Source organism: Tropicimonas sp. IMCC34043 (assembly GCF_003390845.1).
Classification (GTDB): domain Bacteria; phylum Pseudomonadota; class Alphaproteobacteria; order Rhodobacterales; family Rhodobacteraceae; genus Tropicimonas.
Genome location: NZ_QMEK01000010.1, coordinates 1 through 57671 on the forward strand (window position 1 = coordinate 1; position 57671 = coordinate 57671).

General features: G+C 66.5%; 46 protein-coding genes (1 of these 46 running past the window's edge). 22 read left to right on the forward strand and 24 right to left on the reverse strand.

What is annotated here, in order from left to right:
• Window positions 1-1011, reverse strand: a 1011-nt coding sequence (locus DQG17_RS21140) for a porin (RefSeq protein WP_157973707.1), incomplete at its 3' end; no start/stop codon positions are given.
• A gap of 231 nt (window positions 1012-1242) precedes the next feature.
• Between DQG17_RS21140 and DQG17_RS21145 the strand changes: the two genes are divergently transcribed.
• Together DQG17_RS21145 and DQG17_RS21150 are read left to right on the forward strand one after the other, a co-directional pair.
• On the forward strand, window positions 1243-2358 hold the full coding sequence (locus DQG17_RS21145; RefSeq protein WP_198666235.1) for an alpha/beta fold hydrolase: 1116 nt from the start codon (window positions 1243-1245) through the stop codon (window positions 2356-2358).
• A complete protein-coding gene (locus DQG17_RS21150) occupies window positions 2348-2953 on the forward strand; it encodes a hypothetical protein (RefSeq protein ID WP_116135011.1) in 606 nt (201 codons plus the stop codon). The genes DQG17_RS21145 and DQG17_RS21150 overlap by 11 nt, the downstream gene beginning before the upstream one ends.
• A gap of 186 nt (window positions 2954-3139) precedes the next feature.
• Here DQG17_RS21150 and DQG17_RS21155 read toward each other — a convergent pair whose 3' ends face one another.
• Window positions 3140-4249 carry a ParB N-terminal domain-containing protein gene (locus DQG17_RS21155; RefSeq protein ID WP_116135013.1) on the reverse strand — a complete coding sequence of 370 codons (1110 nt, stop codon included), beginning with the start codon at window positions 4247-4249 and terminating at the stop codon, window positions 3140-3142.
• Window positions 4242-5666, reverse strand: a complete 1425-nt coding sequence (locus tag DQG17_RS21160; RefSeq protein WP_116135016.1) for an AAA family ATPase — start codon at window positions 5664-5666, stop codon at window positions 4242-4244. The genes DQG17_RS21155 and DQG17_RS21160 overlap by 8 nt, the downstream gene beginning before the upstream one ends.
• Before the next feature lie 638 nt (window positions 5667-6304).
• Here DQG17_RS21160 and DQG17_RS21165 point away from each other — a divergent pair.
• The 3 genes from DQG17_RS21165 to DQG17_RS21175 all read left to right on the forward strand — a co-directional run bounded on the left by DQG17_RS21165 (window position 6305) and on the right by DQG17_RS21175 (window position 9362).
• Window positions 6305-7483: a replication initiation protein gene (locus DQG17_RS21165; RefSeq protein ID WP_116135018.1), complete on the forward strand. Its 1179-nt coding sequence runs from the start codon at window positions 6305-6307 to the stop codon at window positions 7481-7483.
• A gap of 166 nt (window positions 7484-7649) precedes the next feature.
• Window positions 7650-8444, forward strand: coding sequence for a glucosamine-6-phosphate deaminase (gene nagB, locus DQG17_RS21170; protein WP_116135020.1), 795 nt, complete (start codon window positions 7650-7652; stop codon window positions 8442-8444).
• Between the two features lie 72 nt (window positions 8445-8516).
• Window positions 8517-9362, forward strand: a complete 846-nt coding sequence (locus DQG17_RS21175) for a DeoR/GlpR family DNA-binding transcription regulator (protein WP_116135022.1) — start codon at window positions 8517-8519, stop codon at window positions 9360-9362.
• 10 nt (window positions 9363-9372) lie between these two features.
• Here the strand turns inward: DQG17_RS21175 and DQG17_RS21180 are convergent, their stop codons facing one another.
• From DQG17_RS21180 to DQG17_RS21205, 6 genes are read right to left on the reverse strand one after another with little or no spacing between them, the layout of a single operon-like run.
• Window positions 9373-10470, reverse strand: coding sequence for an N-acetylglucosamine-6-phosphate deacetylase (locus DQG17_RS21180; RefSeq protein WP_116135024.1), 1098 nt, complete (start codon window positions 10468-10470; stop codon window positions 9373-9375).
• On the reverse strand, window positions 10467-11741 hold the full coding sequence (locus tag DQG17_RS21185) for a class II D-tagatose-bisphosphate aldolase non-catalytic subunit (RefSeq protein WP_116135026.1): 1275 nt from the start codon (window positions 11739-11741) through the stop codon (window positions 10467-10469). Before DQG17_RS21185 ends, DQG17_RS21180 begins: the two co-directional genes overlap by 4 nt.
• A gap of 3 nt (window positions 11742-11744) precedes the next feature.
• Window positions 11745-12671 (reverse strand): ROK family protein, encoded by a 927-nt coding sequence (locus tag DQG17_RS21190; RefSeq protein WP_116135028.1) that lies wholly within the window; start codon window positions 12669-12671, stop codon window positions 11745-11747.
• A gap of 2 nt (window positions 12672-12673) precedes the next feature.
• On the reverse strand, window positions 12674-13759 hold the full coding sequence (locus DQG17_RS21195) for an SIS domain-containing protein (RefSeq protein ID WP_116135030.1): 1086 nt from the start codon (window positions 13757-13759) through the stop codon (window positions 12674-12676).
• Between the two features lies 1 nt (window position 13760).
• On the reverse strand, window positions 13761-15194 hold the full coding sequence (locus tag DQG17_RS21200; RefSeq protein ID WP_116135033.1) for a M81 family metallopeptidase: 1434 nt from the start codon (window positions 15192-15194) through the stop codon (window positions 13761-13763).
• A 7-nt stretch (window positions 15195-15201) separates the two neighbouring features.
• A complete protein-coding gene (locus DQG17_RS21205; RefSeq protein WP_116135035.1) occupies window positions 15202-17109 on the reverse strand; it encodes a beta-N-acetylhexosaminidase in 1908 nt (635 codons plus the stop codon).
• Between the two features lie 166 nt (window positions 17110-17275).
• Here DQG17_RS21205 and DQG17_RS21210 point away from each other — a divergent pair, with 166 nt between their 5' ends.
• On the forward strand, window positions 17276-17770 hold the full coding sequence (locus tag DQG17_RS21210; RefSeq protein WP_116135037.1) for a hypothetical protein: 495 nt from the start codon (window positions 17276-17278) through the stop codon (window positions 17768-17770).
• A 118-nt stretch (window positions 17771-17888) separates the two neighbouring features.
• Here DQG17_RS21210 and DQG17_RS21215 read toward each other — a convergent pair whose 3' ends face one another.
• The 8 genes from DQG17_RS21215 to DQG17_RS21250 form a co-directional block, all read right to left on the reverse strand.
• On the reverse strand, window positions 17889-19025 hold the full coding sequence (locus tag DQG17_RS21215; RefSeq protein ID WP_116135039.1) for an ABC transporter ATP-binding protein: 1137 nt from the start codon (window positions 19023-19025) through the stop codon (window positions 17889-17891).
• 88 nt (window positions 19026-19113) lie between these two features.
• Complete coding sequence (locus DQG17_RS21220) at window positions 19114-20331, reverse strand: sugar ABC transporter substrate-binding protein (RefSeq protein ID WP_232829534.1); 1218 nt, start codon at window positions 20329-20331, stop codon at window positions 19114-19116.
• A 52-nt stretch (window positions 20332-20383) separates the two neighbouring features.
• Window positions 20384-21226: a carbohydrate ABC transporter permease gene (locus DQG17_RS21225; RefSeq protein ID WP_116135041.1), complete on the reverse strand. Its 843-nt coding sequence runs from the start codon at window positions 21224-21226 to the stop codon at window positions 20384-20386.
• The gene (locus DQG17_RS21230; RefSeq protein ID WP_116135043.1) at window positions 21223-22128 is read right to left on the reverse strand and encodes a carbohydrate ABC transporter permease; all 906 of its coding nucleotides are present in this window, start codon (window positions 22126-22128) and stop codon (window positions 21223-21225) included. The genes DQG17_RS21225 and DQG17_RS21230 overlap by 4 nt, the downstream gene beginning before the upstream one ends.
• A gap of 1 nt (window position 22129) precedes the next feature.
• Window positions 22130-23323: a Gfo/Idh/MocA family protein gene (locus DQG17_RS21235; RefSeq protein ID WP_116135044.1), complete on the reverse strand. Its 1194-nt coding sequence runs from the start codon at window positions 23321-23323 to the stop codon at window positions 22130-22132.
• Window positions 23320-24105 carry a copper homeostasis protein CutC gene (locus DQG17_RS21240; RefSeq protein ID WP_116135046.1) on the reverse strand — a complete coding sequence of 262 codons (786 nt, stop codon included), beginning with the start codon at window positions 24103-24105 and terminating at the stop codon, window positions 23320-23322. Before DQG17_RS21240 ends, DQG17_RS21235 begins: the two co-directional genes overlap by 4 nt.
• A gap of 190 nt (window positions 24106-24295) precedes the next feature.
• Entirely contained in the window at window positions 24296-26251 is a 1956-nt protein-coding gene (locus DQG17_RS21245) for a MacB family efflux pump subunit (RefSeq protein WP_116135048.1), read from the reverse strand.
• A 1-nt stretch (window position 26252) separates the two neighbouring features.
• Window positions 26253-27416, reverse strand: coding sequence for an efflux RND transporter periplasmic adaptor subunit (locus DQG17_RS21250; RefSeq protein WP_116135050.1), 1164 nt, complete (start codon window positions 27414-27416; stop codon window positions 26253-26255).
• Between the two features lie 237 nt (window positions 27417-27653).
• On the opposite strand from DQG17_RS21250, the gene DQG17_RS21255 reads away from it, so the two are divergent.
• From DQG17_RS21255 to mprF, 4 genes are all read left to right on the forward strand, one after another.
• The gene (locus tag DQG17_RS21255) at window positions 27654-28640 is read left to right on the forward strand and encodes an efflux RND transporter periplasmic adaptor subunit (protein ID WP_116135052.1); all 987 of its coding nucleotides are present in this window, start codon (window positions 27654-27656) and stop codon (window positions 28638-28640) included.
• Window positions 28637-31840, forward strand: coding sequence for an efflux RND transporter permease subunit (locus DQG17_RS21260; protein WP_116135054.1), 3204 nt, complete (start codon window positions 28637-28639; stop codon window positions 31838-31840). Before DQG17_RS21255 ends, DQG17_RS21260 begins: the two co-directional genes overlap by 4 nt.
• Window positions 31841-31958: 118 nt before the next feature.
• On the forward strand, window positions 31959-32672 hold the full coding sequence (locus DQG17_RS21265; RefSeq protein ID WP_116135056.1) for a DUF1003 domain-containing protein: 714 nt from the start codon (window positions 31959-31961) through the stop codon (window positions 32670-32672).
• Window positions 32653-35277, forward strand: a complete 2625-nt coding sequence (mprF, locus tag DQG17_RS21270) for a bifunctional lysylphosphatidylglycerol flippase/synthetase MprF (RefSeq protein WP_116135058.1) — start codon at window positions 32653-32655, stop codon at window positions 35275-35277. Before DQG17_RS21265 ends, mprF begins: the two co-directional genes overlap by 20 nt.
• A 60-nt stretch (window positions 35278-35337) precedes the next feature.
• Here the strand turns inward: mprF and DQG17_RS21275 are convergent, their stop codons facing one another.
• The 6 genes from DQG17_RS21275 to DQG17_RS21300 form a co-directional block, all read right to left on the reverse strand.
• Window positions 35338-36999 (reverse strand): amidohydrolase, encoded by a 1662-nt coding sequence (locus DQG17_RS21275; RefSeq protein ID WP_116135060.1) that lies wholly within the window; start codon window positions 36997-36999, stop codon window positions 35338-35340.
• 55 nt (window positions 37000-37054) lie between these two features.
• Entirely contained in the window at window positions 37055-38077 is a 1023-nt protein-coding gene (locus DQG17_RS21280) for an extracellular solute-binding protein (protein WP_116135062.1), read from the reverse strand.
• 36 nt (window positions 38078-38113) lie between these two features.
• The gene (locus tag DQG17_RS21285; RefSeq protein ID WP_116135064.1) at window positions 38114-38914 is read right to left on the reverse strand and encodes an ABC transporter permease; all 801 of its coding nucleotides are present in this window, start codon (window positions 38912-38914) and stop codon (window positions 38114-38116) included.
• Window positions 38907-39806: an ABC transporter permease gene (locus DQG17_RS21290; protein WP_116135066.1), complete on the reverse strand. Its 900-nt coding sequence runs from the start codon at window positions 39804-39806 to the stop codon at window positions 38907-38909. The genes DQG17_RS21285 and DQG17_RS21290 overlap by 8 nt, the downstream gene beginning before the upstream one ends.
• A gap of 4 nt (window positions 39807-39810) precedes the next feature.
• Window positions 39811-40884 carry an ABC transporter ATP-binding protein gene (locus DQG17_RS21295; protein WP_116135068.1) on the reverse strand — a complete coding sequence of 358 codons (1074 nt, stop codon included), beginning with the start codon at window positions 40882-40884 and terminating at the stop codon, window positions 39811-39813.
• Window positions 40885-41133: 249 nt separating this feature from the next.
• Window positions 41134-42567: an amidase gene (locus DQG17_RS21300; protein ID WP_116135070.1), complete on the reverse strand. Its 1434-nt coding sequence runs from the start codon at window positions 42565-42567 to the stop codon at window positions 41134-41136.
• A 204-nt stretch (window positions 42568-42771) separates the two neighbouring features.
• Between DQG17_RS21300 and DQG17_RS21305 the strand changes: the two genes are divergently transcribed.
• The gene (locus DQG17_RS21305) at window positions 42772-43659 is read left to right on the forward strand and encodes an IclR family transcriptional regulator (protein WP_232829535.1); all 888 of its coding nucleotides are present in this window, start codon (window positions 42772-42774) and stop codon (window positions 43657-43659) included.
• Window positions 43660-43709: 50 nt separating this feature from the next.
• Here the strand turns inward: DQG17_RS21305 and DQG17_RS21310 are convergent, their stop codons facing one another.
• Entirely contained in the window at window positions 43710-45011 is a 1302-nt protein-coding gene (locus DQG17_RS21310) for an ArgE/DapE family deacylase (protein ID WP_116135074.1), read from the reverse strand.
• 384 nt (window positions 45012-45395) lie between these two features.
• On the opposite strand from DQG17_RS21310, the gene DQG17_RS21315 reads away from it, so the two are divergent.
• From DQG17_RS21315 to DQG17_RS21365, 11 genes are all read left to right on the forward strand, one after another.
• Window positions 45396-46982 (forward strand): ABC transporter substrate-binding protein, encoded by a 1587-nt coding sequence (locus DQG17_RS21315; RefSeq protein ID WP_116135076.1) that lies wholly within the window; start codon window positions 45396-45398, stop codon window positions 46980-46982.
• A 77-nt stretch (window positions 46983-47059) separates the two neighbouring features.
• Entirely contained in the window at window positions 47060-48001 is a 942-nt protein-coding gene (locus DQG17_RS21320) for an ABC transporter permease (RefSeq protein WP_116135078.1), read from the forward strand.
• Window positions 48001-48870, forward strand: a complete 870-nt coding sequence (locus DQG17_RS21325) for an ABC transporter permease (protein ID WP_116135080.1) — start codon at window positions 48001-48003, stop codon at window positions 48868-48870. The genes DQG17_RS21320 and DQG17_RS21325 overlap by 1 nt, the downstream gene beginning before the upstream one ends.
• A 2-nt stretch (window positions 48871-48872) precedes the next feature.
• Entirely contained in the window at window positions 48873-50495 is a 1623-nt protein-coding gene (locus DQG17_RS21330; protein WP_116135081.1) for an ABC transporter ATP-binding protein, read from the forward strand.
• 66 nt (window positions 50496-50561) lie between these two features.
• A complete protein-coding gene (locus DQG17_RS21335; RefSeq protein WP_116135083.1) occupies window positions 50562-52094 on the forward strand; it encodes a M81 family metallopeptidase in 1533 nt (510 codons plus the stop codon).
• Window positions 52081-53241: a M20 aminoacylase family protein gene (locus DQG17_RS21340; RefSeq protein ID WP_116135085.1), complete on the forward strand. Its 1161-nt coding sequence runs from the start codon at window positions 52081-52083 to the stop codon at window positions 53239-53241. The genes DQG17_RS21335 and DQG17_RS21340 overlap by 14 nt, the downstream gene beginning before the upstream one ends.
• Window positions 53238-54374, forward strand: a complete 1137-nt coding sequence (locus tag DQG17_RS21345) for a M20/M25/M40 family metallo-hydrolase (protein WP_116135087.1) — start codon at window positions 53238-53240, stop codon at window positions 54372-54374. Before DQG17_RS21340 ends, DQG17_RS21345 begins: the two co-directional genes overlap by 4 nt.
• Window positions 54375-54619: 245 nt before the next feature.
• Window positions 54620-54865, forward strand: coding sequence for a FeoA family protein (locus DQG17_RS21350; RefSeq protein WP_116135089.1), 246 nt, complete (start codon window positions 54620-54622; stop codon window positions 54863-54865).
• Window positions 54866-54869: 4 nt separating this feature from the next.
• A complete protein-coding gene (locus DQG17_RS21355; protein WP_116135091.1) occupies window positions 54870-55109 on the forward strand; it encodes a FeoA family protein in 240 nt (79 codons plus the stop codon).
• Window positions 55106-57376 carry a Fe(2+) transporter permease subunit FeoB gene (gene feoB, locus DQG17_RS21360; protein ID WP_116135093.1) on the forward strand — a complete coding sequence of 757 codons (2271 nt, stop codon included), beginning with the start codon at window positions 55106-55108 and terminating at the stop codon, window positions 57374-57376. Before DQG17_RS21355 ends, feoB begins: the two co-directional genes overlap by 4 nt.
• An 11-nt stretch (window positions 57377-57387) precedes the next feature.
• Window positions 57388-57671, forward strand: partial view of a FeoC-like transcriptional regulator gene (locus DQG17_RS21365; protein ID WP_116135095.1) — the 5' portion only. Its footprint extends 31 nt past the window's final position; the window shows 284 of its 315 coding nt (coding positions 1-284); the start codon lies at window positions 57388-57390; its stop codon lies beyond the right edge, outside the window.

Consider the following 57671-nt stretch of genomic DNA (forward strand, 5'->3'; position numbering starts at 1 on the left):
GTAGCGGACCCGCTTCTGCCGGCTCAGCCCGTCCAGGTCGTTGCCGAGCCCGAAGATGTTGACGAAGTTCGAGGCGTTCGAGGCATAGTCGTCCAGCGCCGCCTCATAGGCTTCCTCCGTTGCATAGTCCGATTGTTGCGGCACCGAGCTTGGCCTTCGCGGCTGATACTTGAACAACCCGTCCTCGACCGTGGGCAGCATCCCGCCATAGGCAAAGGTCTGGCCCGCCCAGCCCGGCGTCGTGATGCCCGAGATGTCGATCTCGCTGGTCCCGTCCGAGGCCATCCAGCCCTGACCGATAAAGAACGAACCCCAGGCGTTGTTGGCAAATCCCAGCTCCAGCAGACGCAGGTTGAAGGTCTGGTTCATCGCATCCGGCACCACCGGCTGGATCTGGTTGACGTCGAGCGACCCGTTCGTCGGCCATTCGAACTCGAACAGGCTGACCGCCTGCCATTCGTTCAGCGGCGAGCTTTCGCCCACGAAGCGGAACCGCGACGAGGCATTCTCGTTGTCGACGTGGTAGGTATCGCTGTCGATCCCGTCGTTGACATAGTTCAGCGCCCGGTTGATCTGGCCCGAGAAGGTGACCCGCACCCGGTCGTTTCCGGTTGCCATCGCCCCGGTCCTGCGCCCTTCCGGCTGCGCCACGAAAAACGGCTGGCCGTCGATCCCGGGGCTTGGCGCGGTCTGAACGACGGGCTGCGGCAGCTCGTTCGGCGACAGTTCGGCTGCGGCAACATCCCCGGCCAGCGCGGCGTTCACCGCAACCGGGCGCGGCTGCGGTGCCGCCGCCTGCCGGGCGACCGCCTCGACCTTTACGGCCTGCTGCGCCTGCTGGGCCTTCAGCGCCTGCACCTCGGCCATCAGCGCGGCCACCTGCGCCTCCAGATCGGCCAGCCGGTCGGCGTCCTGCGCCGCGACGCCGTGCGGCAAGAGAATGCTCAGGACGGCAAGGATGCTCCCTGCCGCCAGGGCAGCCCCACGGCTGCCCGGCCAATGATGTTTCATGACTGCTCCTCCCGAGACGTGGCGCCCGGTTGTCTGGTTTGCCTCGCGTGTCCCTTTGCCTCGGCTCCTCTCCGATGGACGGCCTTGACGGGCCGCCCCGCATGGGTTCACGTATCTGTGAGGCTATTAATCTATCTCAATTGAGACAAGACTGCGGTCCACGGACCCTGCGCGGATTGCGGAATTTGTGCGTTTCCGGGCACAGTGGCCGGATGGGGGCGGAGGACGAAGATGCCCGATGCACGGATAGGACGCCGCCGCGTCCATTATACGCTCGACGGCCCCGAAGACGCGCCGCTTCTGGCCTTCGTCAACGGTCTGACCCAGTATTCCAACCTTTGGGCCGCCTATTCGACCCATTTCGTCGACCGCGGCCTGCGGGTGCTGCGGTTCGACATGCTGGGCCAGGGCGAGTCCGACAAACCCGCGCTCGGCGGGCGGTTCGAGGATCACTGGCAGACCCTCGATGCGATCCTCGATCATATCGGGGTCGAAAAGGCCTTTGTCGCCGGCATCTCGTTCGGCGGCACGGTCGCGGTGCAGTTCGCCTGCGAACGCCCCGACCGCTGCCTCGGCCTTGTCGCGATGAGCTGCTTTGCCGAACTGCCGCCGCAACTATTCATGATGGGCTCGGGGCTTTACGAGGCGCTGGTGCAGGTCGGCCTGCCCGCGCTGCAGCGGTGGCTGATGCCGATGAACATGTCGGACGACTGGCTGACCGCCAATGCCGAGGCCCTGCCCGAGATGATGCGCCGCGGCTATGCCATCAACGACCTCTACGCGCTGCAAAACCTGATGGAATCCGTCAGTCAATTTCGCCCGATCACCGGTCAGCTCGGGCAGATCCCCTGCCCTACCCTGATCCTGAACGGCGAATACGACTTCTTCACGCCGCGCAAGTGCCACGAGGTGCTGCGCAAGGGCATCGCCAATTCGCGGCTGGTGATCGTCCAGCATGCCTATCACGCCTATACGCTCGAACATCCCGCAGTCACCATGCGCCTGATCGGGACCTTCATCGACCGGGTTCTGGACGGGACATGGACCGGCGATCAGACCGTCTGGGTCGCCGCCGACGATCCGGAGGCGGCCGAGCCGTGGTTCCCCTGCCCCGGCGATCACCTGCGCGCCGTGCCGCTGCCCGCGCCCCCTGCCCCGCCAGCGATCCCGGCACCGGACCCCGCAAGCACCGCCGCCCCGGCGACCGCCGAGCCCGCTACCCGACCGACCCCAAAGACCCCTGCGCCGCGCCGTCGCGCGGCGCCAAAGCCCGCCGCCGCATCCGCGGCCGGCAAGACCCCGAAAAGGACCGCAGCGCGGCCAAAGGGACCGACCGATGTTTCTTGAAGACTACGACCGCATCCGCGCCAGCATCCAGAAGGATGGCTTCACTCCGACGCTGGAAACCCGGATCTCGCTGTTCCTGACCGCCTGCAAGGCCGTCAACCTGCCCTTCCTGTCGCTGTCCTCGTTCGCACCCGCGGGCGGCCCGCTCTGGCAGGCGTCCCATTCGCAGCTGTTTCGCGAAAGCGAGGCGATGGCGCTGCTGATGCGGGTCACCCACTGGTCGATGCTGCCCCTGGTCTATGTGCAGTCGGCCGGCCTGACCGCGCCGATCTATGCCGAATGCCTCGACACCGGCTTTACCGGCTGGCCAGCCTCCTCCGACAGCCTCGGGATCGAGGCGATGGCGCTCGGCCATGCGCTTCTGGCCACTGTGCGGTTGACCCCGATCGTGCCTGCGGGCCAGCTTGCAACGCATCCCTACGCCGTGGCGCTGATGCGGATCGAACAGGAAAATGGCCGCCTGCTGCAGACCCAGATCCGGCGGCTGAAAGACGGCTATGCCGCGGTGCCGATCGAGACCCGGGAAGAGATCATTGCCCGCAAGACCGATGTGGTTAAGGCCGCCTTCGGCCGGTTCCTGCAGTCCCTCGCCTAGGCGGCGGGCGCCGGGCAGCGGTGCCGCGAACGTCGGGCCAGTCAACGCATCGGCTTCGGCACAAGCGCCGGTTTCGCACGACGGGCGGCCCGCATTGGGCCGCCCGTTCTTATTTAACATACTGTATATAAACGATAATTTGTGGCGGTTTCGCGGCGAAACCGGGGGCTGCCCGACCCCGCTGCCTCAGCCCTTGTACTCCAGCCGCCGCCGGATCGCCTCCATCACGTCCTCCAGAAGGTCCGGCGCCAGCGACCGCCCCTCGATGCGGATCAGCGGCCCGCGGCTGTCGATGTCGGCCCGCAGGGTCCAGCCGGTCGACAGGTGCAGCGTCCTCTCGTCCTCCCAGCCGGCCGGTGGCGGCGCGGCCTTGCGCGGCCGCCCGCCGCGGCGGACGTCGCGGGGGGCGCTGTCGGCGTCGGCCATGGCAGCGTCCAGCACCGCCCATTCCTCCTCCGGGCTCGCGCCCTGCCCCCGTTCCATCGCCGCCCTCAGCCGCCGTTCGCCCCCGGCCCGGAGTGCTGTCGCGATCTTCAGCCCCTGGCGCTCGGTCAGGTTCTCGGGGAACCGCAGCAGATCGCCCAGTTCCTCGAACACCTGGGCAAAGGACCGGATCTTCGACCGTTTGGCCTTCGAAGCGCTGGCATAAAGCGTGTCGACCGCCGCCTCGGCATTGACGAAGGCGCCGTTCTGCGCCGCGATCACGGCGATCCGGCCGCGTTCAAAGGGGCTGAGCGTCGATCTGACCTCGTTCTCCTCGACCATGGCCACAAAGGCACCGCCCATCGTATCGGGGTCGCGGACGATCGCCTTGATGGTGTCGAACTTGGTGCCGCCCATCATCTGGCACAGCCGTTCCATGGCCAGGAACCGGCGATAGCCGGACAGCAGACCGAAGCGGCCCTGCCCGGCCGGTTCGGCCAGCGGATAGATCTCGATCGGCAGCCGCAGCCCGTGGGCGGCAATCGAATTGACCAGCTCGTCCATCTCGGATTCGTCCATCACCGTCCGGTCCCGGATCATGCTGTCGGCGACGATCCGGGCCAGCGGAACCTCCTGAATCACCAGCCCCTCGGCCAGCGCCGCCCGCAATGCCGCGGCATCGGCCCGGTCGCGGGCAGCCTCGGTGCGGGCCTCCAGCGGCTGAACCTCGATCATCCCGGCACTTTCGGCCGCCACCTGGGCAATCGGGGCTGTCGGATGCTCGGGCCGGGCCGAGGTTTCGCGGCGAAACTCCTCCTCGATCCGGCTCAGCTCGTCCGCGCTCGGGGTCTCCAACCGTCTCCGCTTAGCCATGGACCTGCGCCTCCGTGTCCTTGGCAGCCTTCGCCGCCGCCTCTGCCAGTTCCATCTGCTGGTCCCGCCACCAGGCCCCCAGCAGCAGGTCCTTCACCTCGGCCCAGGTCCGGTCAAAGGTCTCGCGCCCCCGGACATAGGTCTCGCGGTTGAACTCCCGGTAATCGGCCTCGTAGATGCCGCTGACCTGCTCGCCGGCCTGACCCACCATGGCGGTGAACTCCTGCCGGTAGGTGGTCATGAAATCGCCGAAATAGGCCTGCACCACGTTCGCCAGATCGGTCTGCTGGTTGGCGTCAAAGCGGGTGATCAGCGCCCGGACCGCGTCCCATTCGAATTTGACCTCGGGCATCCCGTCATGGCGGCGGGCGGCGTTCTCGCCATCCTCGATACTGGCGAAGGTCGAATAGAGCATGTCGAAGAACCGCCCCGTCGAGTCGAATTCGAGGAACGAGGCCCCGAGCGGCACCAGCAGGATATCGGCCGCGGCGAGCGCGTTGATCGTCAGGTAGCCGAGCGCCGGCGGGGTATCGAGCAGGACGATGTCGTATTCGTCGAGCAGACCCTCGCCCTGAAGGCAGCCGGTCAGCGCATCCCACAGCTGCCAGGACCGCAGCTGCATCCGCCAGACCGGCACCTGGAATTCGGACCAGTAGAGGTTCAGTTGCGCGCCGATCAGGTCGATATTGGGCCAGTGGGTGGTCTGGATGATGTCGCGGGCGGTGATCTTCAGCGACTCGGTCAGGGTCTCGTCCAGCGGCAGGGCAGGGCGGCCGGCCGCCGCGCGCACCGTGTTCTCGACCTGAACGGCCCTCGCAAAATCCTTGGCGAGCAGCGGGAAGGCGGTCTGCCATTCGTCCTTGACCCGGCCGCCCATGATCGAGGTCATCGACCCCTGGCTGTCGAGGTCGATCACCAGCACCTTGTAGCCGTCAAGTGCCGCCGACATCGCCAGATGGGCGCAGGTCGAGGTCTTGCCGACCCCGCCCTTGAAGTTCGCCACAGCGATCACCTTGGCGGGCAGCCCCTCGGGCCGCCAGGGCCGGTATTCGCGCGAGCTGACCCCCTCGGCCGCGAAGTGATCCCGCAGCCGCAGCACCTCCTCCAGCGTGAACCACTTCGAGTTGCTTTCGCCGGTGCCCTGGGGCAGGTCGGGGTTGGCCTTCAGCACCCGCCGGAAATGCGCCGCCGAGGCCGGGATCAGGTAGCGGCAGATCTCCCAGGTCGAGAACTTTCGCAACCGTTTGCGGCCGTCCGGGGCATAGCCGCGCTTGGCCAGATCGTCCCGGCCCTTGGCGGCGAAAGCGGCGGCTTTTGCGAATCGGGCGGTGTCGATAGGCTGGGAGAGGCGGCTTGCCGCCTCGGCCGGATCGATATTCATGTAGGGGGGAAGAGTAGGCTTGCCTGTGGATGTCATCGTGCCTCGCGTATGTCAGCGTTTTCGCCGTGTATTGCCGAAACTATCGCACATCGCAGTGGGCTTGGGAATCGCCACACGCGACTCCGGCCCGAAATGCCCTGATTTCGCAGCGAAATCTGAATAAGGCGACCACATAGATTGTAGAATCTTTGAGGAACTTTAGAATCTTTGGCGATAGAACGCGTCATGGAATCAATGGCTTAGGATAGTTCAGGTGCCCGGATACAGGATGAAGGGTCTCCGTTCGCAGGAGGAACGGTCTCCGATTCCGGGAAGGGGGGCACCGATTCGCGGGAACAGGGGTCCCAGGCTGCGGTAGGGCCGATATATGGGCGATTTCCTCCTGTATCCGGGTGCCTTTGGGCGAGGTAACGCGGAGATCGCCCCCGTAAACGGGTGCCTTTGGTCGGGGCATCGCGTCATCGAGGGGCGGAAAAGGCGCCAAGGCACCCGTCTACGGGACGCGGAGTTCCGGCGGGCGGACGGGTATCGGCACCCGGAATCGGATTGCCATGGGGAACCTTTGGTGCAATCCTGATCCCGACCCGCAGCGAAGACGGGCATCGAGGCAGTGACAGGGCGGTCCCGGCGGACCGCGTAGACACGGGCGGCACGACCGCCCGAAGGGTAGTGCCATGGACGATATTCCACGAGACCAGCTGACCGGCCCGCTGCGGCGGGTGTCGGTGAAAAAGAGCGTCGGCGCGATCCACATCTCGGGCAAGCTGACGCTGTTGCAGCGCAAGCTGTCGAACGTGCTCCTGCTGAATGCCTATGACACGATGACCAAGGTGGCGAGCCACCAGATCGACGCGCGCACGCTGTGCCTGATGGTGGGCTACAACTCGAACGACATGGACAGCCTGAAGGCGAGCCTGCGCGGTCTGGCCGAGACCGTTGCGGAATGGGACATGCTGGACGAGTCGGGGCGGCAGGAATGGGGGGTGTCCTCGCTGATCTCCTATGCCAAGCTGAAGGGCGGGATCTGCGAATATGCCTATTCCCCGGCGCTGGCGGAAAAGCTGCACGATCCCAAGGTCTTCGCGCTGATCAACCTGAACATCCAGCGGCGGTTCACCTCGGGACATGCGCTGGCGCTGTATGAAAACTGCTATCGCTTCGTGCGGACCGGCAGCACCGGGTGGTGGCCTCTCGATCTGTTCCGGCGGCTGATGGGGGTCGATGGCAGTGCCTATTACGAGACCTTCAAGCATCTCAATTCCAAGGTCATCAAGCCCGCCGTGGCCGAGGTCAACCGGACCTCGAACATCCTGCTGAGTGCCGAGACCCGCAAGCGCGGCCGCGCGGTGACCGACATCCGGTTCCTGATCCGCGAGAACCCGCAGCTTGCCATCCTCGATCTCGACGATGGCGAGGGCGTGCGGCACGGCGCGGTCTATGCCCGGCTGCGCGATCTGGGCGTCAGCGACCGGCTGGCGCGGCAATGGATTGCCGAGCATGGCGAGGAGCATCTGGCGGGCAAGATCGATTATGTCGCCGGGCAGCGCAATGTGCGCAGCCCGGTGCGATACCTGACCGCAGCGCTGCGCGAGGATTTCGGGGCAGGGGAGGGGGAGGCGCCGCAAGCCCCACGCTCGCCGCGTGCCGCCCGTCTGGCCCGGTTGCAGGAACTGGTGGCAGCCCGCAGCCCGACCCAGCGGGATGCCGACCGGCGGCTGTTTCTGGGCCGCATCGAGGAGCCGGCGCGGCGTCAGGATTTCGAGCGCTTCGGCTGGATGTCGGCGCTGAACGCCGAGGCCATCGTGGCGTTCTGGGACGAATTGCAGCCCGGCGCCTTCGAGGATGTCGCCTGAGCCGGGACCCCGGGTGCGGGCGCCTGTTTGCGCAAGGAAGCGCCGCAACTCTGGCACGTGCTGAATCGGATTGCGACAGCGCATCAGAAAGTTCCGCAGACATCAGTTTACCTTTACACAAGCGTTTTAGCATGGTGTATTAGCAATACACAAATTCGGGGACGCCATGCGGATTCTCATCTTTCCCGACCGGGCGCGCGCCGTTCAGGCAGCCGTTATCCGTGTCGTCCGGCAGGTGCAGGACAAGCCGGAGGCGACGCTCGGTCTGGCCACCGGCGGGACCATGGAAGACGTCTATCGCGGCCTGATCGACCTGCACCGGCAGGGCGCGGTCAGCTTTGCCCGGGCGAGCAGCTTCAATCTGGACGAATATATCGGGATCCCGGCCTCGCATCCGCAATCCTATGGCTTCTACATGCGCGAGCGGCTGTTCTCGCAGGTCGACTTTGCCGCCGGCGCGACCCGTCTGCCCGACGGTGCCAGCGCCGATCCGGCGGCGGCGGCAGAGGCCTATGAGGCCGAGATTGCGCGGCTTGGGCCGATCGACCTGCAATTGCTGGGGCTGGGGCAGAACGGGCATATCGGGTTCAACGAGCCGTCAAGCTCGCTGTCCTCGCGCACCCGGGTCAAGACGCTGACCGCCAGCACGGTCGAGGCCAACAGCCGGTTCTTTGCCCCCGGAGAGGCGCAGCCGATGCGGGCGATCACCATGGGGATCGCCACGATCCTCGATGCGCGGCGCCTGCTGTTGCTCGCCACGGGCGAGGCCAAGGCCGAGGCGACTGCGCAACTGATCGAAGGGGCGGTCAGTGCGATGTGGCCCTGCACCGCGCTGCAGATGCACCGCGATGTCACCGTCATTCTGGACGAGGCGGCGGCGGGGTTGCTGAAGATGCGGGATTACTATGGCTGGGTCGCCGAACAGGAGGGCGCGATGCACATCGGCCTTGCGGCGGGCTGACATCCCGGTTGAGTTGTTCTTGCCGGCGGTTGCATCTAGATTAAACCGGACCCAAGGGAAGGAAGGCGCGCCATGAACGAGCAGGAAGCAGCTGCGGCCAATCTGTTCGAGGCGGTGCGCGAGAGCCTGCCGGCGCTCAGCCCCAAGATGAAGGCGATTGCGGAATATGCGCTGGGGCAGCCGCAGGATTTCATTCGCCGCACCAGCAAGGACCTGTGTCAGGTGCTGGAGACCAGCGAACCGACGCTGATCCGGTTCTGCAAGAGCTATGGCAAGTCGGGGCTGGCCGAGTTTCGCATCGACCTGGCGCTGTCGCTGGTTGCCGAACAGCGGGAAGTGGGACGGATCGAGCCGCAGCATTCCGACCGGCGCAAGACCAATTCAGCGCGCAAGGCCGCGATTGCGCGGGCCGCGGTTACGCTGATCGAGGGCGAGAGCGCGTTGTTGCTCGACAACGGATCGACCGCCGAGAGCTTTGCACTGGAACTGGGATCGGTGGCGCCGCTGACGGTGATGACAAGCGGGCTGCTGGTGGCGCAGGCGGCGCTGATGCACGACCGGCACAATGTGATCGTCACCGGCGGCACGGTCCGGCGGGCCTCGATGTGCATGACCGGCCGACTGGTGCAGGAGGCGGTGCGGGGGATGCAGTTCGACACCTTCCTGATGGGCGCCGACAGCATCTCGGCCGACCGCGGGATCTCGACCTTCCTCGAGGACGAGGCGGGAAACACCCGGATATTGATGCAGGCGGCGCGGCGGACCGTGGTTCTGGCCGACGGATCGAAGTTCGACAAGCCGTCGCTGCACCGGATCTGCGCCGTCGATGCCGTCGACATGATCGTGACCGATCTGGCCGAAGACGACCCGGCGGTGGCGCGGTTCCGGGCCGCGGGGGCAAAGCTGCTGCTGGTCTGAGGCGCGGGCGTCAGGGCAGGGGCATCGGGCGATAGTCGGCGTCGAGCGCAAGGCATTCGGCGCGGGACCGGCCCGGGGCCAGTTGCGGCGGGTCGAGCCGCATCGCGTGGTGGGGCACGTCGGTTGCCATCGCCACCGCCTCGGCCGGGTCGAGGCCCGCGTGGACGATCAGGTTGCGCAGGCTTTCCACCATGTCGATATGGGCGCCGGCAAGCGAGCCCGCGGCATTGACCAGCGTGCCGTCCCGAACCTCGATCCGTTCGCCATAAAGCTCGAAATGGTCGGGGCCGCCGATGGTCGACATGGCGTCGGACACCACGAACATGCGGCGGGGCAGGGGCCGGGCGCGGATGGCAAGGGCGAGCATGTCCCAATGGACGTGATGGCCGTCGGCGATGAAGCCCACATAGGCGTCGGAATTGATCGCGGCGGCAATGACACCGGGCGCGCGCGACTGCATCTGCGGCATGGCATTGTAGAGGTGGGTGAAACAGTGGACGCCGGCCTTGAGGCCCGCACGGGCCTGATCGGCCGTCGCGTCGGTGTGACCGGCCGAAACGACGACACCCATCTGGGCGATCCGGGTGATTATGTCGGCCGCCACCCGTTCGGGGGCGAGCGTCAGCATCACCGGGATGTCTGCCCTGCGCAGGCGCGACAGGATCGCGATTGTCTCGGGGTCGAAGTCGCGGATCTGGGCGAGGTTGTGGGTGCCCTTGCGGGCGGGGTTGAGGTAGGGCCCCTCGAAATGCAGGCCGAGCAGGCCGGGCATCCCCCAGGCGGCGATCACGGCATCGGCCGCCTGATCCATCTGCTCGAGTGTCGTCGTGATCAGCGTCGGCAGCACCCAGCCGGTGCCGCGGGCGCGTTGCGCGGCGACGATGGTGGCAAGTCCCTCGACCGTGGGTTCGGAATTGAGCATGACCCCGCCCGAGCCGTTGACCTGCAGATCGGTGCAGGCCGGCATCAGGATATGGGGGCGGGCGCCGGGCCGGTCGTCGGGCCGGGCCGGGCGCAGGGCAGTGATGCCCTCCGCCCCCATTTCGACGGCATATCCTTGGCGGAGCGCGCCGTCGTGCCAGATCAGCTCGGGCAGGATCAGGGTCATTTCAGAACGTCCAGATAGGGCGCGAAGGCCGCCTCGATATTGGCGTGGATCAGCGCCGCCGAGCGCGACAGCCCGCAGGTGCGCAGGGCATCGGCGCGGGTCAGCACGCAGGCCGGGAAATACTGTGCCAGCATCGGCAGCAACAGGGTCTGTGCGTCGATCCGTTTGCGCAGGGACGCAACGGCGCTTTGCGCCTCGGGCTGCGCCCAGTAATAGCGGATGCGGTCGGCATAGCCGAAGTGGCGCAGGCGGAACTGTTCGCCCGCATTGCCGTGGTAATGGCCCTGCCAGGACGAGGGATCGGCCTGCATCAGCCGCTCCATGACCTCGGACAGGTGCGGCGCGTCCGAGCCGAGCCAGCGGTCGATATGCGACAGCGCATAAAGCGCCTCGCGCAGGGCAAATGTCAGCGCCGGGCCGACCTTGAGCACCGCGAAATGCCGCCGGGCGAGATCGGGATAGACCCTGGCGGCCTGATAATCGGTCGAATGCGCTTCGAACGCGATGCCGGGGTGGGCGCCAAGCGCGGGCCACAGCAGATCGGGCAGGCGGATGTCGAAGGCGTGGACATGGGCCGGGGCGAACTCGAGTCCCGGCTGCACCACCAGTCCGTGGACCCGGCCCCAGGCCGCGGTCAGCCCGCGGTCGAGAAAGGCGTTGCGGGTGACCTGCAGCGTGTGCGCGGCGTCGAGCGGATCGGTCGGCACCACGTGGTCCTCGTCGGTCCTTGCGCCGCCCGGCGGCGGAACCTCGGTGCCGACGACATAGCAGATCCGTTCGGGATCGGGTGCGGCCTTTTCGGCAACCTCGGCCAGATCGGCGGCGCGGGCGGCGGCAAGCCCGTCGCCAAGCTGTGCCGGCTCACCGGCGCAGCCTTCGGAGCAGTCGAGGTGGATCTTGGTGAAGCCCGCCTGGACATAGGCCGCGATCATCGCGCGCGCCTTTTCCATCGCCTCTTCCGCCGGGGCGCTGCGCCAGGCCTGCGGCCCCAGATGGTCGCCGCCGAAGGTGATCGCCTCGGCCGGGTAGCCGACCTGACCGGCAATACCGCGGGCGAAGTCGATGAAATCGGCCGGTGTCATGCCGGTGTAGCCACCGAACTGGTTGACCTGATTCGACGTCGCCTCGACCATGATCGGCGCGCCGCGGTCGGCGGCCAGACGCAGACAGGCTGCAAGAACGTCAGGGTGGGCCGAGCAGACCGAGCCGAAGGCAAAGCCTTCGCCTGCAAGGTTGCGGGCGACTCCGGTCGCGAAATCGACCTGTGTCATCGTTTATCTCCTTTCGGCGAGCGCCAGCAGCCCCATGCCGCGGGCACCCGAACTGTCGCCATGCTGGGCGACACGCAGGGCGGGTGGCCTGAGCGCGCCAAGCTGGCGCGCCGCCAGGACCGGCATCAGTCGCTCGGTCAGCCGCGGCACCGTCGATGCGCCTCCGCCGAGGACGATGCAATCGGGATCGAGTGTCAACTGAAGCGTCAGTAGACATTCGGCAACAAGGTCGAGCCAGGCGGCCAGAACCTTGCCGGACGCGGCCTCGCCCGCATCGGCGCGGGTCACGACCTCGGCGCCGTCAAGACGGGTGCCGGTGAGGAATTCGGAGAGGCGGGACAGGCCGGAACCGGCCATGTAGCGTTCCATGCAGCCAAGCTTGCCGCAGCCGCATTGCCAGAGCGGCAGGCCATATGGGGCAAGCGCACGGGCCGGCATCCCGACATGGCCGATCTCGAGGATCGGGCCGACCGTGCGTTCGGGGATCTTGCCGTTGACGCAAAGCCCGGCGCCGACGCCGGTGCCGAGCACAAGGCCCACGACCTGTTCAAAACCTGTGCCCGCGCCGCCGTTGACCTCGGAATAGGCCAGCGCCATGCAGTCGTTGGCAATCGGAAAGCTGCGGCCAAGCCGTTCGGTCAGCGCGCCGCCAAGGTTGCGCCCCGAGACCGGGACGTTCGAGGCAAAGCATTCGCCGGTCAGCTTGTCGATCAGGCCGGGGATGCAGATGCCGATCGGCAGCTCGGGGTCCTGCGCCGTCGTCTGCAGCCATTCGATCTGCTGGGCGAGGCCCTCGACAAAGGGTTCGAATGCCTCGACCGGGGTCGGGGTGCGGCGCATGGTGAGCGTTTCCATCGCCGGGCCGAAAAGCCGCGCCTCGATCTTGGTGCCGCCAAGGTCGATGGCGCCGCAGGGGATGTCGCGCGCCATGCTCAGACCTCGGTGTAGTCGTAAAGGGTGACGCCTGTCACCACGCGCGACAGGCTGCCCTGTCCGGCGAAGGGATCGTCGATGTTCAGCCCCAGTTCCGCCGACCACATCACCGCCCAGACCTGTGCCGCAAGGACATAAAGCACCGCGTCCCATGCGGCGTCGCCGGAGAGCGGCAGCGGGATGTCGCAGCCCGTCGCGCCGATGGTGGTGACCGTGGCGTCGGGGTACTGGCGGCGGATTTCCTCGGCCACGTCGCGGTCGTACCGCGCGGTTCGGGGATCGGGGTGGATCATCACGACGACATGGGTCGCGGGGCCAATCGCCGCCTTGGGGCCGTGGCGAAAGCCGAGGGTCGAGTCCCACTGCGTCACGGTGCGGCCCGCGGTCAGTTCCAGCACCTTCAGCGCGCATTCGCGGGCGATGCCCTTGAGCACACCCGAGCCGAGGAAGATCGCGCGGTCGGGCCGCGCGGGACGGGTGGTGGCAAGCCCGGCCAGAACGGTCTCTGCGGCGCCTGCAAGGGCTGTCAGCCGCGCGGCGCTGCCGGTGCCGCCGGTCAGAACCGCAAGCGCCGACAACAGCATGGTCGAAAAGCTCGACGTCATGGCAAAGCCCGCGTCATGGGTCGCCTCGGGCAGGGAAAGGACGTGACGCTGGCCGGGACCGGGGGCGGGGCGGGTCGCCAGCGCGCCATCGGGGTTGCAGGTGATGTTGAGCTGGTGGACTTGCGGCGCCCGGGCGTCGAGCAGGTCCATGGTGCCGACGCTTTCCGAGCTGTTGCCCGAGCGGCCGAACTGCACCAGCAGCAGGTCGTCGGGCATCGGCAGGTAATCCTGCGGGGCAGCAACAAGATCGGTCGTGGGCACCGCGCGCAGATCGAGGCTCGGGTGGCTGCGGGGGCTGAGCGTGTCGCCGATGAAGGCCGAGGTGCCGGCGCCGCAGAACCAGACCCGGGCAATGCCCGCGGCGCGGATCTGGCCCGACAGGTCGGTTGCCCGGGCTTCCAGCGGACCCGCCCAGGCGCGCCAGATGGCGGGCTGGCTCTGGATTTCGGCCCAGGTGCGGCAGTCGTGGGAGAAGCTCATGTCAGGGATCCTTTCGCGAGGCGCGGGCCGAGAGGCGGGGCAGGGGGCTCCAACCGAAATCCTGCTGGAACGGGTAGCTGGGCGCGGGACGGTGGCGGTTCGACAGCGCCGCCATGTCCTGATTCACCGCGCCGTCGGTCAGCGCCATCAGCGCCGGGGCGGCCAGCGGCGCAAGATCGGGCGAGAGATAGCCGGACTTGACGACGATCAGCCGTTCGGTGGCGGGCTCGATGCCGAAACGGCGGAAATCGGCGAGGTCGTGGAACGGCCGGCGGCGCGCGGTCAGGATCACGCGCAGGCCCTCGAAATCAACAAGCACCTCGAGCAGGCGGCCGTCGCCAAGGATCTGCAGCACCGTTGCCGCCCCCGACACCCGGGGGCAGGGCGAGCCGAGGCTGCCGCCGATGGTCAGCGCAAGCGTGGCGCCCGTGCCCGCTGCGGCGGCGGCCTGCGCGGCGGGGGCATCGGCGATGCCCGCGAACACCGCCCCGCGCATTCCGCGCGCCCGCATCAATGCCAGCACATCGGCACGGTCGCCCACGCCACCCCCGGTCGGGTTGTCGCCGCTGTCGGCAAGGATCGCCGGGCCGGTCGTGGCGGCGGCGGCAAGATCGAGGCAATGGGCGAGCGGGCCGGTCGTGACGCCGAAATCGAACTGTGCGCGGGCGTCCCAATAGGATTGGCCAAGGCGGCTGCAGGAGGCGAGCACGGCGGCGGGGTCGGTGCCCGTCACCACCGCCGCGGCGGTGGCGCGGGGCGTGTCGGCCCAGACATAGCCCACCAGCAGGTTGGCGTCGCTGACCCCGGGGCGGGTATCCTCGGCCGGCAGCCGGGCATAGAGTTCGCGCGCCGGGCTGTCCTCGGTCGAGCTGCGCTCGCCCGGCATCAGCACCGGCACCGGGCACCAGCCGACCATCGGGCGCGACCCGCCGTTCAGGTGGCCGAGCAGCATGGTCAGCGCCCGGTTGCGGGTCTCGGTCACGTCGATATGGGGCGCGGTGCGGAAGGCGGCGAAGATGTCGATGGCATCGACGATCCGCTGGGTGAGGTTGCCGTGCAGGTCATAGCTGACCGCAATCGGCAGATCGGGGCCGACCAGATCGCGTACCGCGCCGATCCAGTCGCCCTCGGCATCCTCCATCCCCGCGACATGGATCGCGCCGTGCATCACCAGCAGAACGCCATCGACCGGCAGGGCGGCGGCAAGGCGGGCCAGAAAATCGCCGCGGAAGGCGGCCCAGGTCTCGGCCGCGACCGGCCCGCCGGGGACCGAGCGGGCGTGGAACAGCGGCGCGACATCGACCTCGGGCGGGAGCGCAAGCCGAAGCTCGGCCGCAAGGCCCGCGCCTTCGGCAACGGTGAAATCCTCGGCCGTCTGGATCAGCGGCGAATAGGTCGAACATTCGGTGTGGATGCCGCCGAGGGCGATGCGCATGGGGGCCTCAGAGCTGTGGCATGTAACGGGTGAGGGCGGCGAACCGTTGCCAGTCACGCGCCGGTTGCGGGGTCCATCCGGCCTCGGCCACGGCATAGAGCCGGGGGAAGACCATGTGGTTGAAGACCTCGGGCGTCAGGATGTGTTCGCACCAGATGCAGGCCTGAACGCCCGCAAGGGCGCCGCGCTCGGCTTCGGCCAGACCGCCTTCGGGATCGAAGGCATAGCAGCGTTCGGGCGTCACGGTCCCGGCCCAGGAGGCCCCGGGTTCCTCCCATCCGTCGGCCTGAACCATGTCGAGGTAATAGGCCTGCCCGGGGCTGGCGACGACCTGGTAGCCAAGCTCGGTCAGCCCGCGCACGAGTTCGGGTTTCTGCCAGGCGATCAGCAGCGTGCCGGACTGGTCGACCCCGCCGCCATGGGCGACCTCGTCCCAGCCCGCCAGTTCGCGCCCGAGGCCGCGCAGGATCCGCTGCACCCGGCGCAGGAAATGCGACTGGATCTGCGCCGTGCCCTGCAGCCCCTCGCGCTGCATCAAGACCTGCACCCTGGGCGAGCGCAGCCAGGCGCCGTCGGGCACCTCGTCGGCGCCGACATGGATCCACCTTGCCGGGAACAGGTCCGCGACCTCGGCCATGACGGTCTCGATGAACTTATAGGTCTCGGGGATGCCGGGGTTCAGCGCGTTGTTGGGAAAACCCTGAACCGAGCGATAGCTGTCGGCGGGTTCGTCCGGATCGGCAAGGTGGGGCAGGGCGGCCAGAACCGCGGTTGCGTGGCCGGGGATGTCGATTTCGGGGATGACCTCGATCCCCAGACCCGCGGCATGGGCGACAACCGCGCGGATCTGGTCCTTGGTGTAATGCCCGGCATAGGGGCGGTCGATATGGCCAAGCTGACCCACGAGGGCACAGCCGGGGCCGCGTACTGCGCCGATGTCGGTCAGTTCGGGATAGGCGTCGATCTCGATCCGCCAGCCCTCGTCATCGGTCAGGTGCCACTGGAACCGGTTCATCCGTGCCCAGGCCATGCAGTCGAGCAGGCGCCGCACCTGATCCACGGTCCAGAAGTGGCGCGACACATCGAGATGGGCGGCGCGATAGCCAAAGCGGGGCGCGTCCGCGATGTGGCCCGCGACGGGAAAGCGGAACAGATCGGGTGCCGCGAAGGCCGCATGGGCGATCTGGGCCAGAGCTATGAGGCCATGGAGCCGGCCTGCCGTGTCGGCAAAGCCGAGCGTGACCTCGGCGCCGTCGAAGTCGAGGCTGAAGGCTTCGGGCTCGATCCGGTCGGTGCGGGTGAAGCGGATGCGCGTCGCCGCCGTATCGAGGCGCAGCGGGTTGGTATGATCGGGGAACAACCGCCCGTGCAGGGCGGCGACATTGGCCAGTGCTGCGCGGTCATCGGGGTCGGTGTCGTCGGCCGGTGCCAGATGCGTGGTCGGGCCCCAGGCCGCGATCGCGGCCTCTGCCGGCCATGGCTGCAGGAACAGCGGCAGATCGGGGGGCGCGTCGGGCAGGGTCTTGCGGGCGCCAGTGCCGGTTTCTCCGTCGCGGGCCAGATCGCCGACGCTGACCGGCAGGGCCTGACCGTTCAGGTGCAGAACCGCCGATTTCGGCCCGTCGCAGCGGTGCTTCGGGATATGCAGCGCCACCCCGGTAAAGCCGAAATGCCAGATGCCGCCGGGCGGCACGCTCATCCCCTCGGGCATGGCGAATTCGTGATAGCTGGCGGTGCGCAGGCTCAGGTCGGCGCCGCGCAGCACCGCGTCGTCGGCAATCCGGGTCTGGGCGGAGAAACCAAGCCGCGCCCCGGCAAGCGGCCGGTCCGACAGGTTGTGCAGCGTCATCTCAAGGCCCGTGTCTTCGCGCGTGGCGGCGGCGTTGAACCGGGTCTCCAGCCGGAAATGGCACATGGGCGGGGTCCTCAGCAGGCGGCTTGGCATGGGTCTGCGGCAGGCGCGCCGCACGGCGTTTGCTAGTGTAACTTAATCACGAGTTAGCATAGCTAACAACATCGAATTGACGGGTTCAGCCAAACCTGCTCTGCTTGCGCCGAATACCGGAACAGGACAGGCCAGCATGACCGCGACCCCCACCAATCCCTTTGCCGCCGATCCCGACCGAGATCCCGACCGGGCCGCGATCTGGGAGATGCTGGTGACCCGCGACATCGCGGCCTTCCTGGCGGCCGACTGGGCAATGGTCGCGGAGGATTTCCTGGCCACCGAGTTCTTCGGGATCGACGCCGGGCGGCACCCCGATCCGGCGCAATGGCGGCTCGGCTTCGCGGATCTCGCCAGCTATCGCGACGAATGGCTGCGGCAGGCGGCGGCCGGGCAGGTCACGGCCTATGCCGAGGACCGCGGGGCCGCAATCCACCGCGCCACGCGGCTTGAGGCCATCGAGATTGCGGGCGACCGGGCACTGGCGCGCAAGTGCTTCATGGGCCGGATCGCTCTGGCGAGTGGCGGCGCGGAACGGATGGAATGGCAGACGCTCTATCATTGCCGGAATGTTGGCGGTGTCTGGAAGATCTGCGGCTTCATCGGGTATCTGCCGAACCCCATGAGGTAGGTGCCCCGGGTGACCGGGCAGGGCCGTTGGCGCACCCGCCGCGCCGCAGGCGCGGCCCGGCCCAACGCGCGGCGACGCGTCAGCGGCGCCGAGGGGCGGGAGCGCCCCCCGGGCGGGTTCAGGCGGCCCCGGCTGTCAGCAGCGAGGGGTCGATCTCGGTCAGCGGGATGCGGCGTTCGAAGGCGAGGCCGTCCTTGTCGAACAGGTGGCAATCGATGGCATCGAAACCGTGCCCGAGGCTGCGACCGATCTTGGCCGGGACGGTGCCTGCCAGCACGGCGATAAAGGCGACGTCGCTGCCGGGGACCGTGGCATGGGTCACGGTGTGGATCCCCAGCCGTTCGATCACCGCCGGCACGAGGTCGAGCACCACCTCGCCCGCGCCGAACCGGACATGTTCGGGCCGGATGCCGAGCGTCAGCTGCGTGCCCGCCAGACCCGGCCGCGCGACGACCGGCAGCCGCAGTTCGGTGCCGTCCGGCAGCGTCACGCTCGCCCCGGTCTCGTCGCTGTCGGTGCAGGTGACGGGAATGAAGTTCATGCGCGGGTTGCCGATGAAGCCCGCGACAAACAGGTTCTTCGGCTTGTGGTAGAGTTCGAGCGGCGTGCCGCACTGGCTGACCACGCCGCCGTCGAGCACCACGATGCGGTCGGCCATGGTCATCGCCTCGACCTGGTCGTGGGTGACATAGACCATGGTGGCATCAAGCTCGCGGTGCAGCTTTGACAGCTCGACCCGCATTTCGGCCCTGAGCGCCGCGTCGAGGTTCGACAGCGGTTCGTCGAACAGGAACACCTGCGGCTCGCGCACGATGGCGCGGCCGATGGCGACGCGCTGGCGCTGGCCGCCCGACAGCTGGCCGGGCTTGTGTTTCAGCCGCTCGTCGAGCTTGAGGATGCCCGAGGCGCGGCGCACCCGGGTTTCGACGTCGTCCTTGCTCATCCGTTCGACCCGCAGCGGGAAGGCGATGTTCTCGTAGACCGACATGTGCGGGTAAAGCGCATAGGACTGGAACACCATCGAGATGCCGCGCTTGGCAGGTTCGAGGTCGTTCACGACCTTGTTGTCGATGCTTATGGTACCGGACGAAATTTCCTCAAGCCCGGCGATCATCCGCAGCAATGTGGACTTGCCGCAGCCCGAGGGGCCGACGAAGACGATGAATTCGCCATGGGCAATGTCGAGGGAGACCCCCTTGATCACCTCGGTCTGGCCATAATTTTTGCGGACGTCGTCCATGCTTAGCTGGCCCATGGGTCGATACTCTCTCCGTGCGCTGGTGTTGGGGTGAAGGGTGGCCGCCGCCGGACGCCTTTTGGCGCCGGCGGCGGCCGTCTGGTTCCTACTGGACCGATTGAAGCTCGTCGGCCGCGACCTCGACTGCCTCGGCCGGATCGACCTCGCCCAGAACCACGCTCTGGATCGCTTCGTTGATGATGTCCTGCAGCGCGACATAGTCGGTCACGAAGGGCTCGGGTCCGCCATCCGGGATGGCCTGCAGGAACGGTGCCCAGGTCGGGTTCTGTTCGATCAGCGCGTCGGTTTCGGGGCCGGTGCGGATCGGGGTCCAGCCTTCGGCAAGGTCGAAGGGCATCTGGTGTTCGGGGCTGGTGAGCCATTTGGCAAGCGACAGCGCCTGCTCTTCGACGCCCGAGCCCTTGAAGACCGCGAGGCTGTCGGTGATCAGCAGCGTGCCGCTTTCGCCCGACGGACCGTGCGGGATGCGGGCGACGCCCCAGTTGACCCCCTCGGGCAGTTGAACGCGCTCCCACGGGCCCGAGACCATCATGCCGATCTGGCCTTCGGCGAACAGCGGGCGCAGCTTGGCGCGGTCATAGGCGACCGGCCCCGGTTCGGCATAGGGCACCAGATCGGCGATGAACTGCATGGTTTCGACATTCTGCGGGCTGTTGAAGACGATGTTGCCGTCGTCATCGACGACCGCCCCGCCGTTCGAATAGATCCAGTTCAGGAACTGGTGCATCGTGTTGTCGAACGAGGCGGCGGCCAGCCCGACGCCGGCGGAATCGGTATTTTCGGTGATGGTCTTGGCGTCTTCCAGCATCTCGGCCCAGGTCGTGGGCGGCGTTTCCGGGTCGAGCCCGGCGGCCTCGAACACGTCCTTGTTCCAGTAGAGCGCCTTGGTCGAGAAGGCGCGCGGCAGGCCCCATTGCTGACCGTTCCAGGTGATGGTGCCAAGGACCGGGGCGGCATAGGTCGCCTTTTCCGCGTCGGTCAGGTTCATCGGCAGGATCAGGTCGTTCAGCGCCAGCTGCTTGAGCGTCCGCGAACCCATGTAGGACAGCGCGGGCGGGTTGCCGGCGGCGGCAAGCGTGGTCGATTTCTCCTGGCACTGGCCCCAGGGCACGAATTCGACCGCCACCTTGTAGCCGGGGTTGTTTGCCTCCCATTCGGCGATCTGGGCGGCCTGCACCGGCACGCCGGGGGTGCCGTCGTCGCCGCAGACGATCATGCTGAGCGTCGTGTCGGCCATCGCGGTTCCGGCGGCGGTCGAGGCGAGCAGCAGCGCACCGAGGGTGATGGATAGGTTCTGTTTCACGCGGAGTCTCCCTGTTGAGGATTCTGGGTGGTTGGTCGTTTCTTCTTTGTCGTTATTCCTTGACCGCGCCGGCGGTCAGGCCGGCGACGATGTATTTCTGCAAGAACACATAGACGAGCAGCACCGGCAGGATGCCGACGAGGCTGGCGGCCATGAGTTCGTTCCACAACACGACCTCGCGGCCCTGGAACTGGTAGAGGCCGACCGGCAGCGGGTTGAGCTCGTTCACCGAATTGAAGGTCAGGGCATAGATGAACTGCTGCGCATAGGCGGTGATGAAGGTGGCGATGGCCACGACCATGATGCCCGGCAGCGCGACGGGCATGATGACCCGCACCAGGGTATAGATCCGCCCGGCGCCATCTACCCGCGCTGCCTCCTCCAGCTCTTTCGGGATCTTCAGCAGGTAGGAGCGCAGCAGCCAGATGCCGGTCGGGATGACAAAGGCCGTGCCCGGCGCGATCATCGCGAAATAGGTGTTCAGCAGGCCAAGCTGCAGCATCACCTTGTAAAGCGGGATGATCAGCACCGCGCCCGAGACCATGTTGACGGCAAGGAAGGCGCCCAGCAGCACGTTCTTGCCGACGAAAGCAAAGCGCGAGAAGGCATAGGCGGCCGGGACGATCGCGATCAGCCCGAGGATCGTCACGGTCGTCGCGATGAAGAACGAGTTCAGCATGTAGCGCCACAAGAGCGGCACCGAACTCCACATCGTGACATAGGCCTTGAAGCTCATGTCCTCGGTGATGAAGCGATAGGGGATCGACATCAGCCGGTCGAGCGGCCGCATCGACACCAGGAATGCCTCGAGGAAGGGCGCCAGGATGAAGCACAGGAACATCGCGATCCCGGCATAGATCAGCACGTATTCCCACCAGCGATAGCGGTTGATCATCTGATGTCTCCCCGGCTGGAAAGCTTGCGGATCATCGCGAAATAGACAAGCGAGAAGGCCGACAGGAACAGCACGATCATCACCGCGCGGGCCGCGCCCTCGCCATAGCGGAAGCGCGAGATCGCAGTCTTGTAGGTGTCGATGATCATCGTCGTGGTCGCGCTGCGCGGCCCGCCCTCGGTCAGGATCCAGATGATGTCGAAGGAATTGAAGGTCCAGATCGCCGAGAGCAGCGACATGGTCGCGACCGCGGGGGCAATCAGCGGCAGGGTAATGCGGCGGAAGCGGTAGAAGCGCGAGGCGCCGTCGGTCCAGGCGGCCTCGTAGAGGTCGGTCGAGACGCTTTGCATTGCGGCCAGGAAATAGACCGTCACCAGTGGCGTGCCGATCCAGACGTCGGTGACCACCGTCGACAGGAACGCCGCCTGCTTGTAGGCCAGAAACTCGAAGGGTTGCGAGATCAGCCCGATCCGCTGCGCCATCCCCGAGATCATCCCGAACTGGCCATTGTACATCCAGCCCCAGATGAACACGCCAACCGCCATCGGAATGATCCAGGGCGGCATCACAAGCAGCCGCACGAGCGTGCGCCCGGGCACGGCAGCGTTCAGAAGCACCGCGCCAATCAGGCCGAGCACGATCTTCAGCGCAACCGAGAGCGACATCCACAGGAAGGTCCGCGCGATCACGTCGGGGAAGCGACGTTCGAACATCGTCCTGTAGTTGTCGAAGCCGACATAGTTGGTGACCGGGTTCATCGAGGCGTCGGTGAACGACAGCCGGAACGTCTCGACCAGCGGCCAGGCCACGATGACCAGCGTCGTCAGCAGCGCCGGGAGCAGCAACAGATAGGGAAACCAGTCGGTCGGTTTTCTGGCGGGCCTGGCGATCGTCGCGGCCATGTCAGTCCTCCTTGTGCAACCCGTAGCTGTCGAACGTTGCCCACAACTCGGTCATGTCCACGACCGAGCGTGTCACCCGGGCCCGGTCCATGGCAAGAGCCGTGAGGCCCGCCTCGAGCGCGTCGAGCACGGTGACCTTCAGCGGCACGCCGTGATCGATCCAGGCGGCAATGTCCGCGGCCATCATGTCGTCGGCGCCATAGTGATTGGCGCGGGAGGGGCCGACATGGGCGTTTTCCGACAATGTGCGCGCGGTGAAGGCATCCGTCAATTTGAAGGTGTTGCGGATGAAATCGCCCTCGGCCATGCCGCGGGTGCCGATGACGGCAAAGCGGCGGAATTCGTCGGGCACGTTCATGTTGGTATGGAAGGCCATGGTCGAGCCGTCGGCATATTCGACGATGGCGGTCTGGTAGTCGATGATGTCGGCGTCGGATTCGAAGATCGCGTTGCCGCCGCCCCAGCGCGGCGTGAAGGGATAGATCCGTTCGGCGATGTCGGGCTGGATCCGGGTCGCGATCCCCACATAATCGGGCAGTTCGGCGGGGGCATTTTCGGGCGTGAAGCTTTTACGGCCGCCGAAAGAGGCGACGCGAAGCGGCCGGCAGCCGGTGACGCCCTGATAAAGGTCGATGTCGTGGCAGCATTTCTCCAGCATGAAGCCGCCGGAATACTTGGTATAGCGCCGCCAGTCCTGCATGAAGAACGCGCCATGGTAGCCGGCGATGTGTTCGGAGGCCTCGATCGAGACCACCTTGCCAAGCTGGCCCTTGGCCTGCGCCTCTTTCAGCATCACGTAGAGCGGCGAATAGCGCAGCACGAGGCCGATCATGATGCGGCGGTGGCCGCCGTGGTCGCGCATCAGTTCGAGCAGCTCGAAGGTTTCTTCCTCCGAGATCACCACCGGCTTTTCGGCAAATATGTGGGGGACATCGGCAAGGATGGCAGAGCGCAGGTGGCCGATATGCATGTGGTTCGGCGAGCCGATCATCAGCATGTCGAGTTTCTCGACCCGCAGCATCTCGTCCAGATCGTCATAGGCGGTAAGCTGATGGCCAAGCTGGCCTTCCAGATACGCGCGCCCGGCAGGGGTCGGGTCGGCGAAGGCGACAAAGTCGAAATCGGGCTTCGCCTGCTTGAACAGCGATGCCACGTGAGAGATGCGGGAGCCGAGCCCGACAATACCGACTTTCATGCTTCGGTCTTCCTTTTGATGTCGATGGCGGCACGGAGGGCGCGGATGCGGTCCGGGTCGGTTGTGCGGATGCCGCCTGCGGGGGCAAAGCCGAAGGCGGCAAGCGGGCCTGTGGCGGCGGCGGCGGGCGCCGAGCACGAGGCGTGAACCTCGCGGGCGCCGGTTGCGGCCAGCAAGGCGGGGGCGGTTTCGGCCGAGAGGCCGGCGCCGGGAAGGATGGTGATGCGCTCGCCCGCCGCCGCGACCAGCCGTCCGATCAGCGCGGCACCTTCGGCGGCGGTGGCGGCCTGCCCCGATGTCAGTATGCGGTCGAAACCGAAGGCTATGGCCTCGTCGAGCGCGGCGAAGGGATCGGCGGCCAGATCGAAGGCGCGGTGCAGCACCAGTTCCATCCCGGAGGCGGCATCGCGCAGCGGCGCCATGGCCTGCAGGTCGAGCCGGCCCTCACCGGTCAGCGCGCCGATGGCGACTCCGGCAAGGCCCGCGGACCTTGCGGCCGCGATGTCGCCGCGCATCACCTCGATTTCGGCGGCGGAATAGGTGAAATCCCCCGCCCGCGGCCGGATCAGGGCAATAACGGGGCAGGGGAGCCAGGCTGCCGCCTGCATCAGCCCGGGCGAGGGCGTCAGGCCGCCGATTTCAAGCGCCACGCACAGCTCCAGCCGGTCGGCGCCCGCGGTGACGGCGGCGGTGGCATCGTTGGCGCCGCCGACGCAGACCTCGAGCGTGACGGACGCCGCGGCCTGATGCCCCGAGGGAGAGAGCCCTGTCTTCGTGATCATGTCAGCCATTCTGCTCCATGACGGCAGTATGGCGGGGTGTTTTTGTACAAGTAAACAAAAAACTTTAGCGTAGTGAAAATTCAATAGTGCACAGCAAATAAGTGTCTGAGAGGAAACCAAGCGCCGACGCTTTGCGCAGGGTGCGAAAATGCGCGGGCGGGTTTTGGCAGAATCGGGCGCGGCGCCCTGGTCACTCGCGGTTCAGGGCGACGACGGGATCGAGCCGGGCCGCCGAGCGGGCGGGCAGGAAGCCGAAAGCGATGCCGATCAGGCTGGCCGACAGGAAGGCCGCGACGATCGAGGTCAGGGAGAAGTTGAGCCGCACCGTGTCGCCCAGTCCTGCCACGAGCTCGCCGATCCCGAGCGCGCCGACAATGCCGAGCGTGCCGCCGACAAGGCAGACCAGCACCGCCTCGATCAGGAACTGGCGCACGATGTCGGACCGCCGCGCGCCGATGGCGATGCGCACGCCGATCTCGCGCGTGCGTTCGGTGACCGAGACCAGCATGATGTTCATCACCCCGATGCCGCCGACGATCAGCGAGATCACCGCGATCATCGCGACAAGCAGCGTCAGCGTCCGGGTGGTCGAGGTGATCGTCCCGCGGATCGTGTCGGAGTTGATCAGGAAGAAATCCTTCCGCCCGTGCCGCTGAAGCATCAAGGCGGTGATCTCGGCCTGGGCTGTCATCATGTCGGAGCCGTCGGCGATCCGCACGCCTATACTGTCGAGGTGATCCTGCCCCGAGACCCGGGCCATGGCCGTGGCATAGGGGATCCAGACGTTGAGCGAGGACGGCCCGAAGGTTGCGCCAGACGAGCGGACGACCCCGATCACCCTGACCGGCACCCGGCCCAGCAACAGGACCTGGCCAATCGGGTCGATGCCATCGGCAAAGAAGGTGTCGCGCGTGTCCTCGTCGATCACCGCCACCTGTTCGAGCCCCGCCACGTCGCTTGCGTCGAACACGCTGCCCAAGACGGCGACATAGGCGTGGACGTCGAAATAATCGCCGCTGACGCCGTTGATCTGTGCCGTCGCCTCGATATTGCGCCAGATCACCGAGGCCGAGGTCGAGACCGCCGGCGACACGGCGGCGGCATAATCCTGCAGCGCAATCATGGTCGCGTCCGAGGGCAGCAGGGTCTCGATCCGGTTTGCGTCGCGCTGGCCGAAACCGGTGCCGGCGCGCACGGTGATGGTGTTGGTGCCAAGCGAGCTGATGTTTTCCAGCACTTTTTCCTGCGTGCCCGACCCGAGCGCGACCACCAGCACCACCGAAGCGATGCCGATGATGATGCCAAGCATGGTCAGAAAACTGCGAACCCGGTGGGTCAGCATCGCGTTCAGCGCCATGTTGAAGGTGTCGACAAGCCGGCGCAGCGCCGCGCCGGGATGCAGGCCCTTGCCCGAGACAGAATGCGGCGGATCGAGCACGGGGGCGGGTGTTTCGGGCGCGCTTCCGCCGCTGTCCGAGACGACCCTGCCGTCGTGAACCTCGATCACCCGTCGCGCCTGGGACGCGACGGCCGGATCGTGGGTGACCATCACGATGGTGTGGCCGCGGGCGTTGAGATCGCGCAGAAGGTCGATCAGTTCGGCGCCGCTGTGGCTGTCGAGCGCGCCGGTGGGTTCGTCGGCAAGGATCACCTCGCCGCCGTTCATCAGCGCGCGGGCGACCGAGACCCGCTGTTGCTGGCCGCCCGACAACTCGTTTGGCCGGTGGTCGAGCCGGTCGGACAGGCCGAGCCGGCCCAGAAGGTCGGTGGCGCGGCGGCGCCGCTCGCCTCGCGCCTCGCCGGAATAGATCGCGGGCACCTCGACATTGGCGAGTGCGTCAAGGTCGGGCAGCAGTTGATAGCGCTGGAAGATGAAGCCGAAATGTTCGCGCCGCAGCCGGGCGAGTTCGTCGGGCGCCAGCGCCCGCACGTCGCGGCCGCGGAACAGATAGGTTCCGGCATTCGGGCTGTCGAGGCAGCCGAGGATGTTCATCAGCGTCGACTTGCCAGAGCCCGAGGCGCCGATGATCGCGACCATCTCGCCGGGCCAGATGTCGATATCGATATCGCGCAGGACCGTGATGGTTTCGTCGCCGGCCTGATAGCTGCGGGTGATCCCGCGGGCGGAAATCAGCGGTTCGGTCATCTCAGAGCCCCATCGGCGGCCGCATCGGTCTGCCGCTTGTGGCAGGTGCCGCGATGGCCGTGCCGGTCACCACCCGGTCGCCTTCGGACAGGCCCGATCTGACCTCGGCCGTCACCTTGTCGTTCAGCCCGATCTCGACCTTCTGGGTCCGGCGGGTGGCGGTCTCCGGGTCCCAAACCTCGACCGTGGTGCCGCCCGGTCCCTTGCGGAGCGCCGCGGCCGGCACGGTCAGCACGTTTTCCGCCCGGTCGAGCACGATCGAGACCTGGGTCGTCATGCCGATCCTGAGCTTGTGACCGGGGTTATCGACGTCGAGCAGACCGTTGTAATAGATCGCCTCGTCGGAAGAGATCGTGTCGCTGTCCTCGATCTCGGAGGGCGCGGGTTCGATGTCGCGCACCACGGCAGAAAACCGGGTCTCGGGTTCGCCGAGGATCGTGAAGGTCACGTCCTGACCGGGCTGCACATGGACGACGTCGGCCTCGGAAATCTCGGCCTTGACCACCATGCGGTCGAGGTTGGCGATCTTGACGATGGTCGGCGCGTTCTGCACCGCGTTCACGGTCTGGCCGGCCTTGGCCAGTACTGCGACCACCGTGCCGTCGATCGGCGCGGTGATCTTGGTGCGGTCGAGCGCGATCCTTGTGGTCTCGACCGTCACCTCGGCCTTGGATTTCTGGGCCTGCAGCGCATCGCCCTCGGCGCGATAGACCTCGACATCCGCGACGGCCGCCTCGAGGTCTTCGGACGAGGCGTATTTCTGCGCGACGAGTTTCCGTTGCCGCGCCTCGATCAGTTCGGCCTTCTTCAGGCTGGCCTTCTTGGCGGCAATCTGGGCCTCGATATTCGCAAGGTCGGCTTCGGACTGCAGCACGGCGTTGTGCTGGTCCTGGGAATCGATCCGGGCGATCACGTCGCCCGCGGCGACCTGCTGGCCAAGCTCGACGGCCAGCGTCTCGATCTGGCCCGAGACACGGGCGCCGACCGAGACAAGCTGCTGCGCCTCGATCATGCCCGCGGCCAGCACCGTTACCGTCACATCGCCGCGGGCGACGGCCGAGGTGACGGGGACGGGCGGTGTCTGCAGGCCCGAGCGGAGGTGCCAGACCCCGTATCCCGCCCCGACGAGAAGCAGAAGGAAGAGAATTCGCAGGGTGGATTTCATGGGGCGCGGGCTTTCCGGTCAACGGGGACGTAGAGTCGTACTACGCAGGAATTCAATGTTTCCGTCGCGTCCCCCGTTTCGTCCCTTAGTGGCCGTGGCGCGACCCTTCGGCGCGGGACCCGACTTTGGCTTGCATTACATATGGTTTTGTGAATATGGAGCGGATGTTGTCCTGCTGCCGACGCGCGGCGTCTCAGCGGCAGGGCCCGGGTCAACAGAACCCGTGGAGATTGTGGAATGATATCTGAACGTTCCAGGCCTGCCGTTGTCGGGCTTGCGGGTCTTGTCTCGGTTTTACTGGCCATCGCTGCGCCTCTGGTGGCGGAGACGCTGACCCTGGCGCCGACCGAGGTAACCGCGTGGAAGGCCGTTTATGGTCGGGTGCAGGCCAAGGACACGGTGCCGGCCCGGGCGCGGATTGGCGGGGTTCTTGTCGATCTTGCGGTCAGAGAGGGCGAAAGCGTGACCGAGGGCCAGCACATCGCGACGGTGCAGGACGAGAAGCTCGCGTTCGAGATTGCAGCGCTCGACGCCCAGATGCGGGCGATCCAGGCGCAGCTCGACACCGCCCAGACCGAATTGCAGCGCGGCCAGTCGCTGGTCGCACGCGGTGTCGTCACCAGCCAGCGGCTCGACGAGCTTCGCACCGACGTGGACGTGTCCACCAATGACCTTGCCTCGACCAAGGCGCAGCGCGAGGTGGTGGTGCAGAGGAGTTCCGAAGGCGAGGTACTGGCGCCGGGCGACGGGCGGGTGCTGAACGTGCCGGTGACCCGTGGCGCGGTGGTGCTGGCCGGCGAGACCGTGGCAACCATCGGCGGCGGCGGGTTCTTCCTGCGCATCGCCCTGCCCGAACGACATGCCGAGGCGCTGCGCGAGGGAGCCGAGATCCACATCAACGCGAATGGCGCGGAATCGACCGGAACCATCGTCAAGCTTTACCCCGAGATCGAGGAAGGCCGGGCGATTGCCGATGTCGCGGTCGACAACCTTGCCACCGATTTCGTCGGGCTGCGGGTGCTGGTGCAGGTGCCGGTTGGAACCCGCGAGGCGCTGATCGTGCCGCGCCGCGCCCTTGCGACCCGCTCCGGGCTCGATTTCATCACCATCCTGCAGAATGGCAAGCCGGTCGAGCGAACGGTGATCGTGGCCGATGTGCCCGACCCCGACCAGATCGAGGTGTTGACCGGCCTGGTGCCGGGCGATGAGGTCGTCTTGCCGTGAGCACACCCTCGACGCCGCCGAAGCTTGGCATTGCCGGGGCGCTGACCCGCAGCTTCATCACCTCGCCGCTGACGCCCTTGTTCCTGCTGGCGGCCTTCGTCTTCGGCCTTCTCGCGCTGGTCTCGCTGCCGCGCGAGGAGGAGCCGCAGATCTCGGTGCCGATGGTCGACATTCTGGTCGATGCCTCGGGGCTGAGGGCCGAGGATGCGGTAAAGCTCATCACCGAACCGCTTGAGACCATCGTCAAGGGCATCGACGGGGTCGAGCACGTCTATTCCGAGACCCGGGACGACGAGGTGATGGTGACGGCGCGCTTTGTCGTCGGCACCTCGGCCGATTCGGCGGTGTTGCGGGTGCACGACAAGGTGCGCGCCAACCTCGACCGGATCCCGCTTGGCATTCCCGAGCCGCTGATCGTCGGCCGCGGCATCGACGACGTGGCGATATTGGCGCTGACGCTGTCGCCGCGGCCCGATGCCGCCGACCGGATCACCCCGAACGACCTGACCCGGATCGCGCGCCAATTGCGCACCGAGGTCGCCAAGATTGACGACGTGGGCCTGACCTATCTGGTGGGCGAGACCGGCGAGATGATCCGGGTCGCGCCCGATCCGGCCAGGCTTGCGCTGTACGGCGTGACGCTGCAGCAGCTTGCGGCCAAGGTCTCGGGCGCCAACAACACCTTCCCCGCGGGCAAGGTGCGGGACGCGGGTCAGCAGATCTCGCTGATCGCGGGCGAGACCCTGCGCACGCCCGAAGAGATCGGCAACCTGCTGGTCACAACCCGTGACGGCCGCCCGGTCTATGTCCGCGATGTCGCCAGTGTGGATTTCGGGGTCGAGGAAGGCGAGTCGCTGGTCGCCTCGGTCTCTGCAGCCGATGACGGGGTCGAACGGGCGCCCGCCGTGACGCTGGCAATTGCCAAGCGGGCAGGGTCGAACGCGGTGATCGTGGCCGAACAGATCCTGCACCGGGTCGAGGGGCTGAAGGGCAGCCTGATCCCCGACGAGGTGATGGTCGATGTCACCCGCGACTATGGCGAGACCGCGAACGAAAAGGCCAACGAGCTGCTCTACCACCTCGGTCTGGCCACCGTGTCGATCATCGCGCTGGTGGTGATGGCAATCGGCTGGCGCGAGGGGATCGTGGTTGCGGTCGTGATCCCGATGACGATCCTGCTGACGCTTTTTGCGTCCTGGCTCATGGGCTACACGCTCAACCGCGTGTCGCTGTTCGCGCTGATCTTCTCGATCGGGATCCTGGTCGACGACGCCATCGTGGTGATCGAGAATATCGCCCGGCACTGGGCGATGGGCGACGACCGCTCGCGCCGGCTGGCGGCAATCGAGGCGGTGGCCGAGGTCGGGAACCCGACCATCGTCGCCACGCTGACCGTTGTCGCGGCCTTGCTGCCGATGCTGTTCGTTTCGGGGCTGATGGGCCCCTACATGAGCCCGATCCCGGCGAATGCCAGTGCTGCAATGATCTTTTCGTTCTTCGTCGCCGTCACGGTCACGCCCTGGCTGATGCTGAAGGTGGCGGGGCGCGCGCCGACCAAATCGCACGAACAGTCCCAGGGCGGGGCGCTGGGGCGGGTCTATGCCGCCGTCGCCCGGCCGATCCTGAAGACCAAGGCGCGCAGCTGGCTGTTGCTGGCCGTGGTGATCCTGATGACGGTCGGCTCGACCTTTGCCTTCTACACCAAGCATGTCACGGTAAAGCTTCTGCCCTTCGACAACAAATCCGAGCTGTCGGTGGACATCAACCTGCCCGAGGGCAGCGCGCTTGAAACCACCGACGCGCTGGCGCAGGACATTGCCCGCATCGTGCTGGAACTGCCCGAGGTGCGCTCGGTGCAGACCCATGCCGGCACCGCGGCGCCCTTCAACTTCAACGGGCTCGTTCGCCATTCCTATCTGCGCGAAAAGCCCGAGATGGGCGATGTCGCGATCAACCTGCTGCCGAAGGGCGAGCGGGACCGCGCGAGCCACGACATCGCTCTCGATATCCGGCAGCGGATTGCCGCGCTCGATGTCCCGGCGGGCACCAGCCTGAAGGTCGTCGAACCGCCCCCCGGGCCGCCGGTTCTGGCCACGCTGCTGGCCGAGATCTATGGCCCCGACCCCGAAACCCGACGCGCTGTGTCCGAAAAGGTCGAGGCCGCGTTCCGGTCGATTCCCTTCGTGGTCGATGTCGACAATTCGCACGGGCAGTCCGCGCGCCGGCTGCGGATGAGCATTTCCACAGACGACACCGAATTCTTCAAGGTCCAGGAAAGCGACATCTTCGATACGATCTCGATCCTGAACGGCGGTCAGACCGTGGGCTATTCGCACCGCGGCGGCGGACGCGACCCGATTCCGATCCGGATCGAACGGCCGGCGGGCGAACGGGTGATGGACGAGGATTTCCTGACCACGCCGATCCCCGCCGACGTGATCCCGGGCGACACCGGGGTGGTTGAACTCGGCGATGTGGTGCGCGTGACCGAGGAGCCGTCGTCCTATCTGATCTTCCGCCACAACGGATTGCCGACCGAGATGGTGACAGCCGAGCTTGCCGGCCAGTTCGAGGCGCCGCTTTACGGGATGTTCGCGGTGCGCGACGCGATCGACGCGCAGGACTGGACCGGTCTGCCCAAACCCACGATCCGGATGCACGGCCAGCCCGAGGACGAAAGTGCCACGACGCTGCTGTGGGACGGCGAATGGGAAGTCACCTGGGTTACCTTCCGCGACATGGGGGCCGCGTTCGGCGTGGCGCTGCTGGGCATTTATATCCTGGTGGTGGCGCAGTTCGGATCCTACAGGCTGCCGCTGGTGATCCTGACCCCGGTGCCGCTGACCCTGATCGGGATCGTGTTCGGCCACTGGCTGTTCCATGCCCCCTTCACGGCGACCTCGATGATCGGCTTCATCGCGCTTGCCGGCATCATCGTGCGCAACTCGATCCTGCTCGTCGATTTCATCCGTCACGGCGGCGCCCCGGGGCAACCGCTGACCGAGGTGCTGCTCGAGGCCGGCTCGATCCGGTTCAAGCCGATCCTGCTGACGGCGCTGGCGGCGATGATCGGCGCGGCGGTGATCCTGACCGACCCGATCTTTCAGGGGCTCGCGATCTCGCTGCTGTTCGGGCTGGCGTCCTCGACGCTGCTGACGGTGCTGGTGATCCCGGCGATCTATCGCGTGCTCAAGACCTGAGGACACCGCCAGACCGCACAGGATGCCGGGCTGCGTCCCGGCGTCCCGCACCGGCATATTTTCCTGCCCGTCGCCCTTCCCCTATGTTAGGGCTGACCGCTCAACGGGAACCGGCGCGATGACCCATTCAACGAAACCTGTCAGGCCCTGCCACGTCTGCGGCAAGAGCTTTCCCGAACTCCGGCTTCGGCCCTGGATCTCGGTCCGGCCGGGCGTTGCGCGGCTGATCGAGGCGGCGCATCCGGGCTGGGGCGACGGCCAGTTCATCTGCCTGCCCGATCTGGCCCGATACCGCCGATCCTATGTCGAGAGTCTTCTGGAGGAGGAGAAGGGCGAGCTTGGCGCGCTCGACCGGCAGGTGATCGAGGCGATGGAGAACCAGCAGACCGTTTCGCGCAACCCCGAGGAGGAGGCGCTGGAACACGCGACCTTCGGCGAGCGGGTCTCGGACCGGGTGGCGAGTTTCGGCGGAAGCTGGGCGTTCATCCTGAGCTTCATGGCGATCCTGTTCCTGTGGATCTCGGTCAATGTGCTGGGCCTTCTGTCCCGGCCCTTCGATCCCTATCCCTTCATCCTGCTCAACCTCGTGCTGTCAACGATTGCCGCCTTCCAGGCACCGGTCATCATGATGAGCCAGAAGCGGCAGGAGCAGAAGGACCGGCTGCGGGCCGAGAACGACTATCGGGTCAACCTCAAGGCCGAACTGGAAATCCGCCAGCTTCACGAGAAGATAGACCACCAACTGGCGCGGCAATGGGAGAAACTTGCCGAGATGCAGCAGATCCAGATCGACCTGATCGAGGAGGGGATGAATGGCCGACGTGGAAGCTGACGAGACCGAAGCGCCGCGTCTGCGCCGCTGGCTCGGGATCTTCGAGTACCCGGTGGTGCGCACGGTGGTGCCGCTGGCGCTGGTCGGGCTGGCGATCTTCGTGCTGCACGAGTTGCTGCGCGAGGTCAGCTGGGCCGAACTGCGGACCGATCTGGTCTCGGCCAGGCCCTCGGCGGTTCTGGCGTCCATCGCCTATACGGCGGTCAGCTTTGCCGCATTGTCGCTTTATGACGTCTTCGCGGTGCGCAGCGTCGCACCGGGGCAGGTGCCGCCGAAGGTCGCGGCAGCCGCGGGAGCCGCGGGCTATGCGATCTCGAATCTGATCGGGTTTTCCTATGTCACCGGCACCGCGATCCGGTTCCGGGTCTATTCCGGGCTGGGGCTCGACGTTGCCCAGATCGCGCTGCTGCTCGCGATCTCGTGGAGCGCGTTCTGGATGGGGCTGGTGCTGGTCACCGGCGGGCTGCTGGTGTTTCACCCCGTCGGCATCTCGACCGTGCTGCCGATCCCCGAGACGGTCGAGACCGCGGTCGGGATCGCGATGCTGGCGGGGCTGGCGGGGTTCTTCCTGTGGCTCTGGCGCGGTCGCAACGTGGTCAGCATCCTCGGGCTGCGGTTGCAGGCGCCGCGGATCGGCGAGGCGCTGGGGCTGACCTCTGCCGCCGTTGCCGACCTGATCGCGTCGTCGCTGGCGCTTTACGTTCTGATGCCGGCGGACCTTGCCACCGGGTTTCCCTATTTCTTCATCGTCTATGTGGCAGCGATCGCGCTTGGCGTGCTCAGCCACGCGCCGGGCGGCATCGGGGTTTTCGAGGCGACGATGATCGCAGCCCTTGGCGCGGCGGGGCGGACCGACGTGCTGGCGGCGCTGCTGCTCTATCGTGCGATCTATTACGGGCTGCCGTTCATGGTCGCGACCACAGGCCTTGCCCTGACCGAGGTGCATCTGCGGCGCCACCGGATCGGGCCGGCGGCGCGGCGGGTCTATGGCATCCTGCGGCCTCTGGTGCCGATGCTGGCGGCGGCCCTTGCGCTGATCTCGGGCACGCTCCTGCTGTTGTCGGGGAACCTGCCGGCGGTCGGCGGGCGCCTCGACGTGCTGCAGGATCTTCTGCCGCTGCCATTGGTCGAGGTCTCGCATCTGGTCGGCAGCGTCGTCGGCGTCCTGCTGCTGATCGTGGCGCGCGGGCTGTTCCGGCGGCTCTATCGCGCCTGGCTCGCCGCGATGGTGCTGCTGGCAATCGGTTTTGCCGCCTCGCTGATCAAGGGCATCGATGTCGAGGAAGCGGTCGCGATCCTCGTTGCCGCGGGCCTTCTGTGGCTGTTCCGGGGCGCGTTCTATCGGGTCGAGGGCGCGGCCCCGATGCGCCTGAACCTTGGCTGGTTCATCAGCGTGGTGGCGCTGTTTGCGGCGCTGACATGGATCGGATTTCTGGCCTATCGGCACGTCGATTACCGCGATGCGCTGTGGTGGAAGGTGTCGTGGTCGGGCGACGCCAGCCGGTTCCTGCGCGCCAGCCTTGCCGGGTCGGTGGTGTTGGCAGCGCTGGCGCTGAACTCGCTGCTCGGTGCCCGCGGGCGGGTTCACCGGCCCGGGCCGATCCCGCCCGAAGTGCATCGGCTGCTGGCCGACGCGCATGACAGCGAGGCGAACCTCGCGCTGCTGGGCGACAAGTGCTTCCTGTTCGACCCCGAGCACCGCGCCTTCCTGAGCTTTGCCGATACCGGCGCCTCGCTGATCGCCAAGGGCGATCCGGTGGGCGAGGAGGCGGCCGGGCGGCAGGTGCTGTGGCAGTTCCGCGAGATGGCCGACCTTGAGGGCAAGCGGCCGGTGTTCTATGCCGTTTCGTCCAAATACCTGCCGACCTTCCTCGACATGGGGCTGACGGTCCTGAAGTTCGGCGAGGTGGCGCGGGTCAACCTGACCAGCTTCACCATCGACACCAAGAAGATGAAGGATTTCCGTCAGGCGAAGAACCGCGCCAAGCGCGAGGGCCTGAGCGTCGAGATCGTGCCGGCGGCCGAGGTGGCGGCGATCTTCCCCGATCTGAAACGGGTGTCGGATGCCTGGCTGACCCACAAGCAGGGGCGCGAGAAAAGCTTTGCGCTTGGCGCCTGCACCAAGGACTTCCTGGTCAATTTCGACCATGCGGTGCTGCGTTTGCCGCCGGTCGACGGGGCGCCGGGGCAGATCGTTGCCTTTGCCAACATCCTGCGCGGCGGCACCGACGAGCTGTCCGTCGATCTCATGCGCTATGACCCGGCGGGGCCGAAATATGCCATGGACGCGCTGTTCGCCGAGCTGATGCTCTGGGGGCAGGCGCAGGGGTTCGCCTGGTTCAACCTTGGGGCCGCACCCTTCGCCGGGGTCGAGACCCATGCGCTGGCCTCGTTCTGGCACCGGCTGGGCGGCTTTGCCTTCGAGCATGGCGAACGGCTCTATCACTTCGAGGGGCTGCGCAGCTTCAAGGAAAAGTTCGAGCCGGTCTGGTCGCCCAATTATATCGTCAGCCAGGGCGGGCTGGCGGTGGCGCGGGCCTTTGTCGACGTGAACCAGCTGATATCCGGCGGCGTCAAGGGTCTGGTCCAGAAGAAGAAATCCTGACACCCGCGCCGCCTTCGGCCCCCCGGCACCTTCGGGGCGCCGGGGGTATCTGATCGGTGCTCAGGCCTCCCAGGTCACGGTGCCGCCGCAGATCGTCATCTGCGCCGAGGCTGTGGTCAGATCCTCGGGTGCCAGCGCCTCCAGATCGTGGGACATGACCGCGATGTCGGCCATCATGCCGGGGCAGAGCCGGCCCTTGCGGGATTCGTTGAACTCGACCCAGGCATTGTCGGCAGTATAGCTGCGCAGCGTGTCCATCAGGCTTTGCCGCTGGTCGCGCCAGGGCGCGGGCATCGGGCTTGGCGCGACGGCGGACTTGACCGTTTCCATGACATCGACCGGGATCACCGGCCAGTCGGTCGAAAAGATGACCGGCACGCCGCTGTCGCGGATGGTCTGCCAGGCATAGGCCATCGGGATCTGGTGGTCGTGCAGCACGCGATTGACGCCATCGGTCGGGAAATACGCCCCGAAGGGCGCGTGTCCCGGCTGGATCGAGGCGACGACGCCGAGTTCGGTAAAGCGGGGCAGATCGTCGGGGTGCAGCGTCTCGATATGTTCGATCCGGTGGCGGCTGTCGCGCGGACCATTGGCGTCGCGGGCGGCGGCAAACCCGTCGAGCGTGCGGCGCACCGCCAGATCGCCGATTGCGTGGACCGAGATCTGCATTCCCATGGCATCGGCGCGGACGCAGGCGGCATTGAAGTGCTCGGGCTCGAACACCGCGTCGCCGATGTGGTCGGTGCCGGGGTAGGGTTGAAGCATCAGCGCCGTGCGGCTTTCCACGACCCCGTCCATGAACATCTTGAGCCGGTTGCACCACAGCCGGTCGCTGCGGAACCGCTGGCGCATCTCCTCGGCCTCGGCCAGCCTCTCGACCGGGTCATAGCCTTTCAGGTGGAACGGGACCTCGATGCGGCAGAGCAGCTTGCCCTCGGCCTCAAGCTCGGCCAGCAGTTCGAGGGTATAGATATTGCCGTCCATGTTGTGCAGCCCGGTGATGCCCTGGCGCGCGCAATGCTGCAGGCCGCGGGCAAGGGCGGCGCGGTCCATGGCGCGCTGAGCGGACGTTGCCGGCGGCACCGGATCGGCGCCGGTCAGCATCCCCATCATGTCGCGGCCGCCATAGCGCGTCAGCCGCAGGACCGGGCCAAAGGCGCCGGCCTCGCGCAACTCGCCCGCCGCTGTGCCATCGGCGGCCATCTCGATCTCGGACCCCATGTCGACCTCGGCGCCATGCAAGAGCCCGGCAAGTTCCAGCGCCGCGGTATTGGCCCAGATCGTGTGATGGTCGGGCGCGACCATGGCAAAGGGCCGGTCGGGGACGACGCGGTCCAGATCCTGCCGTGTGGTCATGTGGCCGGGACCGAGGATGTCATAGCCCGCCATCACCGCGAAAACGACCGCGTCGTCGGGGCAGGCCGCGACCCAGGGGCGAACCGCGTTTTCGAGCGCCTCGAACCCGTGGACCCCATAGAGGCTCAGCATGTCGAGCTCGGCCGAGCCGCCGAACAGGTGCACATGGCTGTCGATGAACCCGGGCAGCACCGTCGCGCCCATGGCATCGACGATCCGCGTGCCGGGTCCGGCAAGGGCGCGGATCTCGGCGGTGTCGCCCACGGCGGCGATGACCCCGCCCGCGATCGCCAGCGCGGTGGCAAAGGGGCGGGCCGGATCGAATGTAATCAGACGGCCGTTCAGAATCACGATGTCGGGGGTCATTTCAGTCTCCGGGCAGAAAAATGGCGCGTCCCGGCCGGGACGCGCCGTGTCAACGTCACTTCTGAAGTTCGGTCCAGATCGCGGTATAGATCTTTTGCGCCTCGGGCGAGCAGGTCTTGCCCATGCGCGCCGCCCCCTTCAATTCGTCGGGGATGATCACCTCGGGCGCCGAGGCCATCTCGGGGTCGAGGAATTGCTCGGAGCCCTTGATGCCGTTGGCATAGCGGGCAAAGTTCGACAGCATCGCCGCGTTCTCGGGATCCATGATGAAGTTCAGGAACAGTTTGGCATTGTCGACGTTTTTGGCGTCGGCGAGGATCGCGGCATTGTCCATCCAGATGCCGTATCCCGTCTGCGGATAGCCATAGGCGATATCGGGGTTCTGCAGCCGCGCCCGCATGCTGGAACCGTTCCAGTCGACGCCGGCGGCAATGTCGCCCTTGGCGTATTTCTCGATGCTGCCGTAATCCATCGACAGCCAGTACTGCTTGGCCTCGACCAGCTTGTCGCGGACCTTCTTCAGCACTTCCTTGTCGGTCGTGCATTGCTCGCCGCCGAGATAGTAGATGGTCAGCGGCATGACGTCGGCCATCTCGGGGATGACGTTGATCTTGCCCTTCAGCTCGTCGGGCGGATCGAGGAAGATCGCGGCAGTGTTGATGTCGCCGCCATAGACCGAGGTGTTGACCGTCATGCCGACGGTGCCCCACAGCCACGGCACGGTGTAATGCCGGCCCGGATCGAATTCGACATCGACCCATGCGGGATCCATGTTCTTGAAGTTCTCCATCTCGTCGGGGCGCGATTCCATCAGCAGCCCTTCCTGCAGATAGATCGGAAGGAAGGTCCCCGAGGGCACGACGATATCGAAGCCGTGGCCGCCGGCCTTGAGCTTGGCCAGCGCGGTATCGTTGCTGTCATAGTCGGTAATCGTGACCTTGACGTCGAATTGCTTCTCGAACTTCGCGATCATCTCGGGGCTGGTGTAGTTGCCCCAGTTGAAGATGTTCAGTTCGCCCTCCGCGAGGGCGGGCGACGCAGCGGCAAGGGTTGCCAGGGCCGTCAGTATCAAGCGCATTGGGGGGTATCCTCACTGTTGTTTATACTGGGTCGTCTATTTTCGGTTTCGGCTGAGAAAGTAGAAGGCCAGAACGATCACGACCGAGATCGCCAGCAGGGCGGTCGAGATCGCGTTGATCTCGGGCGTGATGTTGCGTCTGAACTGGCCCAGCAGATAGGTCGGCAGGGTCTCTTGCCCGGCCGACTTGATGAATTCGGTGATCACCACATCGTCGAGCGAGATCACGAAGGCCAGCATCGCGCCCGACAGAACGCCGGGCCAGAGCTGGGGCAGGGTGACATAGCGGAACACCCGCCACGGCGTTGCATAGAGGTCCATTGCCGCCTGTTCGAGCCCGAGGTCCATCCCCTGCAGCCGCGCCCGGATCGGCATGTAGGCAAAGGGGATGCAGAAGGCGGTGTGGGCAATGATCAGATAGCCGAGCCCGGTATAGCCGGTCTGGACCTTGATCACGGCAAAGAAGATCAGCAGCGCCACGGCGGTCACGATCTCGGGCACCATCAGCGGCTGGTTGATCATCGCGAAGACGGCGGAATAGCCCCGGAACCTGCCCTTGCGGGTGGTGGCAAGGGCCGCGAGCACCGCGCAGGCGGTCGCGATGACCGAGGCCGAGGTCGCGAGGATCAGCGAACGCACCGTCGCTTCCTGCACCTGCTGGTTCTGCCAGGCGCTGACGTACCAGCGCCAGGACAGCCCCTCCCAGGTCGCGATCGAACTGCCGGCGTTGAAGGAATAGATCACCAGCAGGATGATCGGCAGATAGAGCGCCAGAAAGCAGATCGTGGCGAGCGTGACAAAGCCGGGTTGGCGGCGAACATCGAAACCTCTAGCCATGGTGGCTGTCCTCCTCGCCCGCGGTGCGGACATAGAACAACAGCGCCACGGTCACGATCACCAGCAGCGTCAGCGACAGCGCGGCGCCAAGCGGCCAGTTGCGTCCCTGTCCGAACTGCAGCTCGATCAGATTGCCGATCATCAGATCGGTGCCGCCGCCCAGCACCCGCGGCGTGACATAGGCGCCAAGCGAGGGCACGAAAACGAGGATCGATCCGGCGATGACCCCGGGTTTCACCAGCGGCAGGATCACCCGCCGCAGCACCTGCCAGCGGGTGGCATAAAGGTCGTATCCCGCCTCGACCAGGTTGAAGTCCATCCGCTCCATCGAGGCATAGATCGGCAGCACCATCAGCGGCAGATAGACATAGGTCATGCCGAGCAGGATGGCGAATTCGGTGAACAGCATCTGGATCGGTTCATGGATGATCCCGAGCCGCATCAGCAGCGTGTTGATCGTGCCCTCGTTGCGGATCAGCTCCATCACCGCGAAGGTGCGGATCAGCAGGTTGGTCCAGAACGGAATCATGATCAAAAGCATCCACAGATCGCGTTTTGCCCGCGGCCGGGTCGCGATGAAATAGGCGGTCGGGAAGCCGAAGATGAAGGTGAGGATCGTGGTCAGGACCGACAGCTTGATCGATCGCCAGAAGATCGACAGGTGGGCATCGGCGAAGGTCACCTGATCGGTAAAGAAATCGCGGTTGAAAAGAACGTTGAACCAGCCGTCGAGCGAGAATTTCCACACCACCCCGCCGTAATCGCCCGGGGTCAGGAAGGAATAGATCAGCACGATGATCAGCGGACCCGAGGCTGCGAACAGCAGCACCACCAGGGTCGGGGTCAGCAGCAACCAGCGGTTGCGGGTTTCGCGGCGTGCGGGGTCTGGCATGGGCTCAGTCCCTCAGCACCTGGCCGGTGCCGGGCGCAAGCCTGACCCCCACCGTGTCGCCCACCGCGCGGGCCTCGTGGCCGCCGGGCTGGTTCTGTTCGCGCAGAACGAACCGCGTGTCGCCATCGAGCGCGACGTGATAATGCGTGTCGGTGCCGAAATAGACGATGTCGCTCAGCTTGCCCTTCAGCGCCGCCCCCTCGGGGTCGCAAAGGCTGGTGTGTTCGGGCCGGATCGCCAGCGTTGCAGCCCCGCGCGGGATCCCTTCGGCCGGTGCGTGGGCCGCGATTTCGGCGCCCGAGGGCAGCCGCAGCCGGGCCTGTTCATCTGCAAAATCAAGCACCTCGACGGCCAGAAAGTTCGTTTCGCCAATGAAATCGGCGACAAAGCGGTCGGTCGGCCGGTCATAGATTTCGCGCGGGCCACCGATCTGGCGGATCTGCCCGCCGTTCATCACCGCGATCCGGTCCGACATTGTCAGCGCCTCTTCCTGATCGTGGGTGACGAAGATGAAGGTGATCCCGGTCTCGGCCTGCAGCCGCTTCAGCTCCAGCTGCATCTCCTTGCGCAGCTTGTAGTCGAGCGCCGAAAGCGGTTCGTCGAGCAGCAGCAGCTTGGGCCTCGGCGCCAGCGCGCGGGCCAGCGCCACCCGCTGCTGCTGGCCGCCCGAAATCTCCGAGGTGCGCCGGCCGGCCATCTGGGTCATCTTCACCAGCGCCAGCATCTCGTCGACGGTCTGCTTCACCTCGGCCTTCGGGCGGTTCAGCATCTGCAGCCCGAAGCCGATGTTTTCCGCCACGGTCATGTGGGGGAACAGCGCATAGGACTGGAAGACCGTGTTCACGGGGCGGCGGAACGGCGGCAGGCCGAGCAGATCCTGACCGTCGAGCGTCACCCGCCCGGCGGTCGGGTCGACGAAACCCGCGATCACCCGCAGCAGCGTGGTCTTGCCGCAGCCCGAGGGGCCAAGCAGGGTGAAGAACTCGTTTTCCCGGATCGTCACGCTGACGTCGTCCAGCGCGATGAAGGTGTCGGTGCCATCACCGAACTCCTTCCTGACGCGGTCTATCTCGATCATTTTCCCCACCCCGAATTTTTGATCAACTTTTCTGTGGCGATCGAATTTCATGGCGGCGCCGGATTCAACCGGGGCCCTGATATCCGCGGCATTCTGTGACAGGCTTGCGGAAAATGGCGACGTCTCAAGCCACCATCGCCCGCATACTGTGCATTTGGCAAGGACGTACTCTTGTGCCTTCCGCTGGGGGAATTCGCCGCCACAACTCGCGTTGACGGTGTGGGACGCGAGTTGTGGCGGGCCACCGACTCAGCGCATGGCGGACATCGGCAGATCCATGGGCCAGGGGCGCATCGCCGGGCGCATCTGTTCCCAGGCGTGGGCCATGCGCAGCACGCCAAGATCGTCGAACCGGTGCCCCGCGATCTGCAAGGCCAGTGGCACTCCGTTGGCATCATAGCCGCAGCACAGCGCCACCGCGGGCTGTTCGCTCATGTTGAAGGGCAGGGTGAACCCGATCTGATCCATCGGCCGGGTAACGTCGTTGTTGGCATAGCCCCATTCGGCCGGGAAGCTCGCATTCGCCGACAGGGGCGACAGCACATAGTCAAATCCCTGCGTCGCGGCGACGGTCCGGTTGCGGATCACCACCGACTGCTCGAAGCCGCCGAAGACCTCGAAGCCGCTCAGACCGTCGGCAGACAAGGCCCATTCCAGATAGAGCGGCAGCACCCTGGCGCGCTGCTCCGGGCTCATCTTTGCCAGATCGGTCGCGGCCCGGACCCGCCAGAACAGTTCAAGCCCGTCCAGCATGTCGTTCGTCATCCAGGGGTCGATCGGTTCGACAATGGCGCCAGCCGCCTCGAAGGCGCGGGCCGCGGCCTCGACCGGCGGCAGGACCTGCGGGTCGAGCGCCATGCCGCAACCGGCCTCGAGCCACAGCCCGATCCGCACGCCTTTCAGATCCATGTCGAGATCGGTCCAGGGCAGCGCCTCGGGCGGCAGGTTCATGCTGTCGCGCTCTGCGGGGTCGGGGCGCGACAGCACCGCCATCATCAGCGCGGCGTCTTCGACCGTGCGGCACATCGGACCGGCGACGCGGCCCATGTAGGGCGGCGCAATCGGGATCCGGCCAAGGCTCGGCTTCAGCCCCACCAGCCCGTTCCAGCCGGCCGGAAAGCGGACCGACCCGCCGATGTCGGTGCCGATGTGGAACGGTCCGTATCCCGCCGCCCCCGCCGCCCCGGCCCCGGCGCTCGACCCGCCCGGGTTCATCGCGGTGTTCCAGGCATTGCGGGTCAAGGGGTGAAAGCTCGACAATCCCGACGAGAACATGCCGAATTCCGGCATCGTGGTCTTGCCGAGGATCACGGCGCCGGCCTCGCGCATCCGCGCGGCCGGGGGGGCATCCTCGGTCGCGGGGGAAAGCAGGCTTGCCGCCGAGCCGAGCGGCACGGGCACGCCTTTGGTTGCGATGTTCTCCTTGATCGTCGTGGGGATGCCGTCGATCGTGATGCCGTCGCGGGTGATCGGTGTGCCGGCCTGCCAGCGCGCCTCGGACTGCCGCGCCATCTGCAGCGCACCGTCAGGGTCGAAGGCATAGGTCGCGTGCAACTGCGGTTCGCAGCGCTCGATCTGGGCGATCACCGCCTCGGTGATCTCGACCGGCGATAGCGCGCCGTCGCGATAGCCCGACAGCATTTCGGTGGCGGAGAGGGCGTGAAGGGGAGGGGTTGCAGGCATCGTGGATCCTTCGGCAGATCGGTTTCCGGGGGTGCCGCTATCGCGTGGCGGACAGACGGCGCTGATTCGCGTTTGACGAGATATCGGCACGCATGTATTGATTGTTAATACACTTCAATCGTACATCGAACCTATCGGACCAGTAAACGATTTGCTCATCACATGTGCACCCGGTTTTCCGATTTGGCGGCCTTTCGGAGGAACATGACCAATTTTCCGGCAGACTTGAAACGGGGTCGTCCCGGCGGGCGGCGATCCGGGCGGGCGACGGCGGTCACAGGATATGACGGCCGCACCATGATTGCCCGCGGCACCGCGATTCCGCTCGACGAGGGCAGCACCGACCCGCTGTTCGTGCGGGCCGCGGCGCGGGCGATGGCGGTGCTGTCGGCGTTCCACTACGTCGACCGACCGCTCAGCCTGTCCGAGATCGCGAAGGAAACCGGGCTGGACCGCAGCACCACGCAGCGGATCGTGCACACCTTGCGCAAGCTCAACTATCTCCAGCGCGACGAGCACGATCGCGGCTTTGTTCCGGGGATCCGGATTTACGATCACATTTTCGATGCGATGCGGCTGAACGGTCTGATCCAGCGCGCGGTGCCCTATCTGCTCGATCTGCGAAGCAACGTGAACGAACGTGTGGACCTGTCGCTGATCGACGATCTGCGGCTGGTCTATGCGACCCGGCTGGAGCCCAAACGCGAGGTTCTGCATGCGATGCTGGTGGGGCTGAGCGTGCCGATCTGCTGCACCAGTTCGGGCTGGGCGGTGCTGTCGCGCCTGCCCGAGGAGGAGGCCCGCGATATCCTGCGCCGGTCGAACCTGCAGCGGTTCACCCCGCGGACGCTGGTCGACGAAGACGAGATCCTGGCGCGCGCGGCCGAGGCGGCCGAGCGTGGCTATGCCATTGCCATAGAACAGCTTCTTCCCGGCGAGATCGGGATTGCCGCGGCCGTGACCAACACCGACGGGCGGCCCGTCGGGGCGGTCGCGATCACCGCGCTCTTGTCCGACTGGACGCCGGAGGAGTTCGACCGTGCCATGTCGCCGGCCTTGATGCAGACAGTGAATGCGCTTGGCCGCTCGTGATCGGCTGCCGGACGGCCCTGCTGCCGGGCGCGCGGCCCGCATTCGCGGGGCTATCCGGCGGCAGGCTCCAGCCCGCACCAGTCAGCAATGAACAGCGCGATGGCCAGCGTCGTACGCTCCAGCGAGTCGATGTCGACGCATTCGTCGATCCCGTGCGAGGCATAGCTTTTCGCCCCATAGCAAAGCGTCGGGATGCCTTCGAACAGCGCGTTGACCCGGGCATCGAGATAGGCGGGCATGGCATGGCTGCCAAGCGGGCGGCCCATCGCGGCGCGATGCGCGCGGTCGAGCGCCGCCTCGGCCTCGGTCCCCTCGGGTTGCTCGTAGCCGTCCGCAAAGAACCCGTTCCAGATCAGCCGCGGCGAGTTCTGTGACAGGTAGGGATCGGCGGCGGCAATGCTGGCCAGCCGCGCCTCGATCTCGGCCGCACAGTCGGCCACGGACCAGTTCGGCAGGATCGAGATCCGGAAATCGACCGCGGCCGTCGCCGGCACCGAAGACGCCCATTCGCCGCCCTCGATCCGTCCGACGTTGAGGTTGATGGGCTTTGCCATCTGCCCCAGCAGCGGATGCTCGCCGCGCCGGTCGTTCCATTCGCGCTCCATTTCGCGCAGCGCGGCGATGGTGCGGATGGCCGCGTCTATAGCATTCGCACCGGCCCCCATGTCACTGACATGTTTCGGGATTCCCTGAAACTCCACACGAAACCACAAGACCCCGGTATTGGCGCGCACCAGGCTTTCGCCCGCCGGTTCGGGGATCAGCGCCGCTTCGGCGCGATAGCCGCGGAGATGGGTCATCAGCGCGCCGTTGCCGGTGCTTTCCTCCTCGACGACCGAGGCGAGATAGACCGTCGCGGCCGGCTGCCAGCCGCAGGCGGCCAGCGCATCGAGCGCGGCGATGGCACAGGCCAGCCCCGATTTCATGTCGCCCGCGCCGCGCCCGTACATCCGCCCGTCGCGGATGACGGCGGCATAGGGCGGGTCGGTCCACAGGTGTTCGGGCCCGGTCGGGACCACATCGACATGGCCCTGCAGCAGCAGCGAATGCCCGCGTCCGTCGCGCGGATTGTGGGTACCGACGACGATCGGAGCCTCGGAATGCTCGGCGCTCCAGCGCCCGGAGCCGGGATGCGCGGCAAGCGCTGTGCGGTCCATGGCGAACCGCTCGACGGCCAGTCCGCGCCGCGCGAATTCCTGCTGCAGGAAGTCCTGCACCGCATGCTCCTCGCCGCGCTGCGAGGGGCGGCGAACCAGTTCCTGGGTCAGTGCGATCTGGGCCGCGAAGCCCGCCTTGACGGCGGCGCCAAGCGTGGTGGGAAGGTCGGGGTCGAGCGGCGTGTGAGCGGTCATCTGGGGTCCATCGCGAGAAGATGCGGGCATCTGGGATTTCGGTGCGGCCCCGGAACACCCGCAAAGGCGGGCAAGGTGGTGCGGTGGTGGCGGGACCCGCGCAACCCTGTGCTGTCGGGTCGGGTGCGGTCAAGCGCCCGCGCAAGCGTCGGCGGACTGCGAGGCGCGACACTGCCAGACGGGCGCCGCCCGGACACGCCTTGCGAGACCGCTGGACGGGGTCGCAAGGCCGACCGCCTGCAGACTGGGCAGTGTGAGAACTTCCGCTCGTTTCCGAACAAATTCGTTTCGGCTCGCCTTCGCTCTACGCCAAGGTTCGCCTGGGATCCCGCACCGACGGGACCGAGACCAAACCGCCCAACAGACGACAGAGAGGATCTACTGATGACAGCCATTTGGAGTGGCCTTCGCACCGGATTTGCCGGCGCCGCCGCCTTGATGCTGACCACGGTTCTGCCTGCCCATGCCGAAAAGACCATCACCGCGGTGATGCATTCGGGCCTGCGGGTTCTGGACCCGGTGATTACCACCGCGCACATCACTCGCGACAACGCGTTCATGATCTATGACACGCTGGTGGCGCTGAATTCGGATTTCGAAGTCACGCCGCAAATGGCGAGCTTTGCTGTCTCGGACGACGGGCTGAGCTATACCTTCACGCTGCGCGACGGGCTGAAGTGGCACGATGGCGGCGATGTCACGCCGGCCGATTGCATCGCCTCGATCAAGCGCTGGATGCAGCGCGACGGCGGCGGCCAGATGATCGCCGACCGGATGGCGAGCCTTGAGGCCACTGGCGACAAGACCTTCGTGCTCACGCTCAAGGAACCCTTCCCCTATACGCTCGAGGCGATGGCCAAGACCTCGAGCCTGGCGCTGTTCATGATGCCCGAGCGCATCGCCAGCCAGCCCGCCGACGAGGCGATCACCGAATATATCGGCTCCGGCCCGTTCCGCTTTGTCACCGAGGAATTCCAGCCCGGCGTCAAGGTCGTCTATGAAAAGTTCGAGGATTATGTGCCGGCCGATGGCCCGCCGAGCTGGTTCTCGGGTGCCAAGGACGTCAAGGTCGACCGCGTCGAATGGGTGACGATGCCCGACGCCCAGACCTCGATCAACGCGCTGATGAACGCCGAGATCGACTTCATGGAGTTCGTCCCCGTCGATCTGCTGCCGCTGCTGGAAGGCATGCCGGGGATCCAGACCGAGGTGCTGGCGCCGCTTGGGTCCGTGACCATCGGGCGGATGAATTTCCTTTATCCGCCGTTCGACAACAAGAAGATCCGCCAGGCGGCGCTGATGGCGATCAGCCAGAACGACGTTCTGACCGCATTGCAGGGCAACCCGGACTATTTCAAGGTCTGCGGCGCGATCTTCGGCTGCGGCACCCCGTTCGAATTCGCCGACGGGTCCGACACCCTGACCTCGGGCGGCGATATCGAGGGCGCCAAGGCCTTGCTGGCCGAAGCCGGCTATGACGGCACGCCCGTCGTGCTGATGCAGCCGACCGACGTGGTCACCATCGCCCCGCAGCCTGTGGTCGCCGCCCAGGCGCTGCGCGAAGCGGGCTTCAATGTCGATCTGCAGCCGATGGACTGGCAGACCCTTGTCGGACGCCGCGCCAGCCAGTCCGCGCCCGACGATGGCGGCTGGAACATGTTCTTCACCAACTGGATCGTCCCCGAGGTGTCGAACCCGCTGGCCAACGTCATGCTGAACGGTCGTGGCGACGACGCCTGGTTCGGCTGGCCCGACGATCCCGAGATCGAGGCGCTGCGCACCGACTTTGCCAACGCCGTCGGGCTCGATGCCCAAAAGGCGGTGGCCGAAAAGATCCAGGCCCACGTGATGGACAACGTGAACTATATCCATCTCGGCCAGCTCTATTCGCCCTCGGCCTGGAGCGACACGCTGACCGGGGTCGAGCAAGCCCCGTTCCCGGTCTTCTGGGGCATCGACAAGACCGAGTGACGAACACAACCCGCAGATGACATCTTCCCCCGGCCGGACCGTCTGGCCGGGGCTCCAACGGATCGCAAGGACCCGAGATGCCCGTCTATTTCCTCCGCCGCGTACTGGCTGCCATTCCGGTGATGCTGGTCGTGGCAGTCTTCGTCTTCCTGTTGCTGCGCCTGACGCCGGGCGACCCGGCGGCAATCATCGCAGGCGACATGGCAACCCCCGATCAACTGGACAGGATCCGCACCACTCTTGGCCTCAACGATCCGCTGCATGTCCAGTTCGTGCACTGGATCGGGCAATTGATGCGCGGCGATTTCGGCACCTCGCTGATTTCGAACCAGCCGGTGATCCACCTTGTCGGCGACCGGATGTGGCCGACGATCTGGATCGCGCTGATCACCATCACGCTGTCGGTCGCGGTCGCGGTGCCGATGGGGGTCATGGCCGCCTGGCGCCATGGCAGCTGGATCGACCATCTGGTGATGACCTTCTCGGTGCTCGGCTTTTCGATCCCGGTCTTCGTGATCGGCTATCTGCTGATCATGGTCTTCGCGATCGACCTCAAGCTGCTGCCGGTGCAGGGATACATCGCGCCGACCAAGGATTTCGCCGGGTTCCTGCAACGCGCGATCCTGCCCGCGGTAACGTTGTCCTCGATCTATATCGCGCTGATCGCGCGGATGACCCGCGCCAGCCTGCTCGATGTGCTGGGCGAGGATTATGTCCGCACCGCCCGCGCCAAGGGCCTGACCGAGGGCCGGGTGCTGTTCCGCCATGCGCTGCGCAACGCCGCCGTCCCGGTGATGACCGTGATCGGCACAGGCTTTGCCCTGCTGATTTCGGGCGTCGTGGTGACCGAGAGCGTGTTCAACATCCCCGGACTTGGCCGGCTGACCGTCGACAGCATCTTTGCCCGCGACTATCCGGTGATCCAGGCGCTGATCCTGCTGACCGCGGGCATCTATGTGTTCGTCAATCTGCTGATCGACCTGTCCTATTCCTTCCTTGACCCACGGATCCGCTACTGATGGCCGAAAACCTCCTGCGCGGGGCCTTCCCGCTGTCGACCCGGGCGCTGGCCGAAAGGGTCGGCATCGCCCCCATGATCGCCGCCGCGGTGCTGCTGCTGATCCTGCTGGCCGCGATCTTTGCGCCGCTGATCGCGCCCCACGATCCGATCCACCAGAACCCGGTGATGCGGCTGAAACCGCCGTCGGCCGAGTTCTGGCTGGGCACCGACGCCTATGGCCGCGACCTGTTCAGCCGGGTGCTGTATGGCGCGCGCGTCTCGCTGATTATCGGGATCGGCGTCACCGTGCTTGCCGTCACGCTCGGCCTTGCCATCGGGCTCGTCTCGGGCTTTTTCCGCTCGGCCGATGCGGTCGTGATGCGGATCATGGACGGGCTGATGGCGATGCCCTCGGTTCTGCTCGCGATTGCCATCGTTTCGCTGATGGGCGCGAGCATCTGGACCGTCATGGCCGCGATCACCATCCCCGAGATCCCGCGCGTTGTTCGGCTTGTCCGCTCGATCGTCCTGTCGGCGCGCGAGGAACCCTATGTCGAGGCTGCCATGTCGCTTGGCACCTCGATGCCGCGGATCCTGTGGCGGCACCTGATGCCCAACACCTTCGCACCGCTGACGGTGCAGGCGACCTATGTCTGCGCCTCGGCGATCCTGACCGAGGCGATCCTCAGCTTTCTTGGCGCGGGCGTTTCGACCGAAACCCCGACCTGGGGCAACATCATGGCGGAATCGCGGGTCTATTTCCGGCTGATGCCCTCGCTGATCCTGTGGCCGGGTCTGGCGCTGTCGCTTTGCATCCTGTCGATCAACCTGCTGGGCGATGCCGCGCGCGACGTGCTCGACCCGCGCATGGGCAAGAGGGAGGACTGATCATGCCGGTACTGGAAATCGAGGATCTGCGGGTCGCCATCGACCGCAAGGACGGAAACGAAGTGCTGCGCGGCGTCTCGCTGACGATCGAGGCGGGCGAGACCGTGTGCCTTGTCGGCGAAAGCGGGTCGGGCAAGTCGGTCAGTTCGCTGGCCACCATGGGGCTGCTGCCGAAAGGCGCGCTGAAGGTGACGGGCGGGCGCATCCTGCTCGACGGGGAAAACCTGCTCGATCTGTCGGCGGCGCAGCTTCGCGAATGTCGGGCAACGCGGATGTCGATGATCTTTCAGGAGCCGATGACGGCGCTGAATCCGGTGCTGAAGGTCGGCGACCAGATCCGCGAGGTGCTGGAGGCGCACACGAAGATGTCGAATGCCGAGGCCCATGCCAAGGTCCTCGACATCCTCGATCAGGTCGGTCTGCCCGATATCGAACGCATGATGCGATCCTATCCGCACCAGCTTTCGGGCGGGCAGCGGCAGCGGATCATGATCGCCATGGCGCTGATCCTGGAGCCGCGGCTGCTGATCGCGGACGAACCGACGACAGCGCTCGACGTCACCACGCAAAAGCAGATCCTGAAGCTGATCAAGGACCTGCAAAAGCAGCACGGCACCGCGGTTCTGTTCATTACCCACGACATGGGCGTGGTGGCCGAGATCGCCGACCGCGTCTATGTGATGAACCGCGGCGAGATGGTCGAAACCGGCCCGCTGATGCAGATCCTTTCGGCCCCGGCCGAGGCCTATACACGGCAGCTTCTGTCCGCGGTGCCCTCGCTGGTGCCGCGCCAGGCCCGGCCGGTCAGCCGGCGCAATGTCGCGCTCGAGATTACCGACCTCGACAAGATCTATGGCGGCGGCGGCTTTCTGTCGAAGACCCGGACCACGCATGCCGCCAAGGGCGTCAGTCTGGAACTGAAGGCGGGGCGCACGCTCGGCATCGTCGGTGAAAGCGGATCGGGCAAAAGCACCGTGGCGCGCTGTGTCATGCGTCTGATCGACCCGACATCGGGCGGCATCAGGGTCGGCGGCCAGCAGATCAGCGGGCTGTCCCGGCGCGGTCTGCATCCCTATCGCAAGAAGCTGCAGATGGTGTTTCAGGACCCCTACCGCTCGCTCAATCCCCGGCTGACGATCGAGGAGAGCGTTATCGAGGGGCCGGTGAATTATGGCATGCCCCAGGCGCAGGCGCGGGCGAAGGCGGCGGAACTGCTGGAGCTTGTCGGGCTGCCCGCGGCGGCGGCCCGGCGCTATCCGCACATGTTCTCGGGCGGGCAGCGCCAGCGCATCGCCATTGCCCGCGCGCTGGCGATGGAGCCCGACCTGCTGGTCGCGGACGAGGCGGTCTCGGCGCTTGATGTCTCGGTGCAGGCGCAGGTGTTGCACCTGCTGGCCGAGATCCAGGACCGCACCCATATTGCGATCCTGTTCATCACCCACGACCTGCGGGTCGCGGCGCAGATCTGCGACGAGGTGGCGGTGATGCGGCAGGGCGAGGTGGTGGAATACGGCCCCACGGCCGGGGTTCTGGGGGCACCAAAGCACGACTATACCCGCGCGCTTCTGGCCGCGGCGCCGGGGCGGGACTGGGATTTCCCCAATTTCCGCCCCGTGGCGGCCTGAACGAAAGGCACCGCGCGCAACCCGCGCCGTGCCGTGAAACCCCTGAATGCTGATCAAGGACAGACCATGACACCCCCGCGCATTGCCATCGGCGGATTTCTGCACGAAACCAACACCTTCGCGCCGTCGAAGGCGACATACGACGACTTTGTCCACGGCGGCGGAGCGGGCCGGATGCTGCGCGGTGCGCCGATCCTGACGACCTACGCCGATGCCAATGCCGCGATCTCGGGCGCGATCCGGCACGGGCGCGCCGAGGGCTGGGACCTGATCCCGACGCTGTTCTGCGCCACCTCGCCCTCGGCCCATGTCACCGAAGACGCCTTCGAACGGATCGCGGGCGAGATGCTCGACATGATCGCCGCCGCCGGGCCGCTCGACGGCGTGTTCCTCGACCTTCACGGCGCCATGGTGACCGAGCATGTGAGCGACGGCGAGGGCGAGTTGCTGGCGCGCCTGCGCGACCGGATCGGCACCGAGGTGCCGGTGGTGGTCTGTCTCGATCTGCACGCCAACGTCACTCGCGCCATGTTCGAGCTGGCCGACCAGTTGCACAGCTATCGCACCTATCCCCATGTCGACATGGCCGAAACCGGGCTGCGCGGTGCCCGCGCGCTTGGCCGGATGCTTGCGGGCGCGCGGCCCGAAAAGGCGATGCGGGTGCCCGGATACATCCCGGCCATCGCCTGGCAATGCACCGCCGCCGAACCGGCGCGCGGGCTTTATGACCGGATGGCGGCGCTGGAGGCGGGCGAGCGTGACATGAGCTTCAACATGGGCTTTCCCGCCGCCGATTTCCCCGAATGCCAGATGTCGGTGCTGGCCTATGGCCCCGGTGCCGCCGAGGCCGCAGACACCCTGCTGGCCGAGATCGCGGCGGCCGAACCTGCCTTCAAGGGCCGGGTGTTGAGCCCTGACGCGGCGGTGGCCGAGGCGATGCGGCTGGCCGCCGATCCCGCCACCCGGGGGCCGGTCGTCATCGCCGACACACAGGACAACCCCGGTGCGGGGGCGAACAGCGACACCACCGGCATGATCCGGGCGATGGCTGCGGCTGGCGCGCGCGGGGCGATCGGCAACCTTTACGACCCGGCCGCTGCCAAAGCCGCCCATGCCGCGGGGCTGGGCGCGCGGGTGCACCTTTCCATCGGCGGCGCCTCCGGCATCCCGGGCGACAGCCCGTTCGAGGCCGAGTTTCTGGTCGAATGGCTCTCGGACGGCGAATTCACCGCCCACGGCCCCTATTATCGCGGCAGGCGGATCGACATGGGACCCTCGGCTTGCCTGCGCCTCGACGGTCTGCGCATCGTCGTGGTCTCGGCCAAGGCGCAGATGGCCGACCGCGACATGTTCCGGCAGGTCGGGATCCACCCCGAGGTCGAACCGATCCTGATCGTCAAGAGCTCGGTCCATTTCCGCGCCGATTTCGATCCCATCGCCGGGGCCCTGCTGACCGCGGCCGCGCCGGGACCGATGGCCCATGATCCGGCGTTGCTGCCATGGACCGACCTGCGCCCGGGCCTCCGGCTTGGCGCGCTCGGCCCTGCCTTTCAGCGCCCAGAGGACACCACCAAGGAGAACGCAGATGCCGGTCATTGACCAGATCGCAGAATTTGCCGACGAACTGACGACGATCCGCCGCGACCTGCACGAACACCCCGAACTGGGGTTTCAGGAGCATCGGACCGCCGGGATCGTCGCCGCGAAGCTGTCGGAGTGGGGGATCGAGGTGACGCGGGGCATCGGCGGCACCGGCGTCGTCGGCGTGCTGAAGGGCACGCGGCCGGGCAAGACCATCGGGTTGCGCGCCGACATGGACGCGCTGCCGATCCACGAGCAGACGAACCTGCCCTGGGCCTCGAAGACGCCGGGCGTGATGCATGCCTGCGGCCATGACGGGCACACGACCATGCTGCTTGGCGCCGCGCGCTATCTGGCCGGGAACCCGGATTTCGCCGGCACCGCCGTCTTCATCTTCCAGCCCGCCGAAGAGGGGCTTGGCGGCGCCCGCGCGATGATCGCCGACGGGCTGTTCGACCGCTTTCCCTGTGACGAGATCTACGGCATGCACAACGCGCCCCAGGACGATCCCGATGAGGTGGGGATCAAGAAGGGTCCGGCAATGGCGGGATCGGATTTCTTCGACATCCGGATCAGCGGCTGCGGCAGCCACGGCGCGCGCCCCGAGGACAGCCGCGACCCGGTGGTCATCGCCTCGTCCCTTGTCCAGCAGCTGCAGTCGATCGTGGCGCGCAACGTGCCCCCGACCAGCCCGGCGGTGGTTTCGGTCACCAAGATCCACGCGGGCGACGCCTATAACGTCATCCCGGAAACCGCGGAACTGGGCGGCACGATCCGGTTCTTCGACACTTCGGTGGGCGAGATGATCTCGGCCCGGCTGCGCGCGCTCTGCGAAGGTACGGCCAAGGGATACGGGGTCGAGATCGCGGTCGATATCCGCAACACCTTCGACGTGCTGGTGAACGATGCAGATCTGTCGGACGCGGTGCTGGATGCCGCCGCCGCGGTGGTCGGCGCCGGCAAGGCGGGGCTGAAGCAGGACCTGGTGATGGGATCGGAGGATTTCGCCGACATGCTGCGGGTGGTGCCCGGCGCCTATTGCACCGTGGGACATGCGGGCAGCGTACCGGTCCACAACCCGGGATATGTGCTCGACGATGCGATCCTGCCGGTCGGCGCCAGCATCTATGCAAATCTTGTGACCAGCCGAGGAGCCGCCGCATGACCGTCTGGAAAGATCTTCCCTTCGACACCGACGACATCATTGCCGGGCTGAAGCCCTGGATCGAATGCGAAAGCCCGACCTGGGATACCGCCGCGGTCGACCGGATGATGGATCTGGTCGCCTTCCGCTGCGCCGAACTTGGCGCCACGGTCGAACGCATCCCGGGCAGCTTGGGGCTTGGCGGGTCCGTCAGGGCGGCCTTCCCGCACCCGAGGATGGGCACGCCCGGGATCATGATCACCGGCCATTTCGACACCGTGCACCCGGTGGGGACACTGGCCAAGAACCCGTTCCGGCGCGAGGGCGGCAAGGTCTATGGCCCCGGCATCCAGGACATGAAGGGCGGCAACTACATCGCGCTCGAAGCAATCCGGCGGATCCAGGAGGCCGGGATCGAGACGCCGCTGCCCATTGTCGCGCTGTTCACCCCCGACGAGGAAATCGGCACGCCCGCGACCCGCACCCTGATCGAGACCGAGGCGAAGCGGTCGAAATACGTGCTCTGCCCCGAGCCATCGCTCGAGGATAACGGCGTCTGCACCGGCCGCTATGCCATCGCGCGGTTCAACCTGACGGCCGAGGGCAAGCCTTCGCACGCCGGGGTCGATCCCAAGGGCGGCGTCTCGGCGGTGCGCGAACTGGCCCGCCGGATCATCGAGATCGAAGAGATGACGACCGAGGCCTGCACCTATTCGTGCAACAACGTCACCTCGGGGCGCTGGGTCAATTGCGTGCCCTCGTTCGCCTCGGCCGAATGCCTGTCGATGGCCCGCGAACAGGCCGACCTCGATGCCGGAGTGGCGCGGATGCTGGATCTGTCGGGGCAGCGCAACGGGGTGACGTTCACCGTCACCCGCGGGGTGACCCGGCCGGTCTGGGAGCCAGAGATGCCCGGCACCATGAGGCTCTACGAGGCCGCCAAGGCAATCGCGGCCGAGATCGGGCTTGGAATGCCGCATCGCAGTCAGGGCGGTGGATCGGACGCCAATTTCACCGGCGCGCTTGGCATTCCGAGCCTGTGTTCGCTGGGGGTCAAGGGCGCGGGCTATCACACGCTCGAGGAACATATCGACGAGGCCATGATCGTGCCGCGCACGCAGATCATGGCCGGGCTTCTGACCACGCTTGCCTGAGCTGTCGCACGGGGCGGGGCCGTCTGGCGCCGCGCCCCGTGCAGTTTCGAAATCCGCCGAGGTCTTGAGCCACCGCCTTGAAACGGCCCAATAGTTCGGCGGCTCGTCCGCGCGGGCCCCGTGTATACTTGACTAACTTAGTCAGAAAAGATATCCGGGTCTTGGCCTTTTTGTCCGAGCAGACGCGCCCTCTCAGAAAGACCTAGCGATTTCAAAGAGAAAGTGGCCATGCCACTGAGAACGCCATGAGTCTTGCCGGTCTACCCCTGTCACTCGCCCCCTGTGGCACCCTCAAAGTTACGGCCATCGCCGGAGATCTGGCCACCCGCGGCCAGCTGCAGGACATGGGGATCCAAACCGGCAAGCGCCTGCAACTTTTGCAATCCGAGATGGACGAGGGCGTGGTCATTGCCCTTGGCGACACAAGGGTCGCACTGGGGCAGGATCTGGCCAGAAGGATCCTGGTGACACCGGTGGAAAAGGGCAGGTGAGGCGATGACTCTCAAGCTGAAGGATCTTGCGGTCGGTGACCGTGCGGCGGTTACCGGATACGGCAAAGGCGGTCAGGCTTATCGTCAGAAGCTTCTGTCCATGGGGCTGACCCCGGGGATCGAGATCCGCGTCACCCGGGTCGCGCCATTGGGCGATCCGGTCGAGATCCGGGTTCGCGGCTATGCCCTTTCCTTGCGGCGCGACGAGGCCGACACGCTTGAGATTCGGAGGATAGACGCATGAGCGACGTGCAGATCGCCATTGCCGGCAACCCCAATTGTGGCAAGACCACGCTGTTCAACGCCCTGACCGGCAGCCGCCAGCTGGTCGGCAACTGGCCCGGCGTGACGGTCGAGAAGAAGGTCGGACACTTTACTCATGCCGGGGCGGCGATCGAACTTGTGGACCTGCCCGGCGTCTATTCGCTGTCGGTTGCGGGCGGGGCGACCTCGCTCGACGAACGGCTGGCGCGCGACTTCATCCTGTCGAACAAACCCGATCTGATCGTCGACATCATCGACGCCTCGAACATCGAACGGAACCTCTATCTCACCGTCCAGTTGCTCGAGATGGGCGTGCCGATGCTGGTGGCGCTGAACATGATGGACGTGGCACGCGCTCATGGCGTCACCGTCGACGCCGCGGCGCTGTCGGCGCGGCTTGGCTGCCCGGTGGTGCCGCTGGTTGCGGCCGAAGGGCAGGGGCTCGACCTCCTGAAGGACGAAATGCTGCGCGCGGCCCGCGCCCGGCACGTCCCGACCGCCAAGCTGCAGTTCGATGCGGCGGTCGAAAGCGTGATTGCCTCGCTCGAACCCTTCGTCGTCGCCTCGATCGAACATGCCGACCCGCGCTGGCTGGCGATCAAGCATCTGGAGGGCGACGAGCTGTGCCCGGTCATGACCGATCCCGCGGTCATCGTCGAGGCCGACCGCCTGCGCGACGCCCTCGAGCAAGCGACCGATATGGAGGCCGACACCGCCATCGCCTGTGGCCGCTATGATTTCGTCACCGAGATTGCGGGCGAGGCGGTGCGCCGCAACGCCGAGCTCAGCCGTACCCTGTCGGACCGGCTCGACAAGGTCGTTCTCAGCCGGATCTTCGGCATCCCGATCTTCCTGGCGGTCATGTACGGCCTTTTCACCGTCACGATCTCGCTTGGCGGGGCGTTCATCGATTTCTTCGACATTCTCGCCGGCGCGATTTTTGTCGACTGGCCGGCGGCGGCATTGCAGGCGGTCAGCGCACCCGCCTGGGCCACCACGCTGATCGCAGACGGGGTCGGCGGCGGCATCCAGACCGTGGCGACCTTCGTGCCCATCGTGGGCCTGCTGTTCCTGTTTCTCTCGGCGCTGGAGGATTCGGGATACATGGCGCGCGCGGCCTTCGTGATGGACCGCTTCATGCGGATGGTCGGGCTGCCCGGAAAGGCATTCGTGCCGCTGATCGTCGGTTTCGGCTGTAACGTGCCGGCAATCATGGCGGCACGCACGCTCGACAACCCCCGCGACCGTACGCTGACGGTGATGATGGCGCCGTTCATGTCCTGCGGCGCGCGGCTGGCGGTCTTTGCCCTGTTCGCCGCCGCCTTCTTCCCGACCGGCGGTCAGAACCTTGTCTTCGCGCTCTATATCCTTGGTATCCTTGCGGCGGTTGGCACCGGGCTGCTGCTGAAATCGACCCTGCTGCGGGGCGAAAGCTCGCCCTTCGTGATGGAACTGCCGGCCTATCACCTGCCGCGGCTGCGCGCGGTCGGGATGCGCGCCTGGGACCGGTTGAGAGCCTTCATCCTCGGCGCCGGCAAGATCATCGTCGTCATGGTGGTGGCGCTCAGCTTCCTCAATTCATGGGGCACCGACGGGAGCTTCGGCAACGAGGACACCGACGCCTCCGTCCTGTCCGAGATCGGCCGCACGATGATGCCCGCCTTCGCGCCCATGGGCCTGCAGGAAGACAACTGGCCCGCCGCGGTCGGGCTGTTCACCGGGATTCTCGCCAAGGAAGCGGTCGTCGGCACGCTGAACACGCTTTATTCGGGGATGGGCGACACCGCGGCCGAGGAGGGCCCCAGCTTTGCCCCGTTCGCAGCCATCGGCGAGGCTCTGGCCTCGGTGCGCGACAACCTTGCGGCGCTGGCAAGCGGCGGGGCGACCGCCACCGCCGAGATGCCGGGCAGCTATGGCACCATGGCGGCACTGTTCGACGGGCAGGCAGGGGCCTTTGCCTATCTGCTGATGATCCTGCTCTATACCCCCTGCGTTGCGGCGCTTGGCGCCATGGCGCGGGAATCGGGCTGGCAATGGGCCGCTTTCGCGGCAAGCTGGACCATGCTGCTCGGCTATGGTTCGGCCGTCATCTTCTATCAGGCGGCGACCGTGACCCGCCATCCGCTCGGCTCGCTCGAATGGATCGTGGCAGTTCTGCTGGTCTTCTGCGCGGTGTTCGCAGCGCTTCGGCTGCGTGGACCGCGGTTCGCGACCGGCAGGCAGCACCGGCCGGTGGTGGCAGAGTAGGGGGGCAGATCATGTTGATGGAACTCCGCGCCTATCTGAAAGAACACGGCTCGGCCAGTCTGAGCGATCTTTCCAACCGTTTCCGACTGCCGCCCGAAGCGATCGAGGGCATGCTCGACCACTGGGTCCGCAAGGGCCGCGTGGCGCGCAAGAACCTTGCATGCGTCTGCCCGGGCTGCGCGAGCAGCGGCGGCTGCGCCGGCTGCCCGACCTCCGGCGGAAGCTGCTGTGGCGGCGGCATCAGCGCGGCCGCTTTCGAGATCTATGAGTGGCTCGAAACGCCCGTCACCCAGAA

Bases quoted from the DNA above. Each gene is read 5' to 3' on its own strand.
- DQG17_RS21315 (WP_116135076.1), top strand. From the start codon at position 45,396: ATGACAGCCATTTGGAGTGGCCTTCGCACCGGATTTGCCGGCGCCGCC.
- DQG17_RS21305 (WP_232829535.1), top strand. From the start codon at position 42,772: ATGACCAATTTTCCGGCAGACTTGAAACGGGGTCGTCCCGGCGGGCGG.
- DQG17_RS21200 (WP_116135033.1), bottom strand. From the start codon at position 15,194: ATGCGCATCGCCCTCGGCGGCATCCACACCGAATGTTCGACCTATTCG.
- mprF (WP_116135058.1), top strand. From the start codon at position 32,653: ATGGCCGACGTGGAAGCTGACGAGACCGAAGCGCCGCGTCTGCGCCGC.
- feoB (WP_116135093.1), top strand. From the start codon at position 55,106: ATGAGCGACGTGCAGATCGCCATTGCCGGCAACCCCAATTGTGGCAAG.
- DQG17_RS21310 (WP_116135074.1), bottom strand. From the start codon at position 45,011: ATGACCGCTCACACGCCGCTCGACCCCGACCTTCCCACCACGCTTGGC.
- DQG17_RS21255 (WP_116135052.1), top strand. From the start codon at position 27,654: ATGATATCTGAACGTTCCAGGCCTGCCGTTGTCGGGCTTGCGGGTCTT.
- DQG17_RS21145 (WP_198666235.1), top strand. From the start codon at position 1,243: ATGCCCGATGCACGGATAGGACGCCGCCGCGTCCATTATACGCTCGAC.
- DQG17_RS21180 (WP_116135024.1), bottom strand. From the start codon at position 10,470: ATGACCCTGATCCTGCCCGAGCTGATCTGGCACGACGGCGCGCTCCGC.
- DQG17_RS21235 (WP_116135044.1), bottom strand. From the start codon at position 23,323: ATGAAAGTCGGTATTGTCGGGCTCGGCTCCCGCATCTCTCACGTGGCA.
- DQG17_RS21355 (WP_116135091.1), top strand. From the start codon at position 54,870: ATGACTCTCAAGCTGAAGGATCTTGCGGTCGGTGACCGTGCGGCGGTT.
- DQG17_RS21150 (WP_116135011.1), top strand. From the start codon at position 2,348: ATGTTTCTTGAAGACTACGACCGCATCCGCGCCAGCATCCAGAAGGAT.
- DQG17_RS21250 (WP_116135050.1), bottom strand. From the start codon at position 27,416: ATGAAATCCACCCTGCGAATTCTCTTCCTTCTGCTTCTCGTCGGGGCG.
- DQG17_RS21155 (WP_116135013.1), bottom strand. From the start codon at position 4,249: ATGGCTAAGCGGAGACGGTTGGAGACCCCGAGCGCGGACGAGCTGAGC.
- DQG17_RS21195 (WP_116135030.1), bottom strand. From the start codon at position 13,759: ATGAGCTTCTCCCACGACTGCCGCACCTGGGCCGAAATCCAGAGCCAG.
- DQG17_RS21185 (WP_116135026.1), bottom strand. From the start codon at position 11,741: ATGACACAGGTCGATTTCGCGACCGGAGTCGCCCGCAACCTTGCAGGC.
- DQG17_RS21275 (WP_116135060.1), bottom strand. From the start codon at position 36,999: ATGACCCCCGACATCGTGATTCTGAACGGCCGTCTGATTACATTCGAT.
- DQG17_RS21345 (WP_116135087.1), top strand. From the start codon at position 53,238: ATGACCGTCTGGAAAGATCTTCCCTTCGACACCGACGACATCATTGCC.
- DQG17_RS21300 (WP_116135070.1), bottom strand. From the start codon at position 42,567: ATGCCTGCAACCCCTCCCCTTCACGCCCTCTCCGCCACCGAAATGCTG.
- DQG17_RS21335 (WP_116135083.1), top strand. From the start codon at position 50,562: ATGACACCCCCGCGCATTGCCATCGGCGGATTTCTGCACGAAACCAAC.
- DQG17_RS21295 (WP_116135068.1), bottom strand. From the start codon at position 40,884: ATGATCGAGATAGACCGCGTCAGGAAGGAGTTCGGTGATGGCACCGAC.
- DQG17_RS21280 (WP_116135062.1), bottom strand. From the start codon at position 38,077: ATGCGCTTGATACTGACGGCCCTGGCAACCCTTGCCGCTGCGTCGCCC.
- nagB (WP_116135020.1), top strand. From the start codon at position 7,650: ATGCGGATTCTCATCTTTCCCGACCGGGCGCGCGCCGTTCAGGCAGCC.
- DQG17_RS21205 (WP_116135035.1), bottom strand. From the start codon at position 17,109: ATGTGCCATTTCCGGCTGGAGACCCGGTTCAACGCCGCCGCCACGCGC.
- DQG17_RS21210 (WP_116135037.1), top strand. From the start codon at position 17,276: ATGACCGCGACCCCCACCAATCCCTTTGCCGCCGATCCCGACCGAGAT.
- DQG17_RS21290 (WP_116135066.1), bottom strand. From the start codon at position 39,806: ATGCCAGACCCCGCACGCCGCGAAACCCGCAACCGCTGGTTGCTGCTG.
- DQG17_RS21320 (WP_116135078.1), top strand. From the start codon at position 47,060: ATGCCCGTCTATTTCCTCCGCCGCGTACTGGCTGCCATTCCGGTGATG.
- DQG17_RS21160 (WP_116135016.1), bottom strand. From the start codon at position 5,666: ATGACATCCACAGGCAAGCCTACTCTTCCCCCCTACATGAATATCGAT.
- DQG17_RS21240 (WP_116135046.1), bottom strand. From the start codon at position 24,105: ATGATCACGAAGACAGGGCTCTCTCCCTCGGGGCATCAGGCCGCGGCG.
- DQG17_RS21265 (WP_116135056.1), top strand. From the start codon at position 31,959: ATGACCCATTCAACGAAACCTGTCAGGCCCTGCCACGTCTGCGGCAAG.
- DQG17_RS21325 (WP_116135080.1), top strand. From the start codon at position 48,001: ATGGCCGAAAACCTCCTGCGCGGGGCCTTCCCGCTGTCGACCCGGGCG.
- DQG17_RS21165 (WP_116135018.1), top strand. From the start codon at position 6,305: ATGGACGATATTCCACGAGACCAGCTGACCGGCCCGCTGCGGCGGGTG.
- DQG17_RS21225 (WP_116135041.1), bottom strand. From the start codon at position 21,226: ATGATCAACCGCTATCGCTGGTGGGAATACGTGCTGATCTATGCCGGG.
- DQG17_RS21175 (WP_116135022.1), top strand. From the start codon at position 8,517: ATGAACGAGCAGGAAGCAGCTGCGGCCAATCTGTTCGAGGCGGTGCGC.
- DQG17_RS21230 (WP_116135043.1), bottom strand. From the start codon at position 22,128: ATGGCCGCGACGATCGCCAGGCCCGCCAGAAAACCGACCGACTGGTTT.
- DQG17_RS21245 (WP_116135048.1), bottom strand. From the start codon at position 26,251: ATGACCGAACCGCTGATTTCCGCCCGCGGGATCACCCGCAGCTATCAG.
- DQG17_RS21330 (WP_116135081.1), top strand. From the start codon at position 48,873: ATGCCGGTACTGGAAATCGAGGATCTGCGGGTCGCCATCGACCGCAAG.
- DQG17_RS21215 (WP_116135039.1), bottom strand. From the start codon at position 19,025: ATGGGCCAGCTAAGCATGGACGACGTCCGCAAAAATTATGGCCAGACC.
- DQG17_RS21190 (WP_116135028.1), bottom strand. From the start codon at position 12,671: ATGGCGCGCGACATCCCCTGCGGCGCCATCGACCTTGGCGGCACCAAG.
- DQG17_RS21285 (WP_116135064.1), bottom strand. From the start codon at position 38,914: ATGGCTAGAGGTTTCGATGTTCGCCGCCAACCCGGCTTTGTCACGCTC.
- DQG17_RS21340 (WP_116135085.1), top strand. From the start codon at position 52,081: ATGCCGGTCATTGACCAGATCGCAGAATTTGCCGACGAACTGACGACG.
- DQG17_RS21350 (WP_116135089.1), top strand. From the start codon at position 54,620: ATGAGTCTTGCCGGTCTACCCCTGTCACTCGCCCCCTGTGGCACCCTC.